The 57671-nt window shown below is 33.9% G+C and carries 56 protein-coding genes (1 of these 56 running past the window's edge); 27 read left to right on the top strand and 29 right to left on the bottom strand.

The features are described from left to right. Together ETU08_RS00790 and ETU08_RS00795 are read right to left on the bottom strand one after the other, a co-directional pair. On the bottom strand, window positions 1-245 hold a 245-nt coding region (locus ETU08_RS00790; RefSeq protein WP_146261109.1), incomplete at its 3' end, for a hypothetical protein. 133 nt (window positions 246-378) lie between these two features. Beyond that, window positions 379-2487 carry a toprim domain-containing protein gene (locus ETU08_RS00795; protein WP_146261110.1) on the bottom strand — a complete coding sequence of 703 codons (2109 nt, stop codon included), beginning with the start codon at window positions 2485-2487 and terminating at the stop codon, window positions 379-381. A gap of 168 nt (window positions 2488-2655) precedes the next feature. Between ETU08_RS00795 and ETU08_RS00800 the strand changes: the two genes are divergently transcribed. The 3 genes from ETU08_RS00800 (at window position 2656) to ETU08_RS00810 (ending at window position 4086) form a co-directional block, all read left to right on the top strand. Then, on the top strand, window positions 2656-2985 hold the full coding sequence (locus ETU08_RS00800) for a helix-turn-helix domain-containing protein (protein ID WP_146261111.1): 330 nt from the start codon (window positions 2656-2658) through the stop codon (window positions 2983-2985). Window positions 2986-3172: 187 nt separating this feature from the next. Beyond that, the gene (locus ETU08_RS00805) at window positions 3173-3442 is read left to right on the top strand and encodes a hypothetical protein (RefSeq protein ID WP_146261112.1); all 270 of its coding nucleotides are present in this window, start codon (window positions 3173-3175) and stop codon (window positions 3440-3442) included. A gap of 53 nt (window positions 3443-3495) precedes the next feature. Then, window positions 3496-4086, top strand: a complete 591-nt coding sequence (locus ETU08_RS00810) for a DUF4291 domain-containing protein (protein ID WP_146261113.1) — start codon at window positions 3496-3498, stop codon at window positions 4084-4086. Here the strand turns inward: ETU08_RS00810 and ETU08_RS00815 are convergent. The 14 genes from ETU08_RS00815 to ETU08_RS00880 all read right to left on the bottom strand — a co-directional run bounded on the left by ETU08_RS00815 (window position 4073) and on the right by ETU08_RS00880 (window position 22755). Beyond that, window positions 4073-4612 carry a hypothetical protein gene (locus tag ETU08_RS00815; RefSeq protein ID WP_146261114.1) on the bottom strand — a complete coding sequence of 180 codons (540 nt, stop codon included), beginning with the start codon at window positions 4610-4612 and terminating at the stop codon, window positions 4073-4075. The genes ETU08_RS00810 and ETU08_RS00815 overlap by 14 nt on opposite strands. Window positions 4613-4622: 10 nt before the next feature. Then, the gene (locus tag ETU08_RS00820; protein ID WP_146261115.1) at window positions 4623-9404 is read right to left on the bottom strand and encodes an RHS repeat-associated core domain-containing protein; all 4782 of its coding nucleotides are present in this window, start codon (window positions 9402-9404) and stop codon (window positions 4623-4625) included. 11 nt (window positions 9405-9415) lie between these two features. After that, window positions 9416-10693 (bottom strand): tetratricopeptide repeat protein, encoded by a 1278-nt coding sequence (locus ETU08_RS00825; RefSeq protein WP_146261116.1) that lies wholly within the window; start codon window positions 10691-10693, stop codon window positions 9416-9418. Window positions 10694-10702: 9 nt separating this feature from the next. Then, window positions 10703-12880 (bottom strand): phage baseplate assembly protein V, encoded by a 2178-nt coding sequence (locus ETU08_RS00830; RefSeq protein WP_146261117.1) that lies wholly within the window; start codon window positions 12878-12880, stop codon window positions 10703-10705. A gap of 286 nt (window positions 12881-13166) precedes the next feature. Then, complete coding sequence (locus tag ETU08_RS00835) at window positions 13167-14639, bottom strand: complex I subunit 4 family protein (protein ID WP_146261118.1); 1473 nt, start codon at window positions 14637-14639, stop codon at window positions 13167-13169. A gap of 22 nt (window positions 14640-14661) precedes the next feature. Further along, entirely contained in the window at window positions 14662-16554 is a 1893-nt protein-coding gene (gene nuoL / locus ETU08_RS00840; RefSeq protein WP_146261119.1) for an NADH-quinone oxidoreductase subunit L, read from the bottom strand. A 3-nt stretch (window positions 16555-16557) separates the two neighbouring features. Then, window positions 16558-16884: an NADH-quinone oxidoreductase subunit NuoK gene (gene nuoK / locus ETU08_RS00845; protein ID WP_146261120.1), complete on the bottom strand. Its 327-nt coding sequence runs from the start codon at window positions 16882-16884 to the stop codon at window positions 16558-16560. Between the two features lie 41 nt (window positions 16885-16925). Next, entirely contained in the window at window positions 16926-17420 is a 495-nt protein-coding gene (locus tag ETU08_RS00850) for an NADH-quinone oxidoreductase subunit J family protein (RefSeq protein ID WP_146261121.1), read from the bottom strand. A 1-nt stretch (window position 17421) separates the two neighbouring features. Beyond that, on the bottom strand, window positions 17422-17919 hold the full coding sequence (locus ETU08_RS00855) for a NuoI/complex I 23 kDa subunit family protein (protein ID WP_221410354.1): 498 nt from the start codon (window positions 17917-17919) through the stop codon (window positions 17422-17424). Window positions 17920-17994: 75 nt separating this feature from the next. Continuing rightward, the gene (nuoH, locus tag ETU08_RS00860) at window positions 17995-19044 is read right to left on the bottom strand and encodes an NADH-quinone oxidoreductase subunit NuoH (protein ID WP_146261123.1); all 1050 of its coding nucleotides are present in this window, start codon (window positions 19042-19044) and stop codon (window positions 17995-17997) included. 6 nt (window positions 19045-19050) lie between these two features. Continuing rightward, on the bottom strand, window positions 19051-20046 hold the full coding sequence (locus tag ETU08_RS00865; protein ID WP_146261124.1) for an NADH-quinone oxidoreductase subunit G: 996 nt from the start codon (window positions 20044-20046) through the stop codon (window positions 19051-19053). 19 nt (window positions 20047-20065) lie between these two features. Continuing rightward, window positions 20066-20887 (bottom strand): hypothetical protein, encoded by an 822-nt coding sequence (locus ETU08_RS00870; RefSeq protein ID WP_146261125.1) that lies wholly within the window; start codon window positions 20885-20887, stop codon window positions 20066-20068. Next, entirely contained in the window at window positions 20874-22205 is a 1332-nt protein-coding gene (nuoF, locus tag ETU08_RS00875; protein ID WP_146261126.1) for an NADH-quinone oxidoreductase subunit NuoF, read from the bottom strand. The genes ETU08_RS00870 and nuoF overlap by 14 nt, the downstream gene beginning before the upstream one ends. Window positions 22206-22224: 19 nt before the next feature. Beyond that, window positions 22225-22755, bottom strand: coding sequence for an NADH-quinone oxidoreductase subunit NuoE family protein (locus ETU08_RS00880; protein WP_146261223.1), 531 nt, complete (start codon window positions 22753-22755; stop codon window positions 22225-22227). Window positions 22756-23389: 634 nt separating this feature from the next. Here ETU08_RS00880 and ETU08_RS00885 point away from each other — a divergent pair. From ETU08_RS00885 to ETU08_RS00945, 14 genes are all read left to right on the top strand, one after another. Continuing rightward, window positions 23390-23764: a hypothetical protein gene (locus ETU08_RS00885; protein WP_146261127.1), complete on the top strand. Its 375-nt coding sequence runs from the start codon at window positions 23390-23392 to the stop codon at window positions 23762-23764. Between the two features lie 44 nt (window positions 23765-23808). Continuing rightward, window positions 23809-24570, top strand: a complete 762-nt coding sequence (locus ETU08_RS00890; protein ID WP_146261128.1) for a hypothetical protein — start codon at window positions 23809-23811, stop codon at window positions 24568-24570. Between the two features lie 12 nt (window positions 24571-24582). After that, window positions 24583-25341, top strand: a complete 759-nt coding sequence (locus ETU08_RS00895; RefSeq protein WP_146261129.1) for a hypothetical protein — start codon at window positions 24583-24585, stop codon at window positions 25339-25341. Between the two features lie 466 nt (window positions 25342-25807). Further along, window positions 25808-27892: a peptide MFS transporter gene (locus ETU08_RS00900; RefSeq protein ID WP_146261130.1), complete on the top strand. Its 2085-nt coding sequence runs from the start codon at window positions 25808-25810 to the stop codon at window positions 27890-27892. Between the two features lie 2 nt (window positions 27893-27894). Beyond that, entirely contained in the window at window positions 27895-28530 is a 636-nt protein-coding gene (locus ETU08_RS00905; protein ID WP_146261131.1) for a hypothetical protein, read from the top strand. Beyond that, entirely contained in the window at window positions 28527-29006 is a 480-nt protein-coding gene (locus ETU08_RS00910) for an OmpA family protein (protein ID WP_146261132.1), read from the top strand. Before ETU08_RS00905 ends, ETU08_RS00910 begins: the two co-directional genes overlap by 4 nt. 278 nt (window positions 29007-29284) lie before the next feature. After that, on the top strand, window positions 29285-29461 hold the full coding sequence (locus tag ETU08_RS11860) for a hypothetical protein (protein ID WP_185145249.1): 177 nt from the start codon (window positions 29285-29287) through the stop codon (window positions 29459-29461). Window positions 29462-29464: 3 nt separating this feature from the next. Further along, window positions 29465-30052 (top strand): thrombospondin type 3 repeat-containing protein, encoded by a 588-nt coding sequence (locus ETU08_RS11865; protein WP_185145250.1) that lies wholly within the window; start codon window positions 29465-29467, stop codon window positions 30050-30052. A gap of 5 nt (window positions 30053-30057) precedes the next feature. Further along, a complete protein-coding gene (locus ETU08_RS00920; protein WP_146261133.1) occupies window positions 30058-30969 on the top strand; it encodes a 1-aminocyclopropane-1-carboxylate deaminase/D-cysteine desulfhydrase in 912 nt (303 codons plus the stop codon). Between the two features lie 350 nt (window positions 30970-31319). Next, on the top strand, window positions 31320-32378 hold the full coding sequence (locus ETU08_RS00925; RefSeq protein ID WP_146261134.1) for a glucosaminidase domain-containing protein: 1059 nt from the start codon (window positions 31320-31322) through the stop codon (window positions 32376-32378). A 6-nt stretch (window positions 32379-32384) separates the two neighbouring features. Then, window positions 32385-33671, top strand: coding sequence for a glutamate-1-semialdehyde 2,1-aminomutase (gene hemL / locus ETU08_RS00930; protein WP_146261135.1), 1287 nt, complete (start codon window positions 32385-32387; stop codon window positions 33669-33671). A gap of 224 nt (window positions 33672-33895) precedes the next feature. Further along, complete coding sequence (locus ETU08_RS00935; protein ID WP_146261136.1) at window positions 33896-34441, top strand: lipocalin family protein; 546 nt, start codon at window positions 33896-33898, stop codon at window positions 34439-34441. A 305-nt stretch (window positions 34442-34746) separates the two neighbouring features. After that, window positions 34747-35424, top strand: coding sequence for a LexA family transcriptional regulator (locus tag ETU08_RS00940; protein WP_146261137.1), 678 nt, complete (start codon window positions 34747-34749; stop codon window positions 35422-35424). 47 nt (window positions 35425-35471) lie between these two features. Then, window positions 35472-35690 carry a PspC family transcriptional regulator gene (locus ETU08_RS00945; protein ID WP_146261138.1) on the top strand — a complete coding sequence of 73 codons (219 nt, stop codon included), beginning with the start codon at window positions 35472-35474 and terminating at the stop codon, window positions 35688-35690. A gap of 3 nt (window positions 35691-35693) precedes the next feature. Here the strand turns inward: ETU08_RS00945 and ETU08_RS00950 are convergent, their stop codons facing one another. From ETU08_RS00950 to ETU08_RS00975, 6 genes are all read right to left on the bottom strand, one after another. Beyond that, window positions 35694-36488, bottom strand: a complete 795-nt coding sequence (locus ETU08_RS00950; protein WP_146261139.1) for a rhomboid family intramembrane serine protease — start codon at window positions 36486-36488, stop codon at window positions 35694-35696. 82 nt (window positions 36489-36570) lie between these two features. Beyond that, the gene (locus ETU08_RS00955; protein WP_146261140.1) at window positions 36571-37149 is read right to left on the bottom strand and encodes a Crp/Fnr family transcriptional regulator; all 579 of its coding nucleotides are present in this window, start codon (window positions 37147-37149) and stop codon (window positions 36571-36573) included. Window positions 37150-37170: 21 nt separating this feature from the next. Then, a complete protein-coding gene (lepA, locus tag ETU08_RS00960; RefSeq protein ID WP_146261141.1) occupies window positions 37171-38967 on the bottom strand; it encodes a translation elongation factor 4 in 1797 nt (598 codons plus the stop codon). A 145-nt stretch (window positions 38968-39112) separates the two neighbouring features. Beyond that, window positions 39113-40105, bottom strand: coding sequence for an LLM class flavin-dependent oxidoreductase (locus ETU08_RS00965; protein ID WP_185145251.1), 993 nt, complete (start codon window positions 40103-40105; stop codon window positions 39113-39115). A gap of 71 nt (window positions 40106-40176) precedes the next feature. Next, complete coding sequence (locus tag ETU08_RS00970) at window positions 40177-40821, bottom strand: carbonic anhydrase (RefSeq protein ID WP_146261143.1); 645 nt, start codon at window positions 40819-40821, stop codon at window positions 40177-40179. A gap of 13 nt (window positions 40822-40834) precedes the next feature. Next, window positions 40835-41257, bottom strand: a complete 423-nt coding sequence (locus ETU08_RS00975; protein WP_146261144.1) for a DoxX family protein — start codon at window positions 41255-41257, stop codon at window positions 40835-40837. Window positions 41258-41364: 107 nt separating this feature from the next. Here ETU08_RS00975 and yiaA point away from each other — a divergent pair, with 107 nt between their 5' ends. After that, complete coding sequence (yiaA, locus tag ETU08_RS00980) at window positions 41365-41772, top strand: inner membrane protein YiaA (protein WP_146261145.1); 408 nt, start codon at window positions 41365-41367, stop codon at window positions 41770-41772. A 76-nt stretch (window positions 41773-41848) separates the two neighbouring features. Here the strand turns inward: yiaA and ETU08_RS00985 are convergent, their stop codons facing one another. Beyond that, window positions 41849-43123 (bottom strand): DcaP family trimeric outer membrane transporter, encoded by a 1275-nt coding sequence (locus ETU08_RS00985; protein ID WP_146261146.1) that lies wholly within the window; start codon window positions 43121-43123, stop codon window positions 41849-41851. A 274-nt stretch (window positions 43124-43397) separates the two neighbouring features. Here ETU08_RS00985 and ETU08_RS00990 point away from each other — a divergent pair, with 274 nt between their 5' ends. From ETU08_RS00990 to ETU08_RS01030, 9 genes are all read left to right on the top strand, one after another. After that, window positions 43398-43700 (top strand): urease subunit gamma, encoded by a 303-nt coding sequence (locus ETU08_RS00990; protein WP_146261147.1) that lies wholly within the window; start codon window positions 43398-43400, stop codon window positions 43698-43700. A 19-nt stretch (window positions 43701-43719) separates the two neighbouring features. Beyond that, complete coding sequence (locus ETU08_RS00995; RefSeq protein ID WP_146261148.1) at window positions 43720-44217, top strand: urease subunit beta; 498 nt, start codon at window positions 43720-43722, stop codon at window positions 44215-44217. Between the two features lie 11 nt (window positions 44218-44228). Further along, the gene (locus tag ETU08_RS01000) at window positions 44229-45947 is read left to right on the top strand and encodes an urease subunit alpha (RefSeq protein ID WP_146261149.1); all 1719 of its coding nucleotides are present in this window, start codon (window positions 44229-44231) and stop codon (window positions 45945-45947) included. 95 nt (window positions 45948-46042) lie between these two features. Next, window positions 46043-46690 carry an urease accessory protein UreE gene (locus ETU08_RS01005; RefSeq protein WP_146261150.1) on the top strand — a complete coding sequence of 216 codons (648 nt, stop codon included), beginning with the start codon at window positions 46043-46045 and terminating at the stop codon, window positions 46688-46690. Window positions 46691-46707: 17 nt separating this feature from the next. Then, window positions 46708-47400, top strand: a complete 693-nt coding sequence (locus ETU08_RS01010; RefSeq protein WP_146261151.1) for an urease accessory protein UreF — start codon at window positions 46708-46710, stop codon at window positions 47398-47400. Window positions 47401-47451: 51 nt separating this feature from the next. After that, the gene (gene ureG, locus ETU08_RS01015; protein ID WP_146261152.1) at window positions 47452-48081 is read left to right on the top strand and encodes an urease accessory protein UreG; all 630 of its coding nucleotides are present in this window, start codon (window positions 47452-47454) and stop codon (window positions 48079-48081) included. Window positions 48082-48083: 2 nt separating this feature from the next. After that, window positions 48084-49013, top strand: a complete 930-nt coding sequence (locus ETU08_RS01020) for an urease accessory protein UreD (protein WP_146261153.1) — start codon at window positions 48084-48086, stop codon at window positions 49011-49013. A gap of 27 nt (window positions 49014-49040) precedes the next feature. Then, a complete protein-coding gene (gene yut, locus ETU08_RS01025; RefSeq protein WP_146261154.1) occupies window positions 49041-50003 on the top strand; it encodes an urea transporter in 963 nt (320 codons plus the stop codon). A 44-nt stretch (window positions 50004-50047) separates the two neighbouring features. After that, on the top strand, window positions 50048-51409 hold the full coding sequence (locus ETU08_RS01030; protein ID WP_146261155.1) for an MFS transporter: 1362 nt from the start codon (window positions 50048-50050) through the stop codon (window positions 51407-51409). A 90-nt stretch (window positions 51410-51499) separates the two neighbouring features. Here ETU08_RS01030 and ETU08_RS01035 read toward each other — a convergent pair whose 3' ends face one another. The 6 genes from ETU08_RS01035 to carB all read right to left on the bottom strand — a co-directional run. After that, window positions 51500-52273, bottom strand: a complete 774-nt coding sequence (locus ETU08_RS01035; RefSeq protein ID WP_146261156.1) for an ABC transporter ATP-binding protein — start codon at window positions 52271-52273, stop codon at window positions 51500-51502. Between the two features lies 1 nt (window position 52274). Next, a complete protein-coding gene (locus ETU08_RS01040; RefSeq protein WP_146261157.1) occupies window positions 52275-53288 on the bottom strand; it encodes a FecCD family ABC transporter permease in 1014 nt (337 codons plus the stop codon). A 23-nt stretch (window positions 53289-53311) separates the two neighbouring features. Then, window positions 53312-54004 (bottom strand): class I SAM-dependent methyltransferase, encoded by a 693-nt coding sequence (locus ETU08_RS01045; protein WP_146261158.1) that lies wholly within the window; start codon window positions 54002-54004, stop codon window positions 53312-53314. A gap of 6 nt (window positions 54005-54010) precedes the next feature. Continuing rightward, window positions 54011-55030: an ABC transporter substrate-binding protein gene (locus tag ETU08_RS01050; protein WP_146261159.1), complete on the bottom strand. Its 1020-nt coding sequence runs from the start codon at window positions 55028-55030 to the stop codon at window positions 54011-54013. Window positions 55031-55040: 10 nt separating this feature from the next. Beyond that, window positions 55041-57206, bottom strand: coding sequence for a TonB-dependent siderophore receptor (locus ETU08_RS01055; RefSeq protein WP_146261160.1), 2166 nt, complete (start codon window positions 57204-57206; stop codon window positions 55041-55043). A 251-nt stretch (window positions 57207-57457) separates the two neighbouring features. Beyond that, a protein-coding gene (gene carB / locus ETU08_RS01060) for a carbamoyl-phosphate synthase large subunit (protein ID WP_146261161.1) crosses the window boundary here: on the bottom strand, window positions 57458-57671 show its final stretch. It continues 2963 nt past the right edge of the window; 214 of the gene's 3177 nt are visible here — the last part of the coding sequence; the start codon falls outside the window, past its right edge; its stop codon occupies window positions 57458-57460.

Here is a 57671-nt window from a genome sequence, read left to right on the forward strand (position 1 = left end):
TCTTCTGTGCTGATGAGTGTTTTTTGGTTGGTTTCTATTCGGTATAAGCGGTTGATTTTGGTTAGGTTGTGGATTAATGGATAGACTATTTCTTTTTTGTGGATTTCTATTTGTTCTAATAGGCTTTGGTAATAGGGGTCTTCGATTTGGGTTTTTATATTTTCTGTGATTTGTTCTAATAGATGGTTTAATTGTTTGATTAATAGGGTTTTTTTATAGGTAATTCGGATTTCTTGGGCTTGCATCGGTGGTCTTTTAGGTTAGGTTATTATGAAACAAGAAACAATCTTTTTATTTTTAATTCTAATTTTTTGTTTTACAGTTATTTACAGTTATTTTTATTGTTCCTGTATTGTTCCATATTGTTTCTGTTATTTTTTATAAGTCTTTTATTTGGTTTTGTAGTTGTTCTTTGATTTGCTTTCTTAGTTTTTCAAAGTTGTCCCAATAGTCGATTTGATAGGTGATTTTTCTTAGGTTTTGTTTGTTTCTTGCCGTTAAATATTCTAATTCTAATAAGTGGGTGATATATCGACTGCATTGGGCTTTACTTAAATTAAAGGCTTGGCGGATTTCTCTCTGGGTAAATTCTTTATCCTTTGTTTTTAAATGGTTTTTTAAGCGTTCAAAGAATTGTCTTAAACTTCCGTCTAATTCGTCTATTTTTAGGATTATGCTTTCAAAGAGTACTTCGGTGGCTTGTTGTAGGTCTTCTTTTTCGGTTATGATTTTTCCTTGGTTTATTTTTCTGTTTTTTTGGTTTAGGTAAGTTACCTGATTAATAATGCTTTGATACATTTGGTTGAGTCTTCGTATTTTGTGGACTTCTTGGGGGAGTTGTAGCCTAGTGGCATAGGGGTTGATGACTTCTAGGTTCTGCAGGCTTCTTACATATTCTTGTAGGTGTTTTCGGGCTTTGTTTTCTGTTTCTTTTCTTATTTCTCCTGCGTATTTTTTATTTTGGTAGGCTATGATTTTTTGGCTTTGTTCTATGGATTCGTCTACGGCTAAAACAAAGGATCTGCTCATGTTGTCTTCGTAGATTTCGCCTTTGGTGGTGGCGGATAAACTGCTAAAGATACCGCGTACTTTTTTTTGGGTGCTTTTGATGTTGCCTTTTTTGTCTTTGATGCTTACGCTACTGCTTAGTTTTTGACTGCTGATGAGTTCTCGTAAGCTATATAGGGCTTCTTCTTTTAAGCCGTCGAGGTCTTCGATCACCATGCTTTTACCTACTAGATCCCATTCGCCCCAGTTGTATAAACTGCTTTCGGTGATTCGGGTGAATCTGAGTACGTCTTCGGGGGGCATGAGGTCGGCGATTTTACTGATTAGATGGGTCTTTCCGCTTCCTGAACTGCCTTGCACGATGGCGTGTAGGGGTTTGGGGGTTTTGTATGAGCTGGCGATGATAAACAGAAGTAGTCTGGTGTTTTCTTCGCCGATGATTCCGCTTTGCTCTATTAATTGATTGATTTGGTTTAAACTTAAGTTGGGGGGGTCTTCTATTTTTTTACTTCTTTCTTCTAAATTATTGTTATTGCTTTGTTCTTCTTTCTTTGTTCTATTGTTTATTAGTTCTGTAAAGATTTCGGGAGAATGTAATTGTAAGGTTTCGTTGATGTCTTTGTTGGGGAGTTCTAGGGTGGTGAGTTGTAATTGTGGATTTAGCTCTTGGATTTGCTTGGCTAATTTCTCTGTGGCTTGTTTTCCTGCTCTATCATTGTCAAAGATTATTATTATTTCTTCTAACTGCTTTAATTCTTGGATTGCTTGTTTGTGTTCCTGGGTAAAGCCGTTAACGCCGTAACAGGCAAGCACACTATACTTTTCTCTTATCTTTTCTATTTGTAATAGACTGGCGCTATCGATGATGCTTTCGGTTAAAATTAGGTTTTTTGTTTCTTTTGGGGGATATCCGGGATATAAGCCCGATCTGTTTTTTAAATAATAGTGATTCTTGTCTTTGATGCTTCTCCCGTAAAAACTTACAATCTTGTTGTGGTGGTCTTTTAAGGGAAAAACGATACAATTCATTATCCCTTTATAGGTTCTTCCGTTGTAGCCGATTTCTAGTTGTTCGGGGGTTAGATTTCTTGATAATGTATATTCATTTGCTTTTTTACTTTGTCTTAAATTTTGCTTCATTTTATAGAAGATTTCTTCTAATCGGTCCATGGGGAGTTCTTGATATTCTTTATAACTGCTTTTAGTGGCTAATCCTATCCACTGAGAGGCTTTTGCAATAGCTTGTGCTTTGCTTATTTGTTCTTTGTACATAATAAAATCTATGACATCAATGACTTTATTGGATTGGGGGCAGTTTCCGCTGTAACATCTGACGGTGTTGGAATCGTAAAAGACCTGCATGCTGGGGGTTTGGTCTTCGTGAAAGGGACATCGGCACATCTGGTTTTTGACTGGTATTTGATAGTGCTCTAATACTTCTTGAATGCTTAATTTTTGTTTGATTTCTGGGATACTCATAACTAGGGTTTTTTATTGAGCAAGTTTTTTTAAAAATATTTTTTACAACTATTTAGGTGCAAATATAACACTTCTGTAATTTAATGCAAAGCATTTTAGATTTCTATATAACAGATTAGGTTTGTATTTTTGTTATTTCAATTCAGATAGTGTGTAAATACAACAATTATGGGGTTAGGTAATAGAATTATATCTTTAAGGAAAGTTCAAAAGCTTTCTCAGGGTGATCTTGCGAGTAAGATTGGGGTGCATCAAAATGTATTGGGAAGATATGAAAGGGGCGAAGCTAAGCCTTCTATTGAAATGGCTTCTAAAATAGCAGATTGTTTGGGCGTTTCTATTGATTATCTGGTGGGTAAAATTGATGTTGAGATTGATAAGGTTATCTTAGATAAGATTATTGCTATTCAAAAATTGCCTGAGGAGGATAAATCGCATATCATGTATTCTCTGGATGGGTTGATTCAACATGCTAAAAATAGATTGGCTTATAAATAAAAATAAAACCGATTCATCTTTGAATCGGTTTTATTTTTTATCTATTTTTGTATTTCCAAACTTCACATTATGATTTTTAAAATACTTTGCCCGTACGGTATGGTGGCAGAAACAGAAATGTCTGCAACGCTTGTGAAGGCGTGGAACATCTTAGCCTGCGGGCTTTTTTTTCCAAACTTCACTTTTTATGAAAAACACTGATTTTTCCAATCTAAACAACAATTTAAACCCTGAAAGCCTTAAAGTGTTTTTAACTGCCTTGGATAATTTCTCTTTTATCGAAGATTACCAGCAGTTGGGTTTTTCTATTCAGGCGCTTATTAAAGCTCTGAAAGTGGCTATTTTAGATCCTGGGAATTCTTTAAACAGGGACGAGTTTTTTTTGCTTTTGTCCTTACTCTTAGAGCTGATCCCTAAAAGCGAATGGGAACTCTTAGACAAGCTAAATAAGAATTAATTAAAACAAAACACCAACCATAAAGGTTGGTGTTTTTATTATATTTGTATTTAATGAAAGAAAGAGAAATAAGAGCGGTTTTTGATGAAGAAACAATAACCGTATATCAAGCATATAGAAAGGAAATTGCTTTACCTGCTGTAAAAGCTCAAACTTTTGTTTCTCCTTTTAAAATTGAAAGGATGACTTGGATTAAACCTTCTTTTTTATGGATGATGTACAGATCGGGTTGGGCTAAAAAAGTGGGACAAGAGCATATTTTGGCTATTAAAATAAAGCGTGAGGGTTTTGAATGGGCTTTGAAAAATGCGTGTTTATCTACTTTTAAGGAGCATATTTATAAAACTCATGAAAATTGGAAAGAAAAATTAAACAACACGCCTGTTCGTATTCAGTGGGATCCTGAAAAAGATTTATTATTAAATAAATTACAATATAAATCTATACAAATAGGTTTGAAAGAAGAAGCTGTCAAAAAATTCGTAAACGATTGGATTGTTGAAATTAAAGATATTACAGATTTTTCTAAAGACATTCATCATCTTATTTTAAATGATGAATTAGAAAAAGCAAAGGATAAACTTCCTAAAGAGGAAATCTATCCTTTACCTGATAATATTAAAATGATTATTAATGCTGATTAGAATTAATAAACTCAGCTATCTTCTTTAAATAATCTATACCGTCTTTAACCCAGAATTTTAAGGATTCTGGAATATTTTCAAAATATTTATCCTCATGAAATTTCCAACCATCAGGTAAGTATAGCTTATAATCAATAGTTTCTGATAAACCTTCTTGATAAAATATTTGATTATCAAAATCTATAAATAATTGTGGTAGTAATTCTGAGAAATCCCACCAATCTTTAGATATTTCAAATCTTAAATAAAACTCATCAGATAATTCTTGCTGAGTTATTTCATCTCCTTCTTTCTGTAAACACTTAATAAATTTAGAACTATTTTCTTTGTTCAGAATACCTATATTAAATCTCTCTTCATGACCTTCAGGTAAATCATACCCAGCATTTTTAAAATCATTAATCCATTTAATCCTATCTAATACCCAATATTCTTTATCTGACACAAACCATGAGTAATTTTCATTAACTTTAGTTAAAGTAACGATTTTTCCATTTTGCTCTATAATATCTAATTTTCCTAACATTTCTTTATTTTTATGTGGGACATTTAACACGCGGAGTAGATTGTGGATCCTTCACTTTTCCAGAACCTGAAATAGCATTTTCTTCTAACCACTTTGCCCAAATAGGTGGTAGTTCAAATTTTTTGGCTCCTGGTTGATTTGGATCTACTCTTTTAGGAGCCATACCTCCTTGATTTAATGGATTTTTAGTTGAATTAGCTTGTGGTATAGAATAGTCTTCAATCATATCTCCCATCCATTTAGGTACTTCAAAAGAATATACTTTAGCATCTCCTCCTCGTTTAGCCGCAAAATATTCAGCATGAGCAAGATCTGTAGATGACCCCATACTAATATTTAATGTTTCATTACTTATTTTAATTTTCCCCGAAGAATCAATTTTTATTATATCTTTACTTCTATTTCCTGAAGGAAAAGGTTCACCTCCTTGCACCCTAAATACTGTTACAGTTTCTTCTGGCATCAACCCAAATAAGTCGACCATCGTATTAGAATCATCTACATACGCATACATATTAGGGTTGTTCCCTGCCAGTCCGATGGGGTCTTTGGAGATGTATTGTCCAGTTTCGGGATTGTAGTAACGGAAACGATTGTAATACAATCCTGTTTCTACGTCCTCGTACTGTCCGGCTTGCCTAAATGGAATCAGTGTTGGGCTGCCTTTCAGCTCTTTAAATCCTCCGTACAGGTTATACTCTGCTTCCCAAACCAATTTACCAAATCGATCGTAGGCTTGTACCGGTCTTCCTAAATAGTCGGAGACCAAGCTGTATTTTTCCTCTCCTACTATTTTCGCACAAGGGGTAAAACTTCCTCTTTCATAAACCCAAGTGGTAACCTCGGTTACGGGTTCTTCGCGGTTGTATTTTACTTCTCCTTCGGCATCCGTAATCAACCTTGGGCGATCTTCAAGGGGGTAGTCCCACTCATGTAAAAGAACATTTCCATCCCAAAGATAGCGATAAATTTTATTTCCTACAATTTTAGCTGTTCTTCTGCCCAGGGCGTCGTATTCAAAGGAAAGGGTACTGCCGTCGGGCTTGATTACTTTTTGCAACATTCCGTTGGAATACCATAGGTATTCCCAGTCGCCGGACTCCCACTTCAATTTTTGTTCTTTTTTTTCTTCCCAGGCTTGTTGCCTACGGTTGCGGATTTTGTCGTACTCTCGCATTTCTCTACGGCTGTACTTCCGTATTTCGGCTTTTTGGTCAAAAATATTGTCGTAAACTTCACCGTCCGGCAGTAAAAAGCTAGTTGAAAAATCAGAGCCTGAGGAAGCCTCTACTTCGCTCCCTCTGGGGGTACGGGTTTTAAACCTTAAGTTTCCGTATTCGTCGTAGTGGTACCACCATTCTGTATCTTTTCTTAATTTACCTCCGGCGTCGTACACTCGGTCTTTTCTATGGGTAGAGTTGTACAAATTCCCTACCTCGTCGGGGTTTTTGTATTCGGTCGTTCCGTCGGAATGATGGGCTTGAGCTAAACTTCCGAAGGCATCGTAATCGTACCGTATGTTTGCACCGGTCAAACGGTTGAGGGTTTCCACCAATTTAAAATTCTCTTTCCAGCGGTAGGCGGTGTCTAGGGTTTTACCGGCATCGGAAGTAACGGTTTGGGCTAAAGGTCTTCCCAAGTCGTCGTATTGCATTTGCTGGTTCACTCCCCCGCTCATGCTTCTTTGTACTTTTCTACGGTCCGGGTCTACTTGCAAACTCAAGTGCCAATACGGATTCCTTGGGTTTTGCACCGTAATGGGGGTTTGGGCTTTTAGCTCTTCCAACCTGCCTTCGGCGGTGTAGCGGTACTCTATTTCTGCGCCTAGAGAACTTTTTAGCTTTTGCAACTGCCCCCGCTCGTCGTAGAGATAGTCCAACCAATGTTCGCCCTGCCTTTCTTGGGTCACTTGTCCGAAAGGATTACGAATAAACTCTACTTCACTCATTAGGTTTTGGGCTTTTACCAATCGTCCCAAAGGGTCGTATTCAAAAGATTCCCAATAACCGGTGTTGTAGCGGTTGTAGGTCAATCGTCCGGCGCCGTCGTACTGGTGGTAAATTTCTTTCCCTCCGGGAGCTAAGGTTTTTACGATTTCCCCGTCTAAATTGCGGATGTATTCTTGGGTTTGCCCATCAAAATCTCGCTCTTTGATAATTTGGTCGTTCCGGTTTCTGGTAAAGGTGTAAAACTCGTTTTTCTCGTTGGTGATGCGGAACAATTGCTCGTAAGCGTTGTAGTCGTATACCAAGGTAGAGAGGGCTTCCATGGTTTTAGCACTGCGTCTGGATTGTTTTTTTAGGCTTCCCATGGGGGTATATTCCATAAACCACTCTTCACTGCCGTTGCTTACGTGCACGGGCAAGTCATAAGCGTCGTACTTGATGCGTAGTTTTTTTTGCCCCGGCGTTTGAAATTCGCTTACTCGCCCCAAGTGGTCTCGTCGCCAATAAGTAGGCGCTTCATTTTCTCGGTTTTGGGAAATCAATCGCCCGTACTTGTCGTATTGAAACTCTTGCACAGCCCCGCGGTTGTTGGTGGCTTTCACCATTTGCCCGAAGGCGTTGTATTCCCAATAGGTTTCCAGCCCTTGGCTGTCTTTGGAGGCATAAGGTTGTTTTTCTTGCTCGTGGTAAAGATATTCCACCGTGGACTCGTCCAACCGTTGCCAGTTCGTTAAACGCCCTAGGGTGTCGTACTGCCAACTTTCTGATTTTCCGGTAGGTTCTTTACGGTAAACCAAGCGGTTGAATTCGTCGTACATATACTGAATTTCTTCCCCATCGGGGGCTTGTACCGCCTTTCTGTTTCCACGCTCGTCGTATTGGTAACCGGTAATTTTCCCTTCGGGACTGGAAACCATGGTTAGTTCATGGTGAGGCGTATAGTCGTACCAAGTTTCTCCGCCTTCGGCGTCTACTTGTTTATACACGAGAAAATCCTCGTCGTAGTAGTAACGTTCTATCTTACCTTCTTTTTGGGTATACCGCACTTCGTTGAAACCTTCTTCCGGGAAATAGAAGATTTTTCCTTCCTGTAACTGGTTTTTTCCGGTGGTGTAAATGACACGCCCTTGGGAATCGTACCGCCAAAGGTATTCCATTCCGTTTCGGTTTACCCGGCGCACAACTCGGTCGTCATTATCGTAATAAAAATCTATGCTTTTGCCTTGGGCATCAAACACTCGGGTTAGGTTTCCGCGCTCGTCGTATTCGTAACTCACCAATAAATCTTCTTGGTTTTGATAAACCATATGGACAAAGGCTATTTTTGTTCCGTCGGGCGTCGCTGAAAATTTCAAGGTTCTATAGGCCTGATCGCGGATGTAAGTGAGTATTTCTCCTCTGGAATTGTAATGGAAGTTTAAAACCCCTCCTTGGGCGCTTTCCAATGTTTTTACACGGTAGATTTTCCCGAATTCTTTATGTGGAAAGGCTTGGTAGGTATACACATCCTCCCCAATTTTGATTACCCAAGTGTTTACATCGGGACGTTTTTGCCAAATTTTCCAAGTTCTGTCATATTCAAACTCTCCTTCCAAAGCAGGACAAGGAAGGGGTACCACTTGGTTTTCCAACGGGTGTTTAAAAGCAACCACTCCGTCGGCTTCTTGGGGAACTAAAAATAAATCGTAGGAATTGGAAACCCCACGCCCTAGCATTCCTAGGTAAGGGTTGTCGCTCTCCCATACATTTTTCCATTGCAAAGTGTGCGATCCTAAAATTTCAAAATCTTCCCACTCAAAGCTCATGGCTCCGGTTACAAAATTCACCGGCTCTAGCCCTAGCTTACACAAAGCTTTTGAAATAGGGTTGTCTTTTCCAAATTTACTCGCTAGGAAATGGTTTAGTTTAGTAAACCCTGCACCTACTCCTTTGGAAATTCCTTTCATTAGTAAAACCGTGGCGGCACGCATTAATATGTCCGATAGGGAATATTTATGCGGAACAAAGGGACCGCCAATCAACACCGGATTTCCGGTGTTGAACTGTATATACAGGGTGGAAATATGGTTGTACAAAGCCGCCCAAGCGGGTGGGAAATATTGGTGCCCCAGCCCCATTCCCCAGCAGGTTAGCACTTGCTGGGGTTTATCCCCGCTCATTTCCGAACCTTGTACAATTACGGTTTCAGATCCTACGTAGACCTCGCCGTCGTGCGGGGCTTCCATTTCTCCCAAAGCTATTTTATACACCGGAAGGGAGCCTGTAATGTGTACCAAGGGAGATTTTATAGGATTTTTCATCATCTTTTTGGGTGGGGAAGGGATTCCCAACCCCATCACCGAGGTGGTGGTGGTGGCTTTGTGCCTTCCGTGTACATATACACTGCTCCCCAACGGTATACTTTGCGGAGGATTGCTCATAAACATCCCCAAAGCTCCTTGCACTGCCGATGGTATGGATATGTCGCCCGGAAGATAATCCATAGGGTCAAAAATAATCCCTACAAACGGGTGAGGCAAAGGTATAGGAATCGTCCGAAAGGACGGTGGGGGCGGTATTTGCGTATAGTGTACATCTAAAGCAACTACTACATCAAAATGTTTGGAGGCATGTTGCGAGGCATTTCCGCTCCAGGTATATTCTTTTTTATTGAGTTGAGGGATTGTGGTTAATGTGTGGGCTTCTTCTTCTTGCGAAGAGGCTGCCGCTGAGGAATCTGCAGAGTTCTGAGATGCCTCCGCTCCGGCTTGGGTTTCTGTAGACGAAGAGGCAGAAGATTTCCCCATAGCTGCATCGAATTTTTCTGCCTTCACCGGTTTTAATTTATAAGATTTATGATCTTTCATAAGGTTTAGTCTTAGTTCGTAGGTTGGGGTTCTGGATCATTCACTTTTTCCTGCCAGTTTTCTCCCACCAGTTGTTTCATTTTTTGATCTAGTTTCTTTCCCTTCTCGGAGGATTTGCCGTACTTCTTTAGTAATTGGCGCATGGTGTAAGGAAAGGTACTTGCCTTTCTTTCCTGTAAAGGCAACTGCGCACCTATTTCTAAACATTTTTCGTAATGCGCCAAGGCTTGGGAAGAGTTAAACATTCCGTCTTTGAATTGCCCCAGCATTCGGTGGCTTTCCAATTGTATAAAATAATCTTCTATTTTCTCTCCGATCGTCAAGGCTTTTTCCAACTCTTGAATGGCTGCGGTGGTTTCCGATTGGGAAAGCAAAAACCCGGCATAGTGAAAATGTATTTGCGCAGCAAAAAGCGTATCTTTTTCTACGGTTTGGAAAAGTTTTTCAAACTCTGCCTTGGCATTCTTTTTATCTTCCAATGCTGTGAAAACCGTGGCACGTATAAAACGGGCGGTAGCTTCCGATTCTTGGGAACCGTCTTTTTTAGCAATAAACAATGCCCGGTCTAGCGAATGCAGGGCAGGCTCGTATTTACCTTCTCCCAGCAAGGTATAAGCATTCAGGATTTGTTGTTGGAAATTCATTTCCGGATTTCCCTTTTCTCTTTGGGTTTGTTGTGCCGCATTTTGCATAAGCTTGCCCCCGTCTATATTCAAAACCACTTCGTGTGTGTTCGGTGGTAGGTTTTTGAAGGTACGTAGGTGCTTATATTCTTTGATCACTAGTTTTATGTCTTTTTTCTTCCGATTGATACGGCACCATTCCCCGATCCATTCCTCCCACTCTTGGGCATTGTCTTCCTTTAGGTTGGGCGGTTGCAGGAGTAAAAAAATCTTCCTTCCTTCCATTTCCGGATAGGTATGGTAGTAAGATTCTAAGGTTTGCAACAGCTGGTAGGCATCGGTTTTATACTTCCCCTCCGGAAACTGAACTTCTTGCCATTCGCGCAAGTTTTCCACCCGGGTTTGCAAACCTGCTTGGTGCAACTCGTGCCAACGTTCAACCATAAAGGTTCCGTATTGGTTTTTCCCTTCAAAAGGATGGTACAGGATTAAAAATAAGTCCTTGGTTTTTGCCTGATCGGAACTTTGAGACTTGAAATACCCTTCCAACAAGCGTAGTTCATGCTTTTCTCCCAAACAAACATAAAGCGGACTTTGGGGTGAATTTTTAATTTCCCGGTACCATTGTTTGTCTAATTTTAAGACTTCCAATTGTACTGAATTCATCCCCTAAGTTTAATTAATTTTTACTTTGCCTCCTACAATAGTCGTTTCTTCTTTTGATCCTACGGTTACTTTACCCGGACTGTTGATGCTTACTTCAGTAGTACCCGTTTGTATTAAATTTTGGGTGCATATATTGACTTCATCTGCTTTTATTCCCATACCGGAATTTATGTTTTCTCCGGCTCCTACTCCAAAATTTACGGTTGTTGAACCTAAAATACCAATGTCTTTTCCATTGATTAAGATAGTACCGTCTTTTAACATATCAATTCTAGATTCTCCGCACACCAATGTTATATGTTCTTTGGAACTGATTACGGAGTTTCCGGCTCCATCAAAATTCATGACGGTTCCTCCTTGGTCAGACAAGGTCATGTCTCCTACTTGGTCGTTAAACGTAATATGCGAGCCACTGGCGGTTTGCAAGCCTTTTTTGTAATTGCCTGCCCCTCCGTGTCCGGACTTTCCTTTGCCGTTGAACATGGCGCCTAGGCTTACGGGCTTTTCTGCATTCCCGCTTTCAAAAGCGACAATTACCTCTTCTCCAATCTCAGGAATTACGTGCATTCCTTTTCCGTTACCGGCATATGGGGTGATGGAACGGATCCATGGGCTTTGCCCCCCTGTTGGTTTTTGCCAAGGGAATTGCACCCGTATACGGCTCATGCCTTGAGGGTCGTTGTTATCCGTAACAATGGCTGATTGTTCTTCGCATAATGGTATTGCATCTTCATCCATATAAGGAGGTACTTCATTGTCCATTGGAATGGCTACCACTTCGTTGATATAACCTTCGGTAATGTCATGAAAGTGTTTAATTTCTATAATTTTGTAGGATTCCAAAGGCACTTCTCCATTTTTAAAGATTTTATGCCCCGGCATCCAAGCCTTTAGTTTAATAATATCTCCCAAACGTACGTTGGGGTTGTTGGTTTTGGCTTCCATAAAAAAAACATTCTGCCTTTTTAGCTTCTGTCTTTTTACGGCGTCTTTGAGTTCCGGTCTTCCTCCTTCTAACAAACTATGATTGTATAATGAGGTAGGTACTTTGGAATAAATATCTTCCGAGGCTTTTATGGCGTGCTGTTGAAATGGGTTTACCAAACGGTGAGTGATTGGTACACTGTCTGAATCTACCATATGGGGTTCGGCTTGACTGGCATCGTAAGCCATATAATTAAATTTTTGTGGAACCAATTGCATGCGTAGTTTGCAATCGTACACGTCTTGTTCTTCTACCATTTCTACGGTTTTTCCTCCATAACCGCCAAATACGATTTGTTGTCCGTTGTAGCCCAACCATTCTCCGTAACGGGTGGCTAATCGTTTCACAAAATCCCAGTCGGATTCTCTGTACTGTACGGTATACAACAATTTCTCTTTCATAATCGGGCGTATGTCCCATTGTACTAAATCTTGAGGATATTCTGCCGTAGCATTTTTTATAATGCCTGCCAAATCTAAATTTTCAAAGCTTTGGGAATCTAACCCATTTTCCAATAAAATGGTGGGCGCTTTACCGGTAAAGATCAATCGGGATTCTCCATTTTCTCGTTCATTGGTGATATCAGTAATAATTCCGGTAAATATAAAGGCCGGTGCCCCAAATTGTATCATTTGTATGGTGGTTCTTTTCCCTAAATAATTTCGAGCTTTTTCCATGGGGTAGGCTTTAGGGCCGTCAATCGCTTCCGCCGAACACTTGATGGTAAAGGTGTCGTGTTCCGCTGCTTTTTGTTGAATTTCAACCACAAAATGACTATCGGCAAGTACTCGTTCTCCACCAATGGTAATTTTACTGTAAACAATATGAGAGTTGGCGAGGTTGGTTTCGGGGTCTCCGCCATACGTGGCAATAAGTGAATTGAGTCCTTTATACTCGGCGTACTGCTCCGGGGTAATCAGTCCATTGGGCAAACTGGTTATATCCCCGGGAATGATTTTTTTTATTTCTTGGGCTTGATTGGCGATATTTTTTGCTGTATCTACGGCTTTTTGGGCTTTATCTACAGCTTCTTGCACAGGGGCGGTAAGATCGGATATTTTATCCGCAAGTTGATCTTCTAAATTGGATAATTTGTCGGTAAGTCCGCTTAAATCTGCAGCGTTTTCAACAATTTTACCTGTGGATAATGAAGAAGAAGCTTTTCCTGCTCCTTTTCCTAAATTAGGATCTATGATTGACATATAATTAAGTTTAAAAATAATTAAGTTTGAAATGCTTATGATGCTATAAAATTAAACATTTTAATTAGATAAAAAAATATTTTTTTTATTTGAATATATAAATCTATGATAATCAATGTATATTAAAATAAACCTCTGGTTTATCTTAATTTTTAGTTATAATTTCTTTAACGGAAGTTTTCTAAGGAATTGTATATAGGTTTTAGTAATTACTGTATTTTCCAAATGGACATAAAAAAAAGACTTCTGTAAACAGAAGTCTTTTTTTATATATTTTTTTAAATGTTTATGAATTAAATATGTGAGCTATTTGAGACGTGTAGCTTACAACCAAATTTAACAAAGGTTGAGGAAATATTCCGAGTACGAAAACTAAAACCGCTAATATTCCTAAGCCCAATTGATCGGCACATGAAATGTCTTTTTGGTTCGATAAAAATTCTTTATTTCCTTGTCCAAACATTGCCATCCCATACATTTTGGTTACATACACTGCTCCTAAAATAAGGGTTAGTCCTGCAAATATTGTTGCCCAAGTAGACAAAGTAAACACGGCTTTTAGCAATAGAAATTCACCAATGAATGCATTGGTGAGTGGTAAGCCCATGGATCCTAATGATACAATCATAAACAATACTGCAAAAATAGGAGCTTTGGAAGCCAATCCTCCCATTTGTGACAAATCTCTGGTTCCAAATCTTCGTATTAGAAGATCAGCGGCATAAAACAATCCTACCACATTTATTCCGTGTGCCAACATTTGAAACGAAGCTCCTTCAAAACCTGTGACGCTTGTTCCGCATTGAGCAGTTACTATGGAACTAGCCAAAATTCCTGCTGCAATTAAACCTACGTGCGCCATAGAGGAAAAGGCTATTAATCGTTTTATATCTTTTTGCACCACAGCAATTAAGGATGCATAAACAATTCCTACGATGGATAAAACCAAGGCAATAGAACCTGAAATTCCGCCAAGCGCGTAGGGAGTTAAAGGAACTAACAAAACCAACATACCGAATACCCCCATTTTCAACATAATTCCCGATAAAAGCATGGATCCTTGGGTAGGTGCCATCGTATAAGTATCGGCTTGCCAAGTATGAAATGGAAAAATCGGTAACTTTATGGCAAAGGCTATAAAAAACATCCAAAATAAGTAGATTTGTGCCTTAGGATCTATTTCTGCTGCATATAAATCTTTAAAGTCAAAAGAGCCGGCTTGTGTGTAGGCATAAATTAGAGCTACCAGCATAAATAATGACCCGAAGAAAGTATATATAAAAAATTTTAGATTTATTCTTGTTTTATTTTCACCCGTTCCATAGATTCCACAAATAAACCAAATAGGAATTAGGGTTAATTCCCAAAATATATAAAACATAAGACCATCCAACGCTAAAAATAAGCCTATTAACCCAAATTGCATAAGTAGAATTAGTGCATAAAATTGGTTAGGTCTGGAATCTTTAAAACTGGAAAATATAATTATGGGAATTAGTGCATTGGTTAGAAACAACATTAAAAGTGATAAACCTCCGATTCCGAAATGAAAGGCTGAGCGAATGGGAGAAAAATATAATTTCTGTCCAATTTCAAAAGTTGAGGTATGTTCTACCGAAAATTGCATGCCAACCCCAAGGGCTAAAAATAAGCTTATGAGCGAAAAGCCAAGGGCTATAAATTTAGAATGGTTGGATTTTACGATAAACAAAAGTAAAGATCCAAGGAGGGGTAATAGTAATAGGAGTATGGTTAACATTATCTTTTCTTTGGTTTAAAAATTAATGACTTATAAATCTTAGGGCTAATAGTATTACTGCAATGGCTAATGACATCGCTAAAACATAGAATTCTGCATTCCCGTTTTGAACTGATTTAAGCCATTGCCCTATACACTGTATAATTTTAGTAATTCCTACCACTGTCCCATTAATTATATATTTATCGACTATATTTTTTAGAAAATTTGACAAATGAAGGACCGGATTTACCACTATTTCATTGTACAATTCATTTACATAAGCGGCTCGTGCAGAAGCTTTTTCCCATCCTGTCAGGTTTTCAACCATTTGGGGGTGTGCTTTTTTAACTACATAGCACCTGTAAGTGAATACTGCTACTAAAACTATCACAGAAAGTGTAAGAATTAATAAAATCATTTCTACTACAAAAGTGGGTTCTTCATGAGGAATATTTCCTATATATATAGGGCTTAACCAATGTGCAAATTTATGTGAAATAGCTTTTCCTAAATAATGAGGTAAATTCAATACACCTCCAAATATTGTTAAAATTGCTAAAACTATCAAAGGAATTGTCATGACTTTAGGGCTTTCATGAAGATGAGATTTTTGCTTTTCATTTCCTCTAAAATCTCCAAAGAAGGTAAGAAATAGCAAGCGAAACATATATATACAGGTTAAAGCTGCTGAAAATAGGGTTAGGCCCCAAACCCATTTATTTTTTTCCCAGATGGCAATTAGTATTTCATCTTTAGAAAACATACCTGCCAAAGGAGGAACTCCGCATATAGCTAAGGTTGCAATTAAAAAGGTAACATAGGTTACCGGTATTTTTTTTCTTAGTCCTCCCATGTACCTCATGTCTTGTTCTCCTCCCATGGCATGAATTACGCTTCCAGCTCCTAAAAACAAAAGTGCTTTAAAAAATGCGTGTGTAGTTACATGAAATAGAGCGGTGGTATAGGCGCCTGCTCCTAAAGCTATAAACATAAGTCCTAACTGCGAAACGGTTGAATATGCCAATACCTTTTTTATATCGTTTTGTCTAAGTCCTATAAATGCAGCTAATATGGAAGTTGCTAATCCTATATACATTATAAAATCTAAAGTACAAGGAACTAAAGTATAGATGGCATTGGTACGCACAATCATATAGATTCCGGCGGTTACCATGGTTGCGGCATGGATTAATGCAGAAACCGGGGTAGGCCCAGCCATTGCATCGGGCAACCAAGTGTACAATGGGATCTGCGCTGATTTCCCCATCGCTCCAATAAACAGAAATAGGGTAGCCGTTATAAGGATTGGATCATTGACAGAAAATTTGTGTGCTTGTGTAGCTATGTCCGTAAATTCTATGCTTCCCATGTAATAAGCAAGCAAGAAAATACCTATTAAGAGTCCTAAATCTCCGATACGGTTCATTACAAAGGCTTTCCTAGCCGCATATCCGTACTCTTGATTTTTATACCAGAACCCTATAAGTAGGTAAGAACAAAATCCAACTCCTTCCCAACCAATAAACAAAATAAGAAAATTGCTCCCCATTACTAATAATAGCATGGAGAATATAAATAAATTTAGATAGGAGAAGAATTTTGAAAAGCCTTCATCGTCATGCATATACCCTATGGAGTATAGATGAATTAAAGTTCCAATTCCGGTTACAATCATCATCATCACTAAGGATAGTTGATCGATTTGAAATGAAAAGTTAACTTTCAAATCATCCACGGTAAACCAGTTGAATAGTACTGCTTTTTCCATAGATTGAAAATTACAAAAAAGCACTACCGACATTAGGAAGGGTACAAATACAACCAAGGTAGCAATCGTTCCAACTATGTTTTTGGGTAATTTTTTACCTAATAGTCCATTAATGATAAAACCTACTAGTGGTAATATTGGTATTAAATATATAATTTTATCCATTTTTTAACCCTTTAATCTATTAAATAAACTTATATCTACCGAACGAGTATTTCTATACATCAAGGCAATAATCGCTAATCCTACCGCTACTTCCGCCGCTGCTACTACCATAATGAAAAATACTAAAATTTGTCCGTCTGCATCTCCTTTATAGGCAGAGAAAGCAGCCAATAATAAATTCACTGAATTTAACATTAACTCTACACATCCTAGAATTATAATTGCATTTCTCCTTACCAATACTCCTGTAACTCCTATACAAAACAATAGGGTAGCTAAGTATATAAAGTAGTCGATCGGAACGATTTTTATTAAACTGTTTACTTCCATTTTATTTTTTTTGAAACATAAAATATTCTCGGTATTTTATATTATAAATCTCTTTTCCCTAACATTACTGAACCTACTAGAGCAGCTAAGAATAATATTCCTGCAAGCTCAAAGGGTAACACATATTTACTGAACAATAATATTCCTAGATTTTTAGTTAGACCTATTTGACTGTCCGGATCTGCCGGAAAAGGAATTTTCTCAAAACCTTTGAGTGCTCCTAAAAATGCTATAAATACCAATCCTCCACAAAGGGTTGCCAGAATTCTAAAGGAATTTCCTTTTAAAGGCTCGTCTTTACGTTTTAAATTTAACATCATCAAAACATAAAGAAATAACACCATAATGGCACCTGAATAAACGATTACTTGTACAGCTCCTAAGAATTGTGCATTTAAAAGTATATACAATCCTGATATGGAAAAAAAAGTTAGGATTAGTGCGATTATGCTGTGCATAGCGTTCTTGCTAAAAACAACAAACAAGGCACTAAGTACCGCACAAGTGGATATTACATATAATAAAATTGCTTCCATACTATTTTTCTATGGTATACTTTTTAATTTGTCTTTTTGAAATATCAATTCTGTTTTCCACGGATTCTACCAAACGGTCTTTTCCATAAACAAAATCTCTTCTTTCTTGTTCCGGCAACACCAATCGGTCTGTTAGAAAAATAGCTTCTTTAGGGCATGCTTCTTCACACATCCCACAGAAAATACATCTCAACATATTTATTTCATAATTTTCGGCGTATTTTTCTTCTCTATAAAGGTTTTCTTCTCCCGGCTTTCTTTCTGCCGCAATCATAGTGATTGCTTCTGCTGGACAAGCCAACGCACATAAACCGCAAGCGGTACATCTTTCTCTTCCTTCCTCGTCTCTTTTCAATACGTGCCTACCGCGGTAAACGGGACTAAATTCTCTTTTTTTCTCCGGGTAAGCGGTAGTTACTGGTTTTTTAAAGAAGTGGCTAAAAGTTATCTTCATACCTCCTAAAATGGCAGGTAGATAAATTCTTTCTTTGAGTGACATTTCTTTATTTGAAACTACTTTTGATCTATTGGTAAGCCTTTGCATAAATTAAATTCTCTTTGTTTTTTTAAACTATTATTTAAAAACCACTACCACTGCTGTTATTAACAAATTTAGAATTGCTAAAGGAATCATAATTTGCCAACCCAATTTCATTAATTGGTCGTATCTGAATCTTGGTAAAGTCCAACGTACCCACATAAAGCAGAAAATACAAAAAATAATTTTTATTAAGAAAACTACGATACTTATAATTCCTATTGCATTAACGCCTAGAGTTCCATTTTCAGCCAATTCATTCATAAACGGAAAGCTATATCCTCCAAAGAATAGTGTACTGATTAATGCGGAACTTATAAACATATTGATATATTCTGCAAATAAAAATGTACCAAATTTCATGGAACCATATTCTGTATGATATCCACCAACTAATTCAGATTCGCACTCTGCCAAATCAAAGGGTGCTCTGTTTAATTCGGCAAATGAACAGGTAACAAATAAAATAAAGGCTAAGGGTTGGTAAAACACATTCCAAGACATTCCATTTAAGAATGTAAGTCCGTACAAATTTCCAGCTTGACCTTCTACCATCGTACGTAAATCTAAGGTACCGGTCATCATAATAATTGATAAGAGTGACAACCCCATCGCAAGCTCATAAGATATCATTTGCGAAGAAGCACGAATTGCTCCTAATAGGGAATATTTATTATTGGATGCCCAACCTCCTAACATGATTCCGTACACGCCTATAGATACTATTCCCATAATATATAGTACTCCTATATCTATATTTGCCACTTGTACTAAATAGGTTTCTCCTCCTATTAATAATGATTTTCCCCAAGGTATTACTGCACTGGTGCTTAAGGCAATAATCATTAATATAGCCGGTGAAATTATAAACAACCATTTTTCTGCATTTCTAGGTACAAAATCTTCTTTAAAAAAAAGTTTTCCCCCATCGCATAAGGGTTGTAATAAACCAAACTTCCCTGCTCTGTTGGGACCAATTCTGTCTTGTAAAAAAGCAGCTACTTTCCTTTCCATTAAGGTTTCATAAGCGGCTGCACCTAAACATAATAAGAATAAGATAACTACTAATACTAAGGTAAACCACATATCTCTTTATTCTATTGTTTTAATATTATTGTTTTTAAGTTTGTAATGAGGATCGTTCTTAGGCAATGGTAATTCGTAGTGATTGACTGAAATTACTGAATGTTTATTAATTGGAGTAGGTCCTTCAATTGTCCAATCATTTAGATCCTTTCTTTCAAACCTACACTCGTTACAAATAAATTCCTCTACTTCGTTGTACTGATCTTTTCTAGCAGTAACTCTTATAATTTCATTCCCTTTTACCCACAATACAGCCTTTCCACTACATTTTTCACATTTGCAGGTTGCATTTACTGGTTCTGTAAACCAAACCCTACTCTTAAATCTTGCTGTTCTATCTGTTAAAGCTCCTACAGGGCAAACATCTATCACATTCCCAGAAAAATCGTTAGTAATAGCTTTGTTCAAATAAGTACTAATTTCTGCATGATCTCCTCTAAATAGTATTCCTTGATTTCTCTGATCTGTAAGCTGGTTCGCTACTAAAATGCAACGTGCACAGAGAATACAACGATTCATATTTAGTTTAATATAAGGTCCCAAATCATCGGGTTGAAAGGTTCTTCTAGGAAATTCAGAACGGGTTCGTTCCAACCCATGTTCATAGGCTAAATCTTGCAGTTTACATTCTCCGGCTTGATCGCATACCGGACAATCTAAGGGATGATTTATTAATAATAATTCTGTTACCCCCTGCACCGCTTCCACAACTTTAGGAGAAGTGATTACTTTAACTTCCATTCCATCCATGACTTGAGTACGACAGGCTGGAACGAGTTTGGGCATGGGACGTGGATCTTTTTCAGATCCTTTGGAAACTTCTACTAAGCAAGTACGACAACGTCCTCCGCTCCCTTCTAACTTACTATAGTAACACATAGTTGGTGGAACTGAGGGTCCCCCTATTTCACGAGCTGCCTCTACAATAGAGATTCCTGGATTTACATCTATGGTAACTCCATCAATGGTAACTTTTATTTTATTTATTACTTCTTCACTCATATCTTTTTAATCTACTACATTAAAAATGCCAACTAAAGCCAAATGTATAATTCCATTGTAAGAACAATATGGTTTGCGAGGCTTTATCTGATTTATTTGAGGTTGTTCGAATATCTGGCAATGCTATTAAACCTTCTTTGAGTTCTGTGCGTAAGAAAAATAATTTCCAAAAAAGAAGTTCTGCTCCAATTTTAGCATCTATCCCCCATCCTGCTAAGTGGAATTTATCATGTCTAGGATTCCCCATTAATGTGGAATTAGTTTTAGGGATAACTAAACCAATACCACCTCCTGCAATTCCATTAAATTTGAAAAATCCTGCTTCGAGAAAATTGTGATAATATTCCAAATCTAGGTTTAAATAGTTTAATCCATCGGTATGTTCCAGATGCAAAAAATTATCGTCTAAGTAAATGTATTGCCCGTCTTGGATGGCATTCTCATATCCGGGTACATTGATTTCTCCGGTAGCTTTCACCCATTGTCCCGGGCGAACCACATATTTCATGTGATCAACCCCTAAGGATAACGCCCAATTGTCTTTAAAAAAATATCCTATTCTATAATTGGTTTGTGGAATCGTAACTCTTCCCGGGTTTAAATAATCATGAAAATTAAAGTTTAGGGGTTTATCATCTGCTTTTACAGAATGTAAGGTAAAGTTATAGTTATCCCCTGTAAAATGTACAGATGATCTGCCATATACCGCTCGGTTCCAACCCCAATAAGCGTATACTTCTCCTTTTTTATGGGCGATTTTTTTCTCTTGTCCATAAAATTGGGTAGCAATTAAACCTATCCATATGCATAGTAGTAGCCTAATTCTTTTATACGCATGCATAATTGGCTATTCCGTAATTTTTAGTTAAACATTCAGGATTGTTTATATGCCACTCAAACTCATCTCTAAAGTGTCTGATGGCTGCTGCCACTGGCCATGCTGCTGCATCTCCTAAAGGACATATAGTTTTACCTTCTATTTTACTTTGCACATCCCATAATAAATCTATATCTTCATAAGTCCCTTTGCCTTCTTCAATTTTCTTTAAAATCCTATAAAGCCAACCAGTTCCTTCTCTGCAAGGGGTACATTGTCCACAACTTTCATGATTATAAAATCTTGCCAGAGTCATAGTGTGTCTTACCACACATTGGTCTTCATCAAGAACTATAAATCCTCCAGATCCTAACATGGTTCCGCTTTCAAAACCTCCGAGGGACAAGCTTTCATAATTCATGTACCGTGTTTCTCCATCAGCGGTTTTCAACAACAATTTAGCTGGTACAATAGGAACAGAAGAGCCTCCAGGTATACAAGCTTTTAGCTTTTTACCGTTGGGTATACCCCCGCAATATTCTTCACTATATATAAATTCTTCTACACTTAGATTAAAGTCTATTTCATAAACTCCAGGTTTATTTATGTTTCCACAAGCAGATATTAATTTTGTTCCTGTGGAACGCCCTACTCCTATTTTCGCATACTCTGCACCTGATATTTCTATGATAGATGGGACTGAGGAAATAGTTTCTACATTGTTAACTACTGTTGGGCATTGGTACAATCCTTTCACTGCTGGAAATGGAGGTTTTAAACGTGGATTCCCTCTTTTTCCTTCCAAGGATTCTATAAGTGCTGTTTCTTCTCCACATACATAAGCACCTGCTCCTCTCTGCACATATATCTCTAAATCGTACCCTGTATTTTTTATATTTTTACCTAAAAAACCATTATCTTTAGCTTCTTGAATTGCTTGTTCTAATATATCCGGGATCCAAGAATACTCTCCTCTTATATATATGTAAGAGGTATTAGTTCCAAGACAATAAGAAGAGATTATAATTCCTTCAATTAATTTATGAGGAATATACTCCATTAAAAAACGATCTTTAAATGTTCCAGGCTCAGACTCATCCGCATTAACTACTAAATAACGAGGCACACCCTCAGGTTTTGCTAAAAAGCTCCATTTCATTCCTGTGGGGAATCCTGCACCACCTCTTCCTCTTAAGCCACTTGCTTTGACTTCCTCTAATATTTCTTCAGGAGTCATTTTTAGGGCTTTATCCACAGATGTATAACCCCCATGATTCCTGTAAACGTCAAAACCTCTAATCCCTTCTACATTAATATGCGTAAGTAGTAATTTATTATTCATTTAAATTTACTTTCTTTAATTAATCAATGGCTATGTTCCCTAGTTTGCAAAGCTCTATAATTTCATCCACTTTTTCTTTCGTTAAATGTTCGTGATAAAATTTACCCATTTGCATCATAGGTGCATACCCACAAGCCCCTAAGCATTCCGCTGGTTTTAATGTAAATAACCCGTCTTTCGTCGTTTCTCCCTCTTTTATCTGTAATTTTTCTTTTATGTACTCAATAATACCATCACTTCCATTCAGCATACATGGACCTGTTCTACATACCTCAAGCACATATTTCCCCACAGGCCTCATATTAAACATGGTATAGAATGTCGCTACTTCATATACTTCTATGGAAGTAATATTAAGTAATGATGCAACATAATCCATAACCGGAACATCTAACCAACCTCCAAATTCTTTCTGAGCCAGATGTAAAACTGGTATTAAAGCTGATTTTTGCTTACCTTCAGGATATCTAGCTATTATCTCATGAACTTTTTTCAAAGATTGATCACTAAAAACTATCTTTTCAAGATTATTAGTATTGTTTTCAGTCATTTCGAGTTTTTCGTTAGGTTGCAAATATACAATTTTGTATTTTATAGTTTCAAAGTTAATTTACAGATTTTAATCTACAAACATAATCTAGAATGGTTTTAAATAGCATTTATTAGCAAAAATTTAAAATCTTGTGCTTTATAATAAAACTTAAATTTTAAATAAATGTATTCATTATAATCGCTCACAAATATTTAAATATTGGCATGATTTTTAATTAAATGTAAGTCTAGAATTAACACTGAATTACTTATTATATGAAAAAATTTTTTTTTTATTCTTATTTATTAATTCCTTTCTTTTATTTGGGCAAATTGGAATCAACACAAAAACCCCTAGGCATACTTTACACGTAAATGGTTCAACTCAAATTACAGGTGAATTAAATATAGGCGGGGATGATAAAACACCAGGAAACCCAGGTAAGAAAGGACAAATACTTATCTCTAGGGGAGAGGAATCTTCACCTTACTGGTCGGATTATTCGATCCCTCAAATTAACTTAGAAACAGCTGGCACAGTAATAGCTGTAAATGGCGATCTAAAAATTGCTCAAGAAATAAGAGTACAACTTGAAAAAGACTTTTATTATACTGATGTTACAACTGCATCCGCAATTCCTTATTTAAGTAATGTGATCATTGATAATGAAAATACATATACTTCAAATGCTTCTGGAAATTCATTTACGGTAAAGGAACAAGGTATTTATTTTATTGCTTTAAATTTTCTTATTCAGAATACTGTGCAAAACACTTTGCCGGTTATTGGAATTTGGGATGACACTGATGGGAAATGGATTGCCAGAATAAACGATGTATTCGTAGTAGAATCTGGATTTAGTACCAGAAACCAGAGCTTTACTTTAATCACTTCGACAGAATTATTACCGTCACATATTTACTCATTTAGAGTATCCAATACGTCTCCCTTAACAATTGCAAGTACAAGCAGTGGATCCACGGGTTCTGGCGCTGTATCTACAGCATTGGTGCAAAGATTAAGATAAGATTATAAACATAAAGATTTTAGCCTATAATTTAATTTTTAACAATGAAAAATTTTATATTATTTTTTCTAAATATTCTATCGAGCGTTGAAATTTGTGCATATGGACAGGTAGGAATTGAAACCTCTACCCCACAGGCAATGCTACATATTAATGGTTCTTTACAAATTACCGGTGATTTAAGTGTTGGCGGAGATGCAAAAACCTCTGGAAATCCCGGTAATCCAGGTGATATACTTGTATCAAATGGACCTGAAAAATCTCCTTCTTGGTCAAAATTTGAATTACCTGAAATATCTTTAAATAATACTGGAACTGTAATTGCTGTTGACGGAAATTTTGTAATTGCTCAACAAATAGCTGTGCAGCTAAGTAAAGATTTTAATTATACGGGAAACTCCCCTATGGCAATTCCCAACTTAAATACTATTATTCTAGATAATGAAAATACATATATTTCAGATGCATCTGGAAATTCTTTTACCGTAAAAGATAATGGCACTTACCAAATCATTATGAATTTTATGTTGGAAAACACTGTGAAAGGTACGGCACCAGTGATTGGACTCTGGGACAACACGGATAATCTTTGGGTAGCAAGAATAAATGATACTTTTAATGTTTCTGAAACCGGAGTATCCGCTAGAAATCAAACTTATACATTATTTACAACTCAAAAGCTCGTAAATAACCATAGTTATTCTTTTCGAATAAGTCATAAAAGTCCGGTAACTATAAAAAGTTTAAGCTCGGGTACTACAGGCTCAGGTAATGTATCAATGGCCATTGTTATGAGACTTAAATAAATTACTAAATTAATGAAATACATTACATCTATTTTTTTTTTCACCATAACAAGATTATTTGTTTATGGACAATTTGGTATTAATACTGAAACACCACAGAATACACTTCATGTAAATGGTTCAATACAAATTACTAAAGAGCTTAATTTTGGAGGGGATGAAAAAACATCTGGGAATTCTGGGCTTAATGAACAAACACTTGTATCTAATGGAGCCGGAAAACCTCCCATATGGTCTGAATTTAAACTTGATAACATCTCGCCATCTAATTCTGGTACTATTATAGCTTTGGACGGTAATTTTGAAGTAGCCCAAGAAATCACTGTTTTATTAAGTAGTGATTTTAATTATAGCAACGTTAATACTCCAGTAGCTATTCCAAATTTTAATACTATAATCATCGATAACGAAAATAGTTTTACCTCAGGACCATCTGGAAACTCCTTTACCGTTAATAAGGATGGTATATATATGGTAATTCTCAACTATTTGATTCAGGATGCAAAAACGAATAGTAACCCTGTCGTTGGAATTTGGGACGATACTGAAAATAAATGGATCGCTCGTATAAATGATGCTTTCAATGCTCCTAATACCAATGTATCGCAGAGCAATCAAACTTATACGTTAATCACAGCAAATCCACTTTATAAAGATCACGTTTACTCTCTTAGAGTTGGAAATACAAGTCCTTTCATCTTAAAAAGCACTAGTTCAGGCAAAACTGGCTCTGGACAAGTTTCCATGATAAGTATTAAAAGACTTAAGTAATATCATTTTATAATTGCTGATATTTACAAAGAATAATATAACTATAACCATTCAAAATTTAGATTTACTTGTAAGCAGGGTAAATTTTGATGAATAAATTCTTATTCTCATAATATTAAATTCTGCGTCTATTATTTATTCATAAATAAACATTATAAATTTGAGTGAATATTTAGTGAAATCTATATTTCTAAATTTTAAAAGAGTATAGTTAATACGTTAATCTCATTTAAAATTAGAGCTAAGTCCAAATTATTTTTAAATCATTAAAAAATTAATGATATATAATGAATAATTAAGTGGATTTCAGATTACGATTTATTAGCCTAGTCTCTCTATTTTGAGGTATATAAAAATTGAAAGTCTAACAAAAATAATTTCTATTCAAAATTTAATATTAAATACTTAGGCTGTATATTTGATAAAAGCTTATTTTAGAAAATTCACTTAGATCGAATTATTAAATATGAAAAATAAGTCTAGTTCAAATTTTTTTGATTCTCAAGTTCTCGGGCATCCTAGTGGCCTTTTTGTCTTATTTTTTACTGAGATGTGGGAACGATTCTCTTTTTATGGAATGAGAGTTCTATTAATAAACTTCCTTACAATGGCGATTATTGGCTCAAACCCTGGTTGGGCTTGGAGTGCAGTAAATGCGGGAGCCTTATTTGGTACTTATGCCATGTTGTTGTATTTAACTCCAATTATGGGAGGATTAATTGCAGATCGATATATAGGTTATCGTTGGGCAATTGTTATAGGAGCATTCATCATGACCTTGGGACACATTTCAATGACTTTTGAGAGTGAATCTTCTCTTTATCTAGGTTTAGCTTTATTAATCATTGGAAACGGTTTATTTAAACCCAATATTACCTCAATCGTATCAGAAATCTATAAAGAGGTACCTGATAAGAAAGACGGTGCTTACACTATTTTTTATATGGGCGTTAATGCAGGTGCATTTTTTGGAATGATGCTATGTGGTTACCTTGCAGAAAAGGTGGGCTGGAGCTGGGGCTTTGGTCTTGCAGGTGTTTTTATGCTTCTTGGTACTTTACAGTTTTGGTTGGCTAAACCCCTATTTGGAACAATTGGTAACATTCCAAAAAAAGTTTTAACTAACAGCAATGTTGTTGCTAATCCTCCACAATCCCTAAATCCATTTACCTTCCTTGATAAAATTCTCATTGTCTTATCTTCTATCATTGGATTAGTCTATGCTATTAATGATCCTTTATCTAAAATAAAAGGAATAAATATTCTTCCTCAAGAATTCATATTTAATAAAGATCTTATAGAAGGCCCTTTAGTTATCGCTATCCTGGGTCTATTGATGTTTTTATATCTCATTATCACTCGTATTATACGCTATGAAAAAATTGTTAGAAACCGAATGATTGTTGTAGTTATTTTTGCTTTTCTAACTATGTTTTTCTTTGCTTCTTTTGAACAAGGAGCTACTTCATTAGTAATTTTTGCACGAGATTTTACCAATAGACTGGTTGAAGGGAAGGCAGCTACTATCTACCTAATATTTAATACTTTATTAACAATTGTGCCTTTAGTAATTATTTCATGGGTATTATATTTATTGTTTAAGAAAACACACCACAAGATACTATCGTCCAACCTTGTATTAGGGATAAGCTTTGCTATTATTTGGGGGTTGGTAATTTGGCTTTTAAATAGCGATAGAAAATCTCATGCCTACGAAGTTGAGTATTTAGCCATTAAAGATCCTAAAGTTAATATTGAGAATACTGAGAAAAGTTCTGAAAATATTTATACTCCACTCTCAGAATCTTATCAAATAAAACCAAGCGACTCCATAGTAACAAAAAAAATGACTATAGCTTCTCAGACTGAATATAATATAAACGATTCCATATTATTGCATGAAGAAATTGGTATTATGGTTCCTTTAAGCAAAAATCAAGAGGAACGAATAAGAGAAGACTATAAAACACATGGATTAGAATCCAAAATTATAAAAGCAAAAATTTCGGATATTCGAGATAATAAAATTGAAATTACAACTTCTTGGTTCAGCATTCTGAACTCCTTTTTTATTATAACTTTTGCATCACTTTTTACCCAATGGTGGGACAGCAAATATAACCCTAGTGCAGCTATAAAATTTGGGTTAGGACTAATTATTATGGCAATTGGATTTGGCGTTCTTGCCTATGGTTCACTAGATATCCCTAAAAGTTCAGCTCCGGGAATTTTTAGAGTTAGTATGCTCTGGCTTATTCTTGCTTACCTATTCCATACTTTAGGAGAACTTTGCATTTCTCCGGTAGGTCTTTCCTATGTAAGTAAATTAGTTCCAGGACGCATGATTGCATTTATGTTTGGTATGTGGTATTTAGCGATAGCTATAGGAAGTAAATTAGCTGCCTCTTTGGGAGGTATGGTTGAAGAAATTTCAAAAGAATATAGTATGAGCTATTTCTTTTTAGTTTTTACTTTTATACCAGCTTTAGCAGGAATTATCTGTATAACTTTAAATCCATTAATAAAAAAACTGATGCATGGGGTTAAATAATTATGTTGAATAAAATAATATTTACCTTTTTCTTGCTTTATTTCTATAATTCTTGGGGACAAAATATTCAGGATTTAAACAGGAATAGTTTTTCTGATAGAGAAAATATACGTACAAAAGAAAAAGCAATTTCCAATTTTGAAAATCTTCTAGACACAGATCATGACGACATTTCTGACTCGGAAGATCGTTGCCCCAATGAAACTGGAACTCCTTATTTTAAAGGTTGCCCGGATACAGATGGAGATGGAATTCTAGATGTGGATGATGCATGCCCTACAATATCAGGACTTAAAGAAGATGATGGATGCCCTAAAGCAATACCCCTTCATCCACAAAAAAAAAGTAATGGTATACAATTTAGTGAAAACAATTATCATCTAAGCTCTGAAGTTATAGAAAGCTTAAAATATGTAGCTATACTTATAAATGATATCAACGATGAATTTCTTATAAAAGGTTCTGCCATTTGTACTGAATCCAAAAAAATCGCCAAAAAAAGAGTTAGAAATGTACGTACTGAACTGATAAAGAATGGAGTTAAAAAAAATAAATTAAAACTTGAAGCTTTCTATTCTTCAGATTGTGAAAATACAAATGTTGAGAAAGATGTTATAATTAAGCTATTAAATTCATGAAAGAGCTATTAATCTTTATAATCTTCTTATGCCCTTTCATTTCTTACGGACAAACTACTATAGATACTGATGGAGATGGAATTCCTGATACTGATGACATATGTCCTATGACACTAGGAACTATAGAAATGAAAGGTTGTCAAGAACCAACCTACTGTTCTTTTTCTCCCTTAGAATTTTTATTTGATAAAAATAGCTATTCTTTAACTTCAAAAAGTTCACATAACCTAAAATCAATTACAATTTTTATGAAAGAAAAGAATGCAAAATTTTATGTAAAAGGTTTTGCTACTTGTGATGAATCTAAAAAACTGGCAAAAAAAAGAGCAAAAAATGTAAGAAATGAACTAATAAAAAATGGAGTTAATAAACATAAATTAAAGATAAAGATCATCTATTCTTCTAATTGTAACAATACAGAAATAAAACCCGAGGTAAACTTTCAGATAATAAATTACAAGAAAGTAAGCTTATGAAAAAAATCTTATTTTTACCCCTATTATTCTTTCCCTTTGTTTTTATGGACAAGTATCCTTAAATTCGGACAAAGATGGAACACCTGATATATATGACAGATGCCCCACCATATACGGTCTCAGAGAAAATGAAAGATGCCCTTGGCAAATAGTTACTTGATATATTACTCTACATATTAATTTTGTAGAAAATAATGCTTCTTTAACTTCACATGAGATGGATCAATTAAAATTAATTTATAGCCTTTTAGAAAATAATGATACTAAATTCTATTTAAATGGTTTTTCTGTTTGAAAATGAACCTAAGAAAATTGCAAAAGAAAGAGCAAAAAATTCAGGAAATGAATTAGTAAGAAATGTAATAGATATAAAGAAGAGACTAAATTTAAAAACTAATCATTTAATTAATTGTGAAGAAGCCAAAAACAAAGTTGTTTTTTGTATAAGAAATTAATCCATGAAAAGAAACTTATTATTTTATTTACTTCTTTACTTTTCTAGTTTTTATGGACAAACTAGTATAGACACAGATGGGGATGGAATTCCTGACTCCGAAGATCGTTGCCCCAATGAAACTGGAACTCATTATTTTCAAGGTTGCCCGGATACAGATGGAGATGGTATTACTGATATTGATGATACATGTCCTAACGAGTTTGGACCTAAAGAAAATATGGGATGTCCTTGGAATTTTGATGAAATAAATCGTGAATCACAATGCCATTTTGTTAAAATCATTTTTGATTTAAATAGTATTGATCTTACAGAAAAAAGCAAAAAAGGAATTTCTTGTTTTTCTTATAATATAAACAAATACTTCAAAGAAAAAAAATTCATAGTACGTAGCTATCCAGATTTAAAAGAATCAAAAAAAATTGGCAGAAAAAGAGCTATAATAGTAAAAAAACAACTAATAAAAGGAGGAATAAATCCAAATAAATTAAAAATAAAAGTAAGTTATGAGAATACTCCCCACTTCTTAAGAAGAGTTTTTATTTTTTTTGATGATACAAATCCTAGAAATAACAAAATACAATTTAAATAGTATAAATGACAATTCCTATTCAACCTTTTCAATTTCTAGATTTAAAAACGAATCATCAACTTTTTATAAAAAGGGAAGATTTAATCCATCCTATAATATCTGGGAATAAGTTTTGGAAAATGAAATACAATTTACTTCGAGCTAAAGATTTGAATTGTAAAACATTAATCACTTTTGGGGGAGCCATGTCTAACCATATTGTTGCTACTGCCGGTGCAGGAAAAGAAAATAATTTTAAAACAATAGGTATTATTCGTGGAGAAGAAATTGAAAATTGCTGGAAAGACAACCTAACCCTACAGGAAGCTCATCAACTAGGAATGGAGTTTTATTTTGTACCCCGTTCCGAGTATAGATTGAAAGAACATTCTACACAAATTCAAAATTTTTTACAAACTATTCCTAATCATTACCTGGTACCTGAAGGAGGAACTAATGAGTTGGCCGTTTTAGGTGCTTCTGAAATTTTATCTAAAGAAACTGAAATATTTGATATTATAACTACAGCGGTAGGAACTGGAGGAACCATTTCCGGTCTCTTAAAAGGAAGTACTAATCATCAGCATATACTTGGATTTCCTGCTTTAAAAAATGCCGAATTTTTAAGATCTGAAATATTAAAATTAACTGATAAAACGAATTTTGATTTAATCTTAGATTATCATTTTGGAGGTTATGCCAAGGTAAAAACAAACCTTATACAATTTATCAATGATTTTTTCCGACTTAATAAAATTTTATTAGATCCTATTTACACGGGTAAGATGATGTATGGATTATATGAAATGCTTAAAAATGGATTGATCTCTGATAAAAAAAAGATTTTAGCTATCCATACCGGTGGTTTACAAGGAATTCATGAAATGAACAAAATTTTAATGAAAAATGAAAAACCTTTAATTCTTACAAAACTTTAGATAATAATTAAGCTAATTTAGAATACTTCCTATCATTTAAATTAAACCCACATACAATTATAATGTATATTCATAAAACATTTTAAATGATTTTCAGTTATAAAAGTATATAATTCTAATAATCTAATTTTATATTCTTAGTTCAAAACAAAAACAGAAATTAGTTAAATAAATATTAAAGCTCTTAAATTAAATTTTTTTTAATTTAATTTTGAATTTCATTTTTTTATGTATCAAGTTATTACATTCGTATATGTAATTGAAATTGATTTTAAAACTTAATATTTTTGGCTATAAAAAAATGAAATAATTTAATATTAAAAAAATATAAATTAATAGGTTATTATATTATGAAAAAGCTTTTACTAATTGTAGCTTTTACTATTGTAGGAAAGTTCTCTTTTACACAAGAATCCGTAAAAAAAGACGAATTATATATTCAAACCCATGCTAAAACTGCGGTTAAAGAAATGATTTTATATAAAATACCTGCAAGTATTACAATTGCCCAAGGTATTTTAGAAACAGGCAATGGACAAAGCACCCTCGCTCAAGTCGGTAATAATCATTTTGGTATTAAATGCAAAGGAGAATGGACAGGAGATCGTATGTATCATGATGATGATCTTAAAGGAGAATGTTTTAGAAAATATACTTCTGCCGAAGAATCTTACAGAGATCATTCTCTTTTTTTAGCAGAAAGACCTTATTACAAGAAATTGTTTACCCTAGATATTAAAGATTATAAAGGATGGGCTTTTGGATTGAAGAAAGCTGGTTATGCTACTAATCCTAAATATGCGTATAGCCTAATTTCTATTATTGAGCGATACAACTTGAACCGATTTGATAATATCAATGAAGAACAAACTGACCTTGTATTGGCAGAACTATTTCCTAATTCATATACACCTGCCTTACCTGCTTCTGAAAAAAATGAAACTGTACAATTAGCCACTAACACCAATCAAAAAAAAGAAGTCAATAAGCAGTTAATTTCTAGTACTTTAACAAATAAAAAGACCTTAAAAACTAAAACAAATAATTTTGAATTCCCTAGCCGTAGGGTAAGAATACATCCCAACGGCAAAATTAAATATATTGTTTGGAAAGAAGGTGATCGATTAGAAGATGTTGCTAAAGCTTATCACGTTAACCTACAAAACTTAAAATCTTACAATGATCTAGCTTTTAAAGAAGAAATATCCATCAATCAAAAAATTTATCTAGAACCTAAAAAAAGCAAAGGGATTTCTAAAATCTATATCACTAAAAATGGGGAAAGAATGTACGACATAGCTCAAAACAATGCTATCTCTCTTATAGAACTCTATAAAAGAAATACAATGCTTCCTGGGCAGGAACCAGAAAAAGGAGATAAAATATTCTTAAAAGGGAGAAAAAGCTAAAAATTTATGAAATACGAAAGAAGTAGCGCTTTATTTAAAAATGCTCAAAAATATATACCTGGAGGTGTTAATTCACCCGTTCGCGCATTTAAATCTGTAGGTGGAACCCCCATTTTTATTAAATCTGCCAAGGGAGCCTATCTTACCGATGAAGATGGGAATTCTTATATCGATTATATTAATTCTTGGGGACCTATGATCCTTGGACATAATCCATCTGAAGTGCTTGAAGCAGTTACAGAGCAGTTAAAAAATGGATTTTCCTTTGGAACGCCTACCGAACTTGAAACTGAAATAGCTAAAATTATAACAGAATCCGTTCCATACATAGATCAAGTACGAATGGTAAATTCAGGAACGGAAGCTTGCATGTCTGCCATTCGATTAGCCAGAGGATATACTTCAAGAAATAAAATAATAAAATTTGAAGGTTGCTACCATGGACATTCAGATTCTTTTCTTATAAAAGCCGGAAGTGGATTGGCTACTTTTGGAAGCCCTAGCAGCCCAGGGGTTACTCCTGGAACAGCCCAAGACACACTATTAGCAAAATACAACGATATAGAATCTGTAAAAATTTTATTTGAACAAAATCCGGAAGAAATAGCGGCAATTATCTTAGAACCTGTTGCAGGCAATATGGGATGTATACCTCCCGAAAAAAATTTTTTAGAGGGTTTAAGGGATCTTTGTAATAAACACGATTCTTTATTAATTTTTGATGAAGTTATGACAGGATTTCGTTTAAAAATGGGAGGAGCTCAAGAGTATTTTTCTGTAAAAGCAGATCTTGTCACTTATGGAAAAGTTATCGGAGGAGGGATGCCTGTGGGAGCTTTCGCAGGGAGTCATAAAATTATGAAATTTCTTTCTCCTGAAGGCCCTGTATACCAAGCAGGCACCTTATCTGGGAATCCCATTGCTATGCGTGCAGGCTATACTACCCTTTCAATTTTAAAAGATAATCCTTCTATATTTCACAATATAAATAACACCACTCGTAAATTAAGCACAGAACTCTCAATCATCTTTAAAGATTTCGGAATTCCCGTTTGTTTTAAGCAATGTGGATCCATGATGTCTTTATTTTTTACAGCTGAGGATATTCTTAATTTTGATGATGTGACTAAGGCAAATCATGAAAATTTTAATAAATATTTTCATTTTATGCTTGAAAATGGTATTTATCTACCTCCGTCTGGATATGAAACTTGGTTTATATCTTCCTGTATTTTAGGTAATGAAATTAATAAAACATTGGAATTAACACGGAAATTTTTATCAAAGATATAATTATAACTGTTTTACTAAATATTTGCTTAAGATATCTCTTAACATTAAATTTAATAGACTTTTATAATTATTTTATCTTTTTTAAATTAAAAATTATACAAAATATTTTATATTAAATTAAAAATTAATTCTATTATAATTCTTAAATATTCAAAGATCAATCCTATTTGGTACTTAATTTGATAGTCTCTACCAATAATAAAAATAAATATAGATTTTAAAATATGAAGTTGACCAAAGTTATATTGGGAGGATTAATATTTAGCTGTTTAGGAACAGCTACAACACTATATTTATTGAATAAAAGAAAAACCACCCCTAAGGGTATAATACCTATAAGACCATTTAACATCAATAAATTTTTAGGTAAATGGTATGAAATTGCTCGCATTGATTTCTTTTTCGAAAAAAATATGGAAAACGTTATTGCGGAATATTCTTTAAATTTTGATGGTAGTCTAAGAGTTTTAAATAGTGGCCATAATTTTAAGAAAAAAAAGTATAAGATATCTGCCGGTAAGGCTATTTATAATTATAACAATGAGGGCAAATTATTGATATCCTTTTTTGGTAAATTCTATTCAGGATTCAATGTGATTTCCATTGATGACGAATATAAATATGCCCTTGTAACGGGTAATAGTAGAAAATATTTATGGATTCTCTCTAGAGAAAAAGAGATGCCACTTGAAATTATTGAAGATTTTCTTATTAAAGCTCATAACTTAAATTATGACATATCAAAACTAGTTTGGACTAATCATTCCTAGTACAATCTTAGTTTTTCATCTTTCATTCACAATTCATAATCACTAGTTTATTTTATAAAAAAATAATTTACGTAATGCCATCAATTAAATAGCAATAAGCGTATTTTTTAATTATTATTTACAGATAAATTAATTATTTCTTTATATTAAATATTTTTTTTTTAAACAAAAAATAATATTTTATTTGTACGGTTGTTATGACAATGATACATTTTTTAATACATTTGCTTACGTAAAAAATTATTATAAATATTTTTTTACTCTAATATTTATAAATTTTAAACGAATCATTAATAATAAGCAAAATGAATACAAGTAATATATTATCTAAAATTAAGGATTACTACGGTTTTAAAAAAGATATTGAATTAGCCAATTTTTTAGGCATATCGCCTCAAGCCTTATACAATTGGAAGAAAAGAAATAGTTACGATTTACAACTTATTTATTCTAAATGCCCAGAAATAAATCCAGAATGGTTATTGGCTGGAACCGGAGCAATTCTAAAACGTAGATATAATGAGAATGAGTTTAAGAGTTCTGTTGCTAATGAATTTACAGAAACTTATTCTACTAATCATTCTTCTCACATTCCTATTTTCGATTTAGACAATTCTGAAGGTTTATCGAATCTTCTTAAAAATAAGAATAGTTCTTCATTTTTAAATATTCCTAATATTTCCAATTCAGATGGAGCTTGTTATGTAAAAGGCGATTCCATGGAACCTTTATTTAAAAGCGGTGATATTGTAATTTTTAAAGTCTTACCTATCGAGTCTATTTTCTTTGGAGGAATTTATTTACTAGAGATTGATTTAGGGAATAATTCAAGTTTCACCAGTATTCGGCATATTAATAAATCAGATTTAGGTGATGAATATATAAAACTTACAAGTGCAAATTCTGTTTATGAACCTAAAGATGTTTCTTTGAAAACGGTTAAGTTGGTAGCCACAATAAATTCCAGTGTAAGATTTCACTGATCATCTGTATGCTATATTAAATAGTTTTATTACTTTTAAGAGAAAATATGGACAAGATTAGGACATTCTTTGAAGCCAACGGGTTTGAAGTAATCTCTCGAATTTCTGAAAAATTTGGAGTTAGAGCTTCTAAATTACGTTTATTATTTATCTATTTATCATTCATTACATTGGGAGGGATTTTCGCTATCTATTTAGTAGGTGCATTTTTTTTATGGGTTAAGGATTGTTTTTTTATTAAACGCCCTTCAGTCTTTGATTTGTAGAATCTAATATTTTTCTATATCTCTAATTTCTGTCTCTTTATAATTAATTCTACCTTTAATACTTTCTAGCTCTTTAGATACATTATGTTTCAATTGATTTTTATCAGAAAAATCTTCTGGAAATTGCTCCTTATATTCTTCCCATAGTTTCTCATTTTCAATTTCAAAATGTTCTTCGTGTTTAGAAAAATTGTGTTTGGAGTTTCCAATATTTCTCAAAATATAAGCTAGAAACATTCCCGTGATCCCTCCTGCTAAATGGCTCTCCCATGATATTGAAGTGGTATCATAAATACCTAATACGGAACCGGGTAACATTCCCCATACAAGGCTGCCATATAAAAAGACCACCAATAAAGATACTGCCATCAAATGATTTTTCTTTCTAAATATACCGCTAAAGAAAAGAAAAAAAGCTAGTAAATAAACAATACCACTAGCACCAATATGGCACGACAAAACTGTTGAATGCAAGATTGGTAAATCTGGAATTACCCAAACGATTAATCCACTTAGAATCCACCCATTAACCAAAACAAAGTAGCCCAACTTTCTATAAAACTGGAAAATAAAGAACGTTAAGACAAATAGCGGCACAGTATTGCTAACGATATGTTGGAGATTCCCATGAAAAAGAGGTGCTAAAAAAATACCCCGCAAGCCTTTGAAGCTCAAAGGTATTACACCATAGCAATCTTTAAACCCTATTGTACTTTGAATGATAAATATAGTCCATATAAATCCAACTAATAAAAAGGGAATAATCAGTGCTTCTTTTTTAATAGAAAATTTCTTCACTAATAGATAGGATTCTTACGACATAAACAACAAAATTCAGACCTTTATCTAGTGAATGACACATTTACCTAATAGATTAAATCTATTCCTTTATCTTTCTTTTCATTGAACTAAAAAACTCAGGTGTAACACCGATATAAGAAGCTATATGCTTCTGTGGTATAGAATTTATTAATTCCGGGAAGCTCTTACAAAAATTTTTATATTTTTCTTCAGCCGGTAAACTTAATATTTCATACAATCTATATCTTAAAAAAATTACTGACCGCTCTAAACTTTCATGATAATATGTTTCAAGCTTGGGTATTTTTTTCACAGATTCTTCTTTATCATACTTAGATAATACTAAAATTTCAGAATCTAAGGCTGCCAAAATATTAAATTTAGAAGGTTGATTTAGTAATATACTTTCATTATCTGCTAACCACCAACCGGAAGAAGAAAATTGCACCACTTGCTCCACCCCTTTATTATCAATAAAAAAACTCCTTAAACATCCAGAGAGAACATAGTAATAGTTTTCCTCCACTTCTCCTTGTTGTAAAAGAAATTCCTTTTTTTTTAACTTTTTAAACTTTAGTATTGACTTTAAATAATATTTCTCTTCTTTAGATAAGGGGATTACATCATTTACATTTCCCAATATAGTCTCATACATCATAACTTACCGAAATTAAAAATACTAATCATTAATTTTTAAAACTGCAAGAAAAGCCGACTGTGGAACTTCAACTCTACCGATCTGCCTCATTCGTTTTTTTCCTTCTTTTTGTTTCTCTAGTAACTTTCTTTTTCTAGATATATCTCCTCCATAACATTTAGCGGTAACGTCTTTCCTTAATGCTTTAATGGTCTCTCTTGCTATAATTTTGGCTCCGATTGCTGCTTGGATAGGTATATCAAACTGTTGGCGAGGAATCAATTCTTTTAATTTTTCACACATTTTTTTACCAATGGTATACGCATTGTCTTGATGTATTAATGCAGAAAGAGCATCCACAGGTTCTCCATTAATTAATATATCAACTTTCACTAATTTAGAGGCTTTCATTCCATGAGGTGCATAATCAAAAGACGCATATCCTTTGGAAATAGTTTTTAGACGATCGTAGAAATCAAAAACTACCTCAGCCAAAGGCATTTCAAAAAACAATTCAACCCTATCTGTAGTTAAATAGGATTGATTTGTTAATTCTCCTCTTTTTTCTATGCAAAGAGTCATTACTGACCCTATAAAATCAGATTTTGTAATAATTGATGCTTTAATATAAGGCTCTTCTACCCTATCTAACATAGTTGGTTCTGGCAATTCAGAAGGATTATGTACTGGGACCGCTTTATCAGGATTTTTATTTAAATAAGCATTATAAGAAACGTTTGGTACAGTGGTAATTACAGTCATTTTAAATTCCCTATCCAAACGTTCTTGTATAATTTCCATATGTAACATCCCTAAAAATCCACAACGAAATCCAAAACCTAAGGCAGCAGAGGATTCTGGCTCAAATACAAGAGAAGCATCATTCAATTGTAATTTTTCTAACGCCGAACGTAAAAGTTCATACTCTTCGGTATCCACTGGATAGATTCCGGCATAAACCATGGGTTTCACTTCTTCAAAACCTTCAATAGGATTTAATGCTGGCTTTTCTGTGGAAGTAATTGTATCTCCTACCTTTACTTCCTTTGCTTCTTTTATCCCACTTATAATATATCCTACATCTCCACACTGAATAGTAGTTTTAGGAAACTGCTTTAATTTTAGTGTTCCAATTTCATCTGCATCATACGTTTTATTAGTGGCCATAAATTTTACTTTCTGACCTTTTTTAATACTTCCGTTTACAACTTTAAAATATGCTTCAATCCCTCGAAATGGATTAAATACAGAATCAAAAATTAAAGCTTGTAATGGAGCCTCTGGATCCCCTGTAGGCGAAGGTATTCTCTCAATAATTTCCTCTAATAATTCAGCCACCCCGACCCCGGTTTTTCCACTTACACGTAAAACGTCCTCAGGCTTACAGCCTAATAAATTTACTATTTCGTCCGTTACTTCTTCTGGATTGGCAGAGGGCAGATCAATCTTATTTAAAACTGGAATAATTTCTAAATCATGCTCTAGCGCTAGATAAAGATTGGAGATGGTTTGCGCTTGTATACTTTGTGCTGCATCTACAATTAAAAGAGCTCCTTCGCAAGCAGCTATGGAACGAGATACTTCATAGGAAAAATCTACGTGCCCCGGTGTATCAATTAAATTTAAGATATATTTTTCTCCCTTATATTCATGCTCCATCTGGATGGCATGGCTTTTAATCGTAATTCCTCTCTCTCTTTCCAAATCCATATCGTCCAGAGTTTGCTCTTGGAGTTCTCTATCTGAAATTGTTTTGGTTTGTTGCAAAAGCCGATCAGCCAATGTACTTTTACCATGATCTATATGGGCTATGATGCAAAAATTCCTTATGTTCTTCATATCAAGTTACAATAGTGCAAAAGTACATTTTTTAGTATAATTACTAACTTTCTTTTTTTATATAAAAAATTAAAATTCTTAAATTATGGATAAGTGGATTATAACTTTTCACTTAAAAAGTTATAAAAATATTCTTAAAACAATTTTAAGAATTATACAGATCAGCAATAAGTTTATAAGATTCTTTTTTGTCTTCTATAGACTCTGCATAGGTTGCCAACATAATTTCATCCACTTTATAATCTTCAATTAAACTATCCAGTTGTTTTTTAACTTTTTCTGGAGTGCCACAGATATACAATTGACGATTATACTTAATGCTTAGTTTATCTTTATCAGAATAATCTATATCCTTAATATCCTCAAAATTTATGGGTAGAATATTACCCGTTTCTTGAAGCTGAATAAACCGATGATCCATCATAGCCTGCTGTCGATGGATTTTATCTTTGTCCAAAGAACAAAAAACAAAAATACCAAAACTAGCTTTAGGATTTTTTAAATTTTCAGAAGGTTTAAAATTATTTCTATATATTTCTAATGCTTCTTTTCCTTTAGTTGGATTTATAAAATGCGCAAAAGAAACCCCCATTCCAAATTCAGCAGCTATAATAGCACTTTCAATACTGGAAACTAATAACCATCTTTCAGGCGAAGATTCTACTATTGGCATAGCCTTTATTTCTGTAGATAATTTAGGGGTGCTATCTAAAAATTTATTAATTGCATTTAATTTATCAATAAATTCCTTTTTTGGATCTTGGAGATGAGGATTTAAAATATTTGCAGTTTTTTTATTTGCTCCAGAAGACTTTGCCATTCCCAAATCAATTCTACTGGGATGTAAACTCTCTAAAACGTGAAAAATTTCTGCAACTTTTAATGGGCTATAGTTTAATAGCATTATTCCACCTGCACCTACTTTTATTTTTTTTGTATGATTTGCAATGTGTGCAATCATTATTTCAGGTGCAGATCCTATAACCCCATTGGTATTGTGATGCTCGGATAACCAAAACCTATGATACCCTAAACCTTCTGCATAACAAGCTAAGTCAAGAGTATTCTGTAAAGTTTTAGAGGAGGTCTGACCTTTAATAATGGGAGATTGATCTAAAACACTTAATTTTAAGTCCATATTCATTTGATCAATGAAATCATTTAACTGGTCTGAAAAATTAAAATTTCAATAAATTATTGAATTCTAGATTATATAATATCTTTTCCTTCATTAAGGTTGTAAATCTCCATGATTTCTTTTAATTTTTTCTTAAAATTAATTTTTAAATCAATTAATTTTCCGGATCTAATATCAAAAATCCATCCATGTACGCTTAAACCTCTTTCAATAAAAGCTTTTTGAACTGCTGCAGTTTTTATTAAATTAATACATTGTTCTTCCACATTCAATTCGGTAAGTCGGTTATATTTCACCACCGTATCTTCTATATTATCTAATTCATCTTTATGAATTCGATAGACATCACGAATATTTCTTAACCATGGGTTTAATAAACCAAGGTCTTTAGCTTCCATGGCTGCTTTAACTCCTCCACAATAATAATGACCACAAATAACAATATGTTTAACTTTTAAATGTTCAACAGCATAGGTAATTACAGACATAACATTCAGATCAATACTGATTACCATATTTGCAATATTTCTATGTACAAACACTTCTCCGGGATCTGCTCCTAGTAGCTCCTCAGTGGCTACTCTACTATCGGAACATCCAATATATAAGATTTCCGGAGATTGACCTTTAGCTAATTCTTTAAAGTAATTTTTATCAACAACTAACTTGCTTTTAATCCATTCTTCATTATGTGTAAATATCTTATCCAAAAACATATATGATCTTAAATTAAACCAAAATTGGATTATTGCCCTTATAAATTCTATAATTCCCTGGTCCTAATAAAAATAAAGATATTGAAGTTAGCAAATAAAATAAATTTAGCTCTACTGCTGGACCTCCTGTTTCAGTCAATAAAAATCCTTCCCACCCGTGAACCAAGTATAGAGTCATTAGCATAGTAAAAGCTAATATTAGGGATGAAACTCTTGTAAACACCCCTAATATGATACATAAAGGAGCAATAACTTCCCCAACTGGAACACCCAACCACATGGACTCTGGTAACCCTTTTTCTACTAAAACTTGTTTAATAAAATCGTGCCCATATATGAATTTACTTATTCCGTGAAATATCATTAGTCCTCCAATGGAAATTCTTAAAAAGAGTTTACCTAAATTACTATTAATTTCTTGTGACCTATTTATCATTTTTCAAAGTTTTAAGTTCAAAGATAGTTAAATTTAATATAAATTATTTGATTTTGCAGATAATTTAAATCACTTACTTTTACAACAATATATTAATACAACTACTTATGAAAAATAACAAAACTTCTTTAGCTTTTGTTGCTGCTAGCTGGATAGGCTTAATTTTAGGAATAGGAGGCTATTTAATTGGTCTTTGGAGAGCAGAAATGCAATTAAATGAAAAGGGGTATTATCTTTTAATTATTCTTTACGGTCTATTCTCTGCCGTTTCAATTCAAAAATCAGTTCGAGATAAATTAGAGAATATACCTGTGACCGATGTTTACTATGGACTTTGCTGGGCATCCTTAATTATTAGCATTTCGTTATTAGTCATCGGACTTATTAATGCTGATTTGCTTCCTAGCGAAAAAGGATTTTATGCTTTTGGATTTATTTTATCTCTATTTGGTGCTATATGTGTACAAAAAAACACGAGAGACCTTGAAGATGAAAAGAAAAAATTAAACAGTTAACATCATAATAACTTTTTAAGAAAAAGTATAAAAATAAAAACTCAGAAATTCTGAGTTTTTATTTTTTAGTTTTTTATTAAAAATTAAATTTAACTAGGGTTTGTATACAATTGGCTGCTGAACTTTGTCCACCCATATTTACACGATTCCCCCATAAATATTCTGCTCCTAACTGAATATTATTGGTAATATTGTAAAATACATTCCCAACTAAATACTGTCCATATCTATATTCTTGGTCTGAAAAAGTTCCTGATTTAGGAAAAATTTTTGCTTGACTATAACCTAAACTAGTAAAAACATTTTTAGAAAGATTAAATTTAACTTGTGAAAACCATCCCATAGCTTCTAATGCATACATTCTACCATCATGATTCGGATTATTAACTATTGAAAGGCCGTGCCCAGATAAATCATTGATATATGGCGCTATACCATTCCCATAATTAATCTGCCCGTAAAATTCTATTAAGGGAGTTATACCTACTTTTGTACTTAATTGTACCCCTAAAGCAGTCTCTGTCTCTGTTTTATCTTTGACTAGATTTCTGTAATTAATATTCTTCATAACACCCGATACCCGTATATGACTTGCAAAATCTTTTCCCCAACTATATTGTATATATAGCGGTATATCTGGTATACTCTGCGTTGTTTTTTCATTTAATGAATTTTCATAAGTTCCTGTTGATTGAGACTGCTCAACAGCAACTGCAAATGAAATCTGATCATTGAGTTTATGTGTATAACGTATTTGTCCGGTACGCATCATAGCAGCACCGTTAGGCCCTTGATAATCTACCGTAGGAGGAACAGCTGCTATATCATTGAATGTACTCCATGTTTGACCAATAGTAAAACCTAAAAATGAAACATAAGCATCTTTAAGAGTAAAGTTATTGTTATTTCCGCTAAAATTACCCGATACATATGCCATATATTTTCCTATTTTAGAATTATCTCCCATTAATTTAAAAAATAAGGTCGATTTATTGGCATTAATTTTAAAATCATTTTTTTCTGCAGAATTCGTAGGTACTGATATGCTGTAAGGAACAAAACCTGAAGAACTATTAGAAATTCCTGAAAAATTATAAGCCGTTCTTACTCTAATAATTCCTCCAATACCAAAGGCAACTTTCTTTTGTCGATCATAAAGTAAAAAACGAGGTGCTTTAGGATCTTTAAAATACGGACTCGCAGTACGGTGGAAATCTTTTACAATTTCTAAATCACTTTTTTCTGTGTTAATGATAGAAAGAGAGACTTCTGTTGAGTCAATTGGATTTTGAGCTTTAGCCAATAAAAGACTAAAAGCTACAAATAAAGTAGTAAAAATCTTTTTTTTCATTTTTAGTGTTATTGATTAATAATTCTTATCATGCAAATAAAACACCAAACCTGTAATTACTATTATTAAAAAAAAATTTTCTAATAAAATTAAATAATTGTTAAATATTTAATCTGGCATAAATTTTGAAATTAGTAAGCATATTGCAAAATCATAAAATAAAACTACTAGTTTTTGCATTTTAATCATGTATTTGATTTATTTTAGATCAATTTAATACAAAAATGCAAGCATTTTGTTATCTGACAATCTTAAAATTATAAATAATATAACCATGTATTTAACCCCTAGAGAAATTGACAAGCTAATGCTCTTATCCTTAGGAGCTATAGCTGAAAGACGTTTAAAAAAAGGACTTAAACTTAATTATCCTGAAGCTGTAGCCTATATTACCTCCGCAGCTTTAGAAGGAGCTAGAGAAGGGAAAACTTTAGAAGAAGTAATGAATGAGGCAGCCAATGTCTTAAAAAAAGAAGATGTAATGGAAGGTGTCGCTGATATGATTCCTTTATTGCAAGTAGAGGCTGTTTTTACAGATGGATCTCGCTTGGTAAGTATACACACACCCATCAAATAAACCTTATAATCTATTTATCATGAGCAAAGAAAATCAAATCAACGATAATCAAATCGCCCCAGGATTTACTCCTAAAAATAAAATTCCTGTAGGAGGGATAATATTCGCGGATCAACCTATTGAATATAATACAGACCGACCAACATTAACAGTTACAGTTAGAAATACCGGTGATAGACCTATTCAAGTGGGTTCACATTTCCATTTTTTTGAAGTAAATCGCTATTTGGAATTTGACCGTGTAGCTTCGTTAGGATATCACTTAAATATCCCTGCTAGTACTGCTATACGTTTTGAACCTGGAGAAGAAAAAGAAGTGAGTCTAATCACCTTTGGAGGTAAAAGACGAATAATTGGGTTTAACAATTTGGTTGATGGATACACTGGTGATGAAGGTGCACCAACTTTCTTCCCTGCCACTATTAGAGCAATTAAAAAGCTTGAGGAATATGGATATAAAACTATCTCTGAAAAAGACGCTCAAGCAGAATATAAAACAAATGTTAATAAAAAATAATATCTATTGATATGGCTACAATTTCAAGACAAGAAAACTACAATCTATTTGGTCCTACAGTAGGAGATAAAATCCGATTAGGAAATACAGATTTATATATAGAAATAGAAAAAGATTTAAAAGGATATGGCGATGAAAACGTTTATGGGGGAGGAAAAACTCTCCGTGACGGTATGGGACTTGCCAATACTATTACTGAAGATGAAGGCTCTTTAGACCTAGTTATCACTAATGTAACTATCATTGATGCTAAATTAGGTATTATAAAAGCAGACGTTGGTATTAAAGACGGAAAAATTGCCGGAATTGGAAAATCTGGAAATCCAAATACAATGGACGGTGTAGATCCAGACCTAGTAACAGGTGCTTCTACAGATGCAATCTCAGGAGAACATTTAATTTTAACTGCTGGAGGTATCGATGGACACGTTCACTATATTGCTCCTCAACAAATTGATCATGCACTGAGCAACGGTATAACTACTTTATTTGGTGGGGGTATTGGTCCATCAGACGGTACCAATGGTACAACTGTTACATCTGGTAAATGGAATACCGAAAAAATGTTCCAAGCGATCGAAGGATTACCTGTTAACATAGGACTTTTAGGAAAAGGAAACTGCTCCACGGAAAGACCTATTGAAGATCAAATTATAGCTGGAGTTGCCGGATTAAAAATTCACGAAGACTGGGGTTCTACTATGGCATCCATAAGAGCCTCCATGAATGTTGCTGATCGTATGGATGTACAGGTGGCTATTCACTCAGATACTTTAAATGAAGCTGGATTTGTGGAAGATACAATCGCTGCCATTGACGGTAGAACCATACATACTTATCACACAGAAGGTGCTGGTGGAGGACATGCTCCTGACTTATTGAAAGTTGCTTCTATGTCTAACGTTCTTCCATCCTCAACCAATCCTACTTTACCATTCGGTATTAATTCCCAAGCAGAGTTGTTTGATATGATTATGGTATGCCACAATCTAAATCCTAAAATTCCATCTGATGTTGCTTTTGCAGAAAGTCGTGTTCGTCCAGAAACACAAGCTGCTGAGAATATTTTGCACGATTTAGGAGTATTATCAATGGTTTCCTCTGACTCACAAGCCATGGGACGTATTGGAGAATCTTTCTTAAGAACCTTCCAAATGGCTTCTTATATGAAAAATGCTAAAGGTAAATTAAAAGAGGATTCAGCTGATAATGATAATTTTAGAGTTTTGCGTTACATTGCTAAAATAACACTTAACCCTGCTATTACTTTTGGTATTTCTGATGTGGTAGGATCTATTGAAAAAGGAAAATTTGCCGATTTAGTTCTATGGAGTCCAAGTATGTTTGCAGCTAAACCTAAAATGGTTATTAAAGGAGGATTTATAACTTGGTCTGAAATGGGAGATCCTAATGCATCTTTACCTACTCCACAACCAATTATTTACCGTCCGATGTTTGGTGCTTATGGGAAAGCCATGCCTCAAACTTCAATGACTTTCGTATCTAAAGCCGCTTACGATTTAGGAATCAAAGAAAAATTAGGTTTGGAAAAAATTGTACACCCTGTTAGTCATACTCGCCAATTAACTAAGAATGATATGATTTATAACGGTGGAACACCAAACATCGAAGTTAATCCAGAAACTTTTGAAGTTCTTATTGATGGGCAACCGGCACACGTGGCACCTGCAAAAGAATTCTCACTAGGTCAACTATACTTCTTTAGCTAAATTTTAGCTACCTAAAGCTTATATCTTATCACAAAAATAAGATATAAGCTTTACATTTATCACAAACCAAGCACAAATTAAATTATTATAAAAATATGGAAGTTTATAGTGAAATATTAGGAAATGTGAATAATTCTGACGATTGGAATCACAAATTACAAAACGTAGAAATTGAACATATTTTTTTAGATCAATGGGCTGCACAAAAAAGTCGTTTGCTAGCCAAAGGAGATCAAGGAAATGAATATCCAATCGCTTTAAAAAGAGGTTCTCAAGTTACTGATGGAGATATTATATACTATTCTCCCGAAGATAATAAGGCTGTTGTTATTAAAATTGAACTAAATCCTGTTTTAGTTATTGATTTAAGTGATTTAGTTACTAAATCACCGGAAGACATTATTCGTATCACCGTAGAATTAGCTCATGCAATAGGAAATCAACATTGGCCTGCGGTTGTAAAAGGTACAACGGTTTACGTACCTCTTACCGTTACAGAAAAAGTAATGCTTACAGTAATAGATACCCATCATATTGAAGGAATTAAATACCAATTTAAAAAAGGGCAAGAGGTTATATCAAATTTAGAACCCCAAGAAATAAGAAAATTATTTGGTGGTGCGAGTCATGAAATACATGGTTTTGAACACGGTCATGCTCATAGTCACAACCACAGCCATTCAACCAGTCATACACATACCCATTACGATGAAAATGGCAACCCTCACACGCACACGCATTAACATAAAATAATACATTCATGTCTATCAATATACTTTCACTCATGAGGCTTATTCAATTAAGCGATTCCGCCTTTCCCATTGGGACATTTTCATTCTCCAATGGACTTGAAACAGCAATTCATGAGAAAATTGTTTACGATGCACAAACTCTAGAAGATTTTACCAGATCTATTGCTCTACAAGCTGCCTACAGTGATGGAATTGCCACACTACTAGCTTACAGAGCGGCTTTAGAAAAAGATTACCAAGAGATTGTGAATATTGATAATCAATTATTTATGTTTAAAATGAATGATGAAGCTCGCTTAATGCAAAAAAGGATGGGAAGAAAAATGGCTGAGATTTCCATTGACTTACTTGACAATGAATTGTTAGTTAAATGGCTAAAGGACATAAAAGATGAAAAAACTCCAGGCACCTTTCCCATTGCACAAGCCTTAGCTTTTGCTTCTGAAAATCTTTCCGAAGTTGAATTGTTTACTTCTCACCAATATGGAGCTATCAACATGATCTTGGGGGCAGCACTTAGAGCTGTTAAAGTCTCTCATTTTGATACCCAACGTATTTTATACAAACTCTCTGAGCAAACTCAAGAATTGTACGAAGAGGTTCGTCTACTTTCTCTGGAAGACATGAACTCTTTTGTACCTCAAATAGATATTCTTGCCTCCTTGCATGAAAAAGGTAAGATGAGAATGTTTATGAATTAAAATAAATAAATTAAATAAACTAAGTTTTAACTCAATTAAAATAATAAAGATATGAGTAATAATATTTGTAGAATTGGTGTTGGAGGACCGGTAGGTTCTGGTAAAACAGCACTTATAGAAGCTCTTACTCCTAAACTTTTAGAAAAAGGATTAAAAGTAATTATAATAACCAACGATATAGTAACTACAGAAGATGCTAAACATGTTAGAAAAACATTGAGCGGTATTTTGCCTGAAGAACAAATTGTGGGCGTGGAAACTGGTGCTTGCCCTCACACTGCAGTTAGAGAAGATCCTTCCATGAATATAGCAGCAGCCGAAGAATTAGAAGCTAAATTCCCGGATAGCGATGTATTGTTTATTGAATCCGGAGGGGATAATCTAACCTTAACCTTTAGCCCTGCCTTGGTAGATTTTTTTATGTACGTAATTGATGTGGCTGCTGGAGACAAAATTCCTAGGAAAAATGGTCCTGGTGTTGCTCAAGCAGATATAATGGTAATCAATAAGACCGATTTAGCCCCTTATGTAAATGCTAGTTTAGAGGTGATGGATAGAGATTCTAAAACCTTAAGAGGTGATAAACCATTTGTTTTCACCAACTGCATGACTGGTGAGGGTCTTGATGAATTGGTTGATCTAATCTGTCGAATTGCTCTATTTGATAAAGTGAAAAAATAAAAATGGCTATTAGTAAAGTAGATTTTTCGTCCGCTAAAGAAATGGCTCCTTATCTAGAGCAACCTAAAGCTATGTATGTAGGAGCCCCTGGTAAAACAGGATATTTATTTATGGGATTTGAACTGGACAAATCTGGAAAATCCATAATGAGAGATTTGGACAGAAGATCTCCCATCATTGTACAGCAAGAGCTTTATTTTGACGAAGAGATGCCAGAAATGCCTTGTGTTTATATTCTTTCTGCCGGAGGTCCTAACATAGACGGTGACAGATACGAACAAAACATTACGGTTAGAAAAGATGCTTTTGCTTTCGTATCTACCGGAGCTGCCACTAAGCTGTCTGAAATGAAATACAATTATTCCGGTCTTAAACAGGAATTTGTATTGGAAGATCACGCATATTTAGAATTTTTGCCTGAACCTTTAATTCCTTGCCGACATACGAGGTTTATTTCAGATACCAAACTTGTAATTGCACCTACGGCAACTCTCTTTTATTCTGAAGTTTTTATGGGAGGGCGTAAACACTATGGTGATGGTGAACTTTTTGAATATGATATTTTATCGGTGTGTTGTCATGGAGAACGTCCCGATGGGGAGCAATTGTTTAGAGAAAAATTTATTATAGATCCTAATAAATATTCTCCTCGGAATTTGGGCGTGATGCATAATTACGACGTATTTGCGAATGTAATTGTGATGACTCCTAAAGAACATGCTGACAAGATCTATGAGCAAATTACTCCTTTTATTGATAATGATAAACAGATAGCAGCGGGTATAACTTATTTGCCTAACCAAAGTGGATTGCTATTTAAAGTATTAGGGATGGAACCTGGTCCGGTAAAAAAAGTAATTAGAGATTTTTGCTCTAAAGTACGATTACAAGTAAAAGGAAAACCAGTTCCTGCTGAATTTCCTTGGAGATAATATATAACTAATTAACACTAAAAAATCATGGAAACAATTACAACTAAACCAAGCACAAAGTTTTGCCACTTATTTTCAATGGACTTTATAAAAATTATATTTAAAGGATCCGGACAAGTGATGTTTCAAAACAATATTTGGACCGGCGTACTGTTTTTATTGGGTATTTTTGTAGGTGCATATCAAGAAGGTCAGGGCTTAGTAGCTTGGGGGGCTTTAGTCGGATTACTTACTTCTACAATCACCGCTTACTTCCTACCACTTTCCAGTGATGATAACGAAAACGGTTTATGGGGGTTCAACGGTATTTTAGTCGGCTGTGCATTTCTAACTTTTTTGGGAAATACCCCGTATACATGGATTGCTTTGATTGTATGTGCCATGCTAACATCATCAGTACGGTTAGCATTTAACAACGTTATGGCTTCATGGGGAATTAATTCATTAACTTTTCCTTTCGTATTTCTTACTTGGATATTTTTATTTAGTGCAAGAGTATTGCAAGGAATTCCTCCTACACATATGTCTGAGCCTGTACTTAGCTCTGCTATCAATCCCAGCTTGGATTTGTCGATCTCTCATCTACTTATTTATTGGTTAAAAGGCATTTCACAAGTGTTCCTTATAAACTCTTGGGTTACCGGTATAATTTTTTTAATAGCATTATTTATTAGTAATAAATGGGCTGCTATCTGGGCAGCATTAGCTTCAGCCATAGCGTTATTTGCAGCTATAATGTTTAAAGCTCCGGGTAGTGATATTGCTAACGGATTGTATGGGTTTAGTGCTGTATTAACCGGCATCGCTTTAGGTATGACTTTCTATAAAGTTAGCCATAAAACCGCTGCATGGGCATTTCTAGGTATTATTGCAACTGTTTTTGTACAAGCAGGAATGAATGGTATGCTAGAACCGTTTGGACTACCGTCTTTAACTGCTCCTTTTTGTTTAACCACTTGGTTGTTCCTACTACCTAGGTTTAAATTTTAAATTCATTTTTATAATGGAGAAATAACTTTTATTATATCTTATTTATGCTACAAAAAAAAATGGTAGACATGGATCACATGCCTCTTCGATGGGGGCATGTGAAAATATTTTTTATCTCTTCCTTAGGTCAAGCCTTGGGTGCTGGCTTAGCCACTCTCATAGGTATAATTATACCTATGATTCAAATGTTAATCCATCCGGAATTAACTTCTTTTTCTCAAGGAATTATCTCCTGCATGAGTTTATTAGGAATAGTGGTAGGATCTTCGCTAATAGGAGATTTAAGCGATAAACATGGCTATTTAAAACTATTCAGGATTTGCCCCTTGTTAATTTTAGGAGCCTCCTTAATTGGCTATTTTTTCGATCACGTATGGATTTTAGCCTTTTGTTTATTTTTAATGGGAATAGGAATTGGTGGCGAATACAGCCTAGGTTCTGACTATATTTCAGAAATCATGCCCGACCGATGGAAATTATTTATGGTAGGAGCTGCAAAATCAACCTCTGCCATAGGTAGTATTGTTGTTGCAACAATCAGTTATTTTTTATTAATAAAATGGCAAAATCCTATGCATTGGAATTTTCTATTGCTCCTTATATCTGCACTATCACTTCTCATGTTTCTATTAAGAATTCGTTTTGCACAAAGTCCGGGTTGGCTAATCGCTCATGGACAAATTGAAAAAGCAGAAATTGCCGTTAAATATTTTTTGGGCAACGATGTGAAAATTGGAGATATTAAAAATAAACCTGTTGATATCAAAGACCCCAATCTTAAAGATTTTCTAAGTAAGGATAATTTAAAGAAAGTAATTTTTAGCGGAGTTCCTTGGGCATGCGAAGGCCTAGGAGTTTATGGTTTAGGCATATTTTTACCGATTCTTGTCTTGGCTTTAGGCTTAGAACCTTCTAAACAAGACCCCTTTGATAAAATAATCAGTTCCGTTAAGATTACCACCTTTATCAATATATTTGTTCTTATCGGCTTTATACTCGGTCTTTTTATAGTAAATAAAATTAATCATTTAAAAATACAAGTTTGGGGATTTACTTTAAGCTCTTTGGGTTTAATTTTATTACTGGTTGGGTATAAATTAGGTCTTTCTACTTGGGTTTTTGTTTTAGGTTTTTTAATTTTTGAACTGTTCTTGAACGCCGGTCCTCATTTAATGACCTTTATTATTCCTCCGCAAATCTATTCCATAGAGGAAAGAGGTACAGGTGTTGGTTTGGCAGCCTCGATAGGCAAAATAGGAGCTGTTATTGCTGTTTTCTTTATTCCTAACTTATTAAAATGGGGTGGGATTGAATTGGTTTTAATTGTTTCAATCCTTGTTAACTTATTAGGGGCTTTTATTACCCAATATTATGGAAGAAAAATTCCTGAAATTAATAAGAATTGATACTTATTTATTTTTATACGCTTTTAACGAATGAATTTTAAAAAAAATAAATTTGAATAGCTTTAAATGTTAAGGACATTACCGGAAATCTTAATCTAATTTTTCACCAAAAGGTAAAATAAAATCTTTCTCATTTTTATTAATGACCACGAAGCTCATATTATAGACAGCTTCTAACAAATTTAAATCTGGTACAGAGGGATCTTCAGCTGTATGAACATGGCCGTCGTGCAAATAATAATAATGATCTGCATATTGAAAGGCCAACGTAGGATTATGCATTATGGAAACTACAGTAAACCCTTGGGTTGAATATTTTTTTAATTTCTCCATTAAATGATGTTGGTAATATACATCTAAATGGTTGGTGGGTTCATCTAATAGAAGGATTTTAGGATTTTGCATTAAAAGTCTTCCTATCATCGTAATTTGTTGCTCACCTCCTGAAAGTTGATTGATGGGTTTATCTTTTAAATGATAAATAGATAAATCCTTCATTATTTCTTCAGCCATTTCTTGATCAGAATCTTTCACACTAAATCCTGAAAATGCGGTTCTACCTGTTAGTAAAACTTCATTAACCGTAAAGGAAAAAACAAATTGATGAAACTGTGGTAAAAAACCAATTAAGTGGGCACGTTCTTTAAAACTTATCGTTTCCATGTTCTTATTAAATATCTTGATTTCTCCACGATACCCCTTTAGCAATCCTGCTATAATTTTAAATAAGGTTGATTTACCTCCTCCATTAATACCTAATAAAACTGAAAACTTATTTTCTATAAAGGAAACATTTAGTTTTTTTAGTACTGGTTTATCACTGTAAGAAAACTCAAGGTTATTTATCTCTATGGCATTTTTCATGCTAGTTCCAGTTTAGTTTATTCTTTTTTAATAGATATACAAAAAATCCTCCTCCTAAAATGGTTGTAAAAACACCTATAGGAATTTCAAACACAAACAAAGTTCTGGATAAATCATCAATAATTAATAAGAAAGTTCCGCCTAAAAGTATGTTTCCTGCAATTGATTTGCTGTTATCTGCTCCTAATAACATTCTTACGATATGGGGCAAGAATAATCCATAAAAACTAATTACCCCGGCTACAGCCACGGTTGTTGTAGTCATTAAAGTAGCACAAGTAATTAAAATAAATTTATCTGGAACCGGATTTACACCTACAGCCCGAGCTGCATCATCTCCTAATGAAAGTAGATTTAATCTCCAACGATAGCGATAACAAATAAGAATTGTTAGTATTATGGGTATAAAGGATTGTTTGACTTCAATCCAAGAAGCGGAATGTAAATTTCCCATGGTCCACTGTATAATCGCTTGTAATTTGTAAGGATCACTAATGTACTGAACTAGCGTTAGTAGGGCTATAAAGACTCCCGAAATTATCATGCCTGATAATACTATGGTAACCGTAGAGGTTTGCTTGTTTACTGTGGCAATGAAATAGGTGAGTATTACGGCTAATATTCCTCCTACAAATGCATAAATATTTATAAAACTTAAAGTGTACACGATGGCTAATGAGGCTCCAAAAGCTGCACCTGAGGAAATTCCTAGGATATAAGAATCCACCAGGGGGTTTCTAAACAAGGCTTGCAATACTGAACCTGAAACAGAAAGTGCAGCACCCACCATAAAGGTTAATAGAATTCGGGGTAGCCTTACATTTACCAAAATATTTTTTGTTAATTCGTAAGACCCTTGATCTCTACCAACTAATGTTTGACCTTGTAACTGATTGATTAGGCTTTTAAAAAATTGTATTGCATTTACTTGATCGGAAGATCCAATAAACAAAGAAACTATTAATACCGGAATAGGTAATCCGTAACATAGAATTTTTGCTAACTTATTATTCAAAGTACTAGTTTTAGTTTTATTCTTTATGGTTTTTGTGCTGAAATTTGAAACAAACTTTTCACTGAAATATCTTTATGTAATATCTCATTTTGAATTTTGTTATCAGAAACAACATTTATAAAGCCTATTTTTTTTAATAATTCCAGATCGTAGGTAGGTCTATCGTTTTTACTTATTTCTAAATTGGCTTTAATTTTATTGGCTTCTTCCATAATTTCTGACGGATATCTTTCATGACCTTCTTCACTGCTAAATTGAATTTTACCCATATCTCCATCAAAATTAATTAATTTCCCTTGAGGTTTTAATATATTATAGGAGAGTTGATAAAATTTATTAACGTCTGGAAGCGTCCAAGTCATTAATCGGGTAAATACTAAATCAAAAGTATTGGATTCAAAATCTAAATTTTGTGCATCCATAACTTGATAATCAATGGATAATTTTAATTTTTGGGTTACTTCTTTTGCTTCCTCAATCATTTTCGAAGAGAGATCTACGGCAGTAACTTGATATCCTGCTAAAGATAATAAATTTGCAAAATATCCTGAAGCTGTGCCTACTTCAAGTACTTTCTTCCCTGAAAGTGTAGGTAAAAGTTGTTTAAAATATTGAAGCCAGTATTTGGTTTCGGGTAAATCCCAGGCATCTTCCTTTTCTTCTCTCCAGATAGTGGCTTGTTTATCCCAGTAGTTTTCTATATATTTTATTTCCATTCTTAATTATAGGTATTTCATTAATTCTGTTCCATTTTTTTCCCCATAAAGTTTTAAAATAATTTCTTTTAAATCTTTTAGCTCTAAATTTTTATCATGCGTATAAGCCCAATTGTTAATGGCAGTTGCTGCACATAAAGCCTTAAAAGTATGAGGACTATAGAAGAACATAGGCATTAAGTTATACACTTGCTTATCTTTTATAGCAGTTATGGAAGCTAATTCTGGTTTTTCGTAAAATAAATTTGGACTATCGTTCCACATGACAATCATATCGGGGTTCCATTGAATCAAAGTCTCTGGATTTACATTCATTTTATCTATTTTGGTAGAGCATACATTGTTAACTCCAGCCAATTCCAAGCAGTTATTCATCATACTCTCTACCCCTGTGGTTGTAAATATCCTACCATTCGCCCATGAGAAGTAAGCAGTTTTTCTTTTCCCTTCAGACAATTGATCTGCTTTGGATTGTAATTCTTTTGCTTTTGATTTAGCATAAGCAATTAATTCTTCACCTCTTTTCTCATTTCCCAGCATAATTGAAATGTCACGCATCTCTTTAATTAAGTTTTTATTGGTATCAGATGAAGATAGATACACAGGTATTTGCATACTTTTTAGTGTTTGTATGGTGCTTGCAGTTAAATTTTTTGCAATAACTAAATCTGGCTTTAAAGCTACTATACTTTCAATATTTGCAAGATCATTACTTCCAGGGGTTGATAATTGCTTTGCTTCTATTCGTTTATCTAACAGTTTAAAGTAATTGTATAATTCTTTATCAAAATACAATTCTGCCGGAATACCTACTAAGGTTTCTTCTTTTTGTAACATATAGATTACATCTACTGATGGATCAAATAAACAAACCACTTTCTGTGCTGGTTTAGGTAAGGTTACATGGTTTCCTTGAGTATCTGTGAGAGTGATAAAATTTTTATCTTGATTTTCTAATTTTTCTTGATTGGAATTGCAGCCATTCAGTAAAATCAGGGCAAATAATATTAGAAAAAAATTTTTCATTATGTGAAATTTACAATTTAACGGTTAAAGAACATCTATAATTAATAGGCGCCAATTGTACCCAATAGTACATATCATTCTTTTTCCAAGCGGTGGAGTATTGCTTACTATCCAATACATTGTTAACCATAACGCTAAAAGTATATCTTTTTGCTTCGTATGATATACCTGCATCCATTCTAAAAATGTTTTTCATTTCTACTGGATCAATTGTTGTGAATCGAGGTGCTCTACCCACTAACCATTGATAGCCGGTTGAAATAGAGAAACCTTTTAAGAAATTCCCGGGTAATTTATAGGTTAGCCATGTGTTTTGTATATGTCTGATTCTATCTGGTGTAGCTTTCCCTACCAAAGAGGGATTTAAATCGTCTTTAGTTATTTTAGAATCTGTATATGCGTAATTTATGGTTGCATACATCCCTGGGAATAATTCACCTCTTACATCTACTTCAATACCCTTGGCTTTATTTTGGCCGTTTTGATATATATTGTTTGTAATTGGATCTTTCGTTACCGTATGTGATCTTTCAATTTGATAAATGGAAACTGTTGTGGTAAATGCATTCATCCACTCCTTTTTTAAACCTATTTCAAAGCTTTGTCCTTTTACAGGATCTAATGGCTTATCTTCAAAAGATTTTCCTACCAGGGGTGTAAAGGTATTGTCAAACAATCCATAGGCACTAAAGGTTTCATTTATTTTATAATTTATACCTACCCTCGGACTAAGATTGTTGTCTGAATTTTTATTTCTTGCTCCATATTGATTAAAAAATCCTTGGGCGTAAGTGTATCGCAAACCTACATTCATCTTTAACTTTCCATCTAAAATGCTTATTTCTTCCATTAAATAGGGAGAAATGTATGATAATCTACCTGTGCTTAAGTTATCCACTCCATTAATATCGTTTTCAGAATTATAACTTCCTCCCATTGAATTATTATTGATAACATTTGAATAAATAGGGTTTGAAATACTTAATGGGTAAATGGTTGTAGCTGTATTCCAAGTATCTTGGGTTTTATTAGTTTTATAATTATAATCAACTCCGGTTAATAGGTTATGGGTAAATATACCGGTAACAAAATGTCCTTTTGCATAAGCTTGTGCTGAAAATGTATTGTATTTCATAGCATCATATACATATACACGATCTAATATATCCGGATCCACTTTGTTTATCCCATTCACCCAATACATAGCTCCTACTGATTTGCTATTAACATTAGATACTTGTGTATGTAAGCTCCAGTTTTTATTAAAGGTTTTATCAAAATTTACAAATATATCATTGGCATCTGCTCTATAAGGGCGTGAACTTGGGTCTGTAATGGTGAAATCATACGGTAAAGTTCCGAATCCATAAGGAGAAATTTGTGCTTCACTCAACATATTATAGGATAAATGCTGATAGATGTATTGTGCAGATATGCTTGTATTCTCATCAAAATTGTATTGAATGGATGGAGCTATAACAATTCTACTGTTATCATCGTATTTCATAAATCCTTTTTTATGCATTCCCACAAGATTTAATCTATAGTATAACTTATTATCCTCTTTGTATTTCCCACTAATATCTGCTTCTCCTCTTAATAAATTAAAGCTTCCTTGAGAAAGAGTAAAATCTGTTCTTTTTTTTCCATCTGCACTTTTCGTTACGATATTATATGAGCCGGCTGGATCTCCTAAAGCATTCATAAAAGCTGAAGGTCCTTTTACAAATTCAACTCTATCAATAACTGCAATATCATCTCCTAAAGGTCCTTTTAATAAGGGACGTAAATCAACCCCATTTCTTTGGGCATTAATATATCCTCCTCTTGAATATATATCTGAAGATATTCCATTGTGCAACTCTTCTCTAAAGGTTCCACTAACATTCCTAGTGACACTTTCGTTAACATTCAATGATAGTTGGTCCTTAATTACAGACTGATCTATGGATTGTATATTTTGTGATATATCTAAGATATCTCCATCTAATCGCAAGCTTTTTGATATGTTATTTGTGTTGTAGTGTCTATTTTTAGGTGCTTGAATTTTAACCTCTTCAAGAGTAACACCTCTTATACTATCGGTAGTAGTTTGAGCATTAATTTTTTGACTAAAAAAAGAGGGAACAATTAATAATGTTAGGGATGGAAAAATAAGATTATTGATTTTTTTCATTCTATTATAAAGATTACTTCATTTATTTAAAATTATTTTTTGCTTTATCTATATTAAAAAACAAGAATAATACCAGAATTTTAAGTGTTTATAAAATGTATTCAACTGGATATGTTACTATTAAATAAATTTTACTCTTATTTTTAAAGACTATAAGTAATTATATCGATTAAATAAAATTGGAATCTCTAAAAAAATAAAAAGCATCTGTTACACAGATGCTTTTTATTTTTTTAATGTATCTTAAGTTTTTAGAATGATTTTATATCAAATCCTATGGATTCTAGGACTTGTACAACAGCTGATGCGGTATCTAAAGATGTTAAACATGCAACACTGTTTTCAACAGCATTTCTTCGAATTAAATATCCATCTTCTTGTGTTAAGCCATCGTTGGATAATGTATTAATTACAAACTGAGCTTTTCCTTTCTGCATTATTTTTATAATGTTATAGTCTTCATTT

The sequence above is a fragment of the Apibacter muscae genome (assembly GCF_007845635.1).
GTDB classification, from domain to species: Bacteria; Bacteroidota; Bacteroidia; order Flavobacteriales; family Weeksellaceae; genus Apibacter; species Apibacter muscae.

Coding starts and splice junctions, on each gene's coding strand:
- ETU08_RS00795 (WP_146261110.1), bottom strand. CDS start 2,487: ATGAGTATCCCAGAAATCAAACAAAAATTAAGCATTCAAGAAGTATTA.
- ETU08_RS00800 (WP_146261111.1), top strand. CDS start 2,656: ATGGGGTTAGGTAATAGAATTATATCTTTAAGGAAAGTTCAAAAGCTT.
- ETU08_RS00805 (WP_146261112.1), top strand. CDS start 3,173: ATGAAAAACACTGATTTTTCCAATCTAAACAACAATTTAAACCCTGAA.
- ETU08_RS00810 (WP_146261113.1), top strand. CDS start 3,496: ATGAAAGAAAGAGAAATAAGAGCGGTTTTTGATGAAGAAACAATAACC.
- ETU08_RS00815 (WP_146261114.1), bottom strand. CDS start 4,612: ATGTTAGGAAAATTAGATATTATAGAGCAAAATGGAAAAATCGTTACT.
- ETU08_RS00820 (WP_146261115.1), bottom strand. CDS start 9,404: ATGAAAGATCATAAATCTTATAAATTAAAACCGGTGAAGGCAGAAAAA.
- ETU08_RS00825 (WP_146261116.1), bottom strand. CDS start 10,693: ATGAATTCAGTACAATTGGAAGTCTTAAAATTAGACAAACAATGGTAC.
- ETU08_RS00830 (WP_146261117.1), bottom strand. CDS start 12,880: ATGTCAATCATAGATCCTAATTTAGGAAAAGGAGCAGGAAAAGCTTCT.
- ETU08_RS00835 (WP_146261118.1), bottom strand. CDS start 14,639: ATGTTAACCATACTCCTATTACTATTACCCCTCCTTGGATCTTTACTT.
- nuoL (WP_146261119.1), bottom strand. CDS start 16,554: ATGGATAAAATTATATATTTAATACCAATATTACCACTAGTAGGTTTT.
- nuoK (WP_146261120.1), bottom strand. CDS start 16,884: ATGGAAGTAAACAGTTTAATAAAAATCGTTCCGATCGACTACTTTATA.
- ETU08_RS00850 (WP_146261121.1), bottom strand. CDS start 17,420: ATGGAAGCAATTTTATTATATGTAATATCCACTTGTGCGGTACTTAGT.
- ETU08_RS00855 (WP_221410354.1), bottom strand. CDS start 17,919: ATGTCACTCAAAGAAAGAATTTATCTACCTGCCATTTTAGGAGGTATG.
- nuoH (WP_146261123.1), bottom strand. CDS start 19,044: ATGTGGTTTACCTTAGTATTAGTAGTTATCTTATTCTTATTATGTTTA.
- ETU08_RS00865 (WP_146261124.1), bottom strand. CDS start 20,046: ATGAGTGAAGAAGTAATAAATAAAATAAAAGTTACCATTGATGGAGTT.
- ETU08_RS00870 (WP_146261125.1), bottom strand. CDS start 20,887: ATGCATGCGTATAAAAGAATTAGGCTACTACTATGCATATGGATAGGT.
- nuoF (WP_146261126.1), bottom strand. CDS start 22,205: ATGAATAATAAATTACTACTTACGCATATTAATGTAGAAGGGATTAGA.
- ETU08_RS00880 (WP_146261223.1), bottom strand. CDS start 22,755: ATGACTGAAAACAATACTAATAATCTTGAAAAGATAGTTTTTAGTGAT.
- ETU08_RS00890 (WP_146261128.1), top strand. CDS start 23,809: ATGAAAAATTTTATATTATTTTTTCTAAATATTCTATCGAGCGTTGAA.
- ETU08_RS00895 (WP_146261129.1), top strand. CDS start 24,583: ATGAAATACATTACATCTATTTTTTTTTTCACCATAACAAGATTATTT.
- ETU08_RS00900 (WP_146261130.1), top strand. CDS start 25,808: ATGAAAAATAAGTCTAGTTCAAATTTTTTTGATTCTCAAGTTCTCGGG.
- ETU08_RS00905 (WP_146261131.1), top strand. CDS start 27,895: ATGTTGAATAAAATAATATTTACCTTTTTCTTGCTTTATTTCTATAAT.
- ETU08_RS00910 (WP_146261132.1), top strand. CDS start 28,527: ATGAAAGAGCTATTAATCTTTATAATCTTCTTATGCCCTTTCATTTCT.
- ETU08_RS11860 (WP_185145249.1), top strand. CDS start 29,285: ATGGTTTTTCTGTTTGAAAATGAACCTAAGAAAATTGCAAAAGAAAGA.
- ETU08_RS11865 (WP_185145250.1), top strand. CDS start 29,465: ATGAAAAGAAACTTATTATTTTATTTACTTCTTTACTTTTCTAGTTTT.
- ETU08_RS00920 (WP_146261133.1), top strand. CDS start 30,058: ATGACAATTCCTATTCAACCTTTTCAATTTCTAGATTTAAAAACGAAT.
- ETU08_RS00925 (WP_146261134.1), top strand. CDS start 31,320: ATGAAAAAGCTTTTACTAATTGTAGCTTTTACTATTGTAGGAAAGTTC.
- hemL (WP_146261135.1), top strand. CDS start 32,385: ATGAAATACGAAAGAAGTAGCGCTTTATTTAAAAATGCTCAAAAATAT.
- ETU08_RS00935 (WP_146261136.1), top strand. CDS start 33,896: ATGAAGTTGACCAAAGTTATATTGGGAGGATTAATATTTAGCTGTTTA.
- ETU08_RS00940 (WP_146261137.1), top strand. CDS start 34,747: ATGAATACAAGTAATATATTATCTAAAATTAAGGATTACTACGGTTTT.
- ETU08_RS00945 (WP_146261138.1), top strand. CDS start 35,472: ATGGACAAGATTAGGACATTCTTTGAAGCCAACGGGTTTGAAGTAATC.
- ETU08_RS00955 (WP_146261140.1), bottom strand. CDS start 37,149: ATGATGTATGAGACTATATTGGGAAATGTAAATGATGTAATCCCCTTA.
- lepA (WP_146261141.1), bottom strand. CDS start 38,967: ATGAAGAACATAAGGAATTTTTGCATCATAGCCCATATAGATCATGGT.
- ETU08_RS00965 (WP_185145251.1), bottom strand. CDS start 40,105: ATGGACTTAAAATTAAGTGTTTTAGATCAATCTCCCATTATTAAAGGT.
- ETU08_RS00970 (WP_146261143.1), bottom strand. CDS start 40,821: ATGTTTTTGGATAAGATATTTACACATAATGAAGAATGGATTAAAAGC.
- ETU08_RS00975 (WP_146261144.1), bottom strand. CDS start 41,257: ATGATAAATAGGTCACAAGAAATTAATAGTAATTTAGGTAAACTCTTT.
- yiaA (WP_146261145.1), top strand. CDS start 41,365: ATGAAAAATAACAAAACTTCTTTAGCTTTTGTTGCTGCTAGCTGGATA.
- ETU08_RS00985 (WP_146261146.1), bottom strand. CDS start 43,123: ATGAAAAAAAAGATTTTTACTACTTTATTTGTAGCTTTTAGTCTTTTA.
- ETU08_RS00990 (WP_146261147.1), top strand. CDS start 43,398: ATGTATTTAACCCCTAGAGAAATTGACAAGCTAATGCTCTTATCCTTA.
- ETU08_RS00995 (WP_146261148.1), top strand. CDS start 43,720: ATGAGCAAAGAAAATCAAATCAACGATAATCAAATCGCCCCAGGATTT.
- ETU08_RS01000 (WP_146261149.1), top strand. CDS start 44,229: ATGGCTACAATTTCAAGACAAGAAAACTACAATCTATTTGGTCCTACA.
- ETU08_RS01005 (WP_146261150.1), top strand. CDS start 46,043: ATGGAAGTTTATAGTGAAATATTAGGAAATGTGAATAATTCTGACGAT.
- ETU08_RS01010 (WP_146261151.1), top strand. CDS start 46,708: ATGTCTATCAATATACTTTCACTCATGAGGCTTATTCAATTAAGCGAT.
- ureG (WP_146261152.1), top strand. CDS start 47,452: ATGAGTAATAATATTTGTAGAATTGGTGTTGGAGGACCGGTAGGTTCT.
- ETU08_RS01020 (WP_146261153.1), top strand. CDS start 48,084: ATGGCTATTAGTAAAGTAGATTTTTCGTCCGCTAAAGAAATGGCTCCT.
- yut (WP_146261154.1), top strand. CDS start 49,041: ATGGAAACAATTACAACTAAACCAAGCACAAAGTTTTGCCACTTATTT.
- ETU08_RS01030 (WP_146261155.1), top strand. CDS start 50,048: ATGCTACAAAAAAAAATGGTAGACATGGATCACATGCCTCTTCGATGG.
- ETU08_RS01035 (WP_146261156.1), bottom strand. CDS start 52,273: ATGAAAAATGCCATAGAGATAAATAACCTTGAGTTTTCTTACAGTGAT.
- ETU08_RS01045 (WP_146261158.1), bottom strand. CDS start 54,004: ATGGAAATAAAATATATAGAAAACTACTGGGATAAACAAGCCACTATC.
- ETU08_RS01050 (WP_146261159.1), bottom strand. CDS start 55,030: ATGAAAAATTTTTTTCTAATATTATTTGCCCTGATTTTACTGAATGGC.
- ETU08_RS01055 (WP_146261160.1), bottom strand. CDS start 57,206: ATGAAAAAAATCAATAATCTTATTTTTCCATCCCTAACATTATTAATT.